General features: G+C 65.8%; 41 protein-coding genes and 1 riboswitch (2 of these 42 running past the window's edge). Of the genes, 16 read left to right on the forward strand and 25 right to left on the reverse strand.

Annotated features, from left to right (window positions below):
* Positions 1 to 204: the 3' portion of an efflux transporter outer membrane subunit gene (locus tag AC3WS4_RS20580; RefSeq protein ID WP_492737899.1), read on the forward strand. 1206 nt of this gene lie to the left of the window's left edge; the window shows 204 of its 1410 coding nt (coding positions 1207-1410); the start codon falls outside the window, past its left edge; the stop codon is at positions 202 to 204.
* A 99-nt stretch (positions 205 to 303) separates the two neighbouring features.
* On the opposite strand, the gene AC3WS4_RS20585 is transcribed toward AC3WS4_RS20580, so the two are convergent.
* Positions 304 to 1272: an NAD(P)H-dependent flavin oxidoreductase gene (locus AC3WS4_RS20585; RefSeq protein ID WP_492737901.1), complete on the reverse strand. Its 969-nt coding sequence runs from the start codon at positions 1270 to 1272 to the stop codon at positions 304 to 306.
* 132 nt (positions 1273 to 1404) lie between these two features.
* On the opposite strand from AC3WS4_RS20585, the gene AC3WS4_RS20590 reads away from it, so the two are divergent.
* On the forward strand, positions 1405 to 3096 hold the full coding sequence (locus tag AC3WS4_RS20590) for an N-acyl-D-amino-acid deacylase family protein (RefSeq protein WP_492737903.1): 1692 nt from the start codon (positions 1405 to 1407) through the stop codon (positions 3094 to 3096).
* A gap of 3 nt (positions 3097 to 3099) precedes the next feature.
* On the opposite strand, the gene AC3WS4_RS20595 is transcribed toward AC3WS4_RS20590, so the two are convergent.
* From AC3WS4_RS20595 to AC3WS4_RS20610, 4 genes are read right to left on the reverse strand one after another with little or no spacing between them, the layout of a single operon-like run.
* A complete protein-coding gene (locus AC3WS4_RS20595; RefSeq protein ID WP_492737905.1) occupies positions 3100 to 3867 on the reverse strand; it encodes an ABC transporter ATP-binding protein in 768 nt (255 codons plus the stop codon).
* On the reverse strand, positions 3864 to 4847 hold the full coding sequence (locus AC3WS4_RS20600) for a FecCD family ABC transporter permease (RefSeq protein WP_492737907.1): 984 nt from the start codon (positions 4845 to 4847) through the stop codon (positions 3864 to 3866). Before AC3WS4_RS20600 ends, AC3WS4_RS20595 begins: the two co-directional genes overlap by 4 nt.
* The gene (locus AC3WS4_RS20605) at positions 4847 to 5752 is read right to left on the reverse strand and encodes an ABC transporter substrate-binding protein (RefSeq protein WP_492737909.1); all 906 of its coding nucleotides are present in this window, start codon (positions 5750 to 5752) and stop codon (positions 4847 to 4849) included. The genes AC3WS4_RS20600 and AC3WS4_RS20605 overlap by 1 nt, the downstream gene beginning before the upstream one ends.
* A complete protein-coding gene (locus AC3WS4_RS20610) occupies positions 5752 to 7656 on the reverse strand; it encodes a TonB-dependent receptor plug domain-containing protein (protein WP_492737912.1) in 1905 nt (634 codons plus the stop codon). The genes AC3WS4_RS20605 and AC3WS4_RS20610 overlap by 1 nt, the downstream gene beginning before the upstream one ends.
* 177 nt (positions 7657 to 7833) lie before the next feature.
* Positions 7834 to 8052: riboswitch (cobalamin riboswitch) on the reverse strand.
* Positions 8053 to 8224: 172 nt separating this feature from the next.
* Here AC3WS4_RS20610 and AC3WS4_RS20615 point away from each other — a divergent pair.
* Positions 8225 to 9634, forward strand: a complete 1410-nt coding sequence (locus AC3WS4_RS20615; protein WP_492737914.1) for a sugar porter family MFS transporter — start codon at positions 8225 to 8227, stop codon at positions 9632 to 9634.
* Positions 9635 to 9684: 50 nt separating this feature from the next.
* On the opposite strand, the gene AC3WS4_RS20620 is transcribed toward AC3WS4_RS20615, so the two are convergent.
* Positions 9685 to 11187 (reverse strand): tryptophan halogenase family protein, encoded by a 1503-nt coding sequence (locus AC3WS4_RS20620; protein WP_492737916.1) that lies wholly within the window; start codon positions 11185 to 11187, stop codon positions 9685 to 9687.
* Between the two features lie 230 nt (positions 11188 to 11417).
* Between AC3WS4_RS20620 and AC3WS4_RS20625 the strand changes: the two genes are divergently transcribed.
* Positions 11418 to 14663, forward strand: a complete 3246-nt coding sequence (locus AC3WS4_RS20625; protein ID WP_492737918.1) for a TonB-dependent receptor — start codon at positions 11418 to 11420, stop codon at positions 14661 to 14663.
* 56 nt (positions 14664 to 14719) lie between these two features.
* On the opposite strand, the gene AC3WS4_RS20630 is transcribed toward AC3WS4_RS20625, so the two are convergent.
* From AC3WS4_RS20630 to AC3WS4_RS20640, 3 genes are read right to left on the reverse strand one after another with little or no spacing between them, the layout of a single operon-like run.
* Positions 14720 to 15448, reverse strand: a complete 729-nt coding sequence (locus AC3WS4_RS20630) for a DUF6445 family protein (protein ID WP_492737920.1) — start codon at positions 15446 to 15448, stop codon at positions 14720 to 14722.
* A 30-nt stretch (positions 15449 to 15478) separates the two neighbouring features.
* A complete protein-coding gene (locus tag AC3WS4_RS20635) occupies positions 15479 to 16618 on the reverse strand; it encodes an endo-1,4-beta-xylanase (RefSeq protein ID WP_492737921.1) in 1140 nt (379 codons plus the stop codon).
* A gap of 29 nt (positions 16619 to 16647) precedes the next feature.
* Positions 16648 to 19056 (reverse strand): glycoside hydrolase family 3 N-terminal domain-containing protein, encoded by a 2409-nt coding sequence (locus AC3WS4_RS20640; RefSeq protein WP_492737923.1) that lies wholly within the window; start codon positions 19054 to 19056, stop codon positions 16648 to 16650.
* Between the two features lie 126 nt (positions 19057 to 19182).
* Between AC3WS4_RS20640 and AC3WS4_RS20645 the strand changes: the two genes are divergently transcribed.
* The 3 genes from AC3WS4_RS20645 to AC3WS4_RS20655 all read left to right on the forward strand — a co-directional run bounded on the left by AC3WS4_RS20645 (position 19183) and on the right by AC3WS4_RS20655 (position 24249).
* Positions 19183 to 21306 carry an alpha-glucuronidase gene (locus AC3WS4_RS20645; RefSeq protein ID WP_492737925.1) on the forward strand — a complete coding sequence of 708 codons (2124 nt, stop codon included), beginning with the start codon at positions 19183 to 19185 and terminating at the stop codon, positions 21304 to 21306.
* Between the two features lie 64 nt (positions 21307 to 21370).
* Positions 21371 to 22471 carry a LacI family DNA-binding transcriptional regulator gene (locus AC3WS4_RS20650; protein ID WP_492742953.1) on the forward strand — a complete coding sequence of 367 codons (1101 nt, stop codon included), beginning with the start codon at positions 21371 to 21373 and terminating at the stop codon, positions 22469 to 22471.
* Positions 22468 to 24249, forward strand: a complete 1782-nt coding sequence (locus AC3WS4_RS20655; RefSeq protein WP_492737929.1) for an IlvD/Edd family dehydratase — start codon at positions 22468 to 22470, stop codon at positions 24247 to 24249. The genes AC3WS4_RS20650 and AC3WS4_RS20655 overlap by 4 nt, the downstream gene beginning before the upstream one ends.
* A gap of 7 nt (positions 24250 to 24256) precedes the next feature.
* On the opposite strand, the gene AC3WS4_RS20660 is transcribed toward AC3WS4_RS20655, so the two are convergent.
* The 5 genes from AC3WS4_RS20660 to AC3WS4_RS20680 are packed head-to-tail and all read right to left on the reverse strand — an operon-like array spanning position 24257 to position 30428.
* Positions 24257 to 26170 (reverse strand): sialate O-acetylesterase, encoded by a 1914-nt coding sequence (locus tag AC3WS4_RS20660; protein WP_492737931.1) that lies wholly within the window; start codon positions 26168 to 26170, stop codon positions 24257 to 24259.
* The gene (locus tag AC3WS4_RS20665; protein WP_492737933.1) at positions 26167 to 27042 is read right to left on the reverse strand and encodes an SMP-30/gluconolactonase/LRE family protein; all 876 of its coding nucleotides are present in this window, start codon (positions 27040 to 27042) and stop codon (positions 26167 to 26169) included. Before AC3WS4_RS20665 ends, AC3WS4_RS20660 begins: the two co-directional genes overlap by 4 nt.
* The gene (xylB, locus tag AC3WS4_RS20670; protein ID WP_492737934.1) at positions 27042 to 27812 is read right to left on the reverse strand and encodes a D-xylose 1-dehydrogenase; all 771 of its coding nucleotides are present in this window, start codon (positions 27810 to 27812) and stop codon (positions 27042 to 27044) included. Before xylB ends, AC3WS4_RS20665 begins: the two co-directional genes overlap by 1 nt.
* Positions 27813 to 27832: 20 nt before the next feature.
* Complete coding sequence (locus AC3WS4_RS20675; RefSeq protein ID WP_492737936.1) at positions 27833 to 29272, reverse strand: aldehyde dehydrogenase family protein; 1440 nt, start codon at positions 29270 to 29272, stop codon at positions 27833 to 27835.
* Positions 29273 to 29288: 16 nt separating this feature from the next.
* Complete coding sequence (locus tag AC3WS4_RS20680; protein WP_492737938.1) at positions 29289 to 30428, reverse strand: fumarylacetoacetate hydrolase family protein; 1140 nt, start codon at positions 30426 to 30428, stop codon at positions 29289 to 29291.
* Between the two features lie 181 nt (positions 30429 to 30609).
* Between AC3WS4_RS20680 and AC3WS4_RS20685 the strand changes: the two genes are divergently transcribed.
* From AC3WS4_RS20685 to AC3WS4_RS20705, 5 genes are read left to right on the forward strand one after another with little or no spacing between them, the layout of a single operon-like run.
* Positions 30610 to 32274 carry a glycoside hydrolase family 43 protein gene (locus AC3WS4_RS20685; RefSeq protein ID WP_492737940.1) on the forward strand — a complete coding sequence of 555 codons (1665 nt, stop codon included), beginning with the start codon at positions 30610 to 30612 and terminating at the stop codon, positions 32272 to 32274.
* The gene (locus AC3WS4_RS20690; RefSeq protein ID WP_492737941.1) at positions 32271 to 33782 is read left to right on the forward strand and encodes a tryptophan halogenase family protein; all 1512 of its coding nucleotides are present in this window, start codon (positions 32271 to 32273) and stop codon (positions 33780 to 33782) included. Before AC3WS4_RS20685 ends, AC3WS4_RS20690 begins: the two co-directional genes overlap by 4 nt.
* On the forward strand, positions 33779 to 35041 hold the full coding sequence (locus AC3WS4_RS20695) for a tryptophan 7-halogenase (RefSeq protein ID WP_492737943.1): 1263 nt from the start codon (positions 33779 to 33781) through the stop codon (positions 35039 to 35041). Before AC3WS4_RS20690 ends, AC3WS4_RS20695 begins: the two co-directional genes overlap by 4 nt.
* A 7-nt stretch (positions 35042 to 35048) precedes the next feature.
* A complete protein-coding gene (locus tag AC3WS4_RS20700; RefSeq protein ID WP_492737945.1) occupies positions 35049 to 37544 on the forward strand; it encodes a glycoside hydrolase family 3 protein in 2496 nt (831 codons plus the stop codon).
* Positions 37541 to 38560 (forward strand): cupin-like domain-containing protein, encoded by a 1020-nt coding sequence (locus tag AC3WS4_RS20705; RefSeq protein ID WP_492737947.1) that lies wholly within the window; start codon positions 37541 to 37543, stop codon positions 38558 to 38560. Before AC3WS4_RS20700 ends, AC3WS4_RS20705 begins: the two co-directional genes overlap by 4 nt.
* Here AC3WS4_RS20705 and AC3WS4_RS20710 read toward each other — a convergent pair.
* Genes AC3WS4_RS20710 through AC3WS4_RS20720 form a run of 3 tightly spaced genes read right to left on the reverse strand, consistent with a single transcriptional unit; the run spans position 38557 to position 43054 of the window.
* Entirely contained in the window at positions 38557 to 40056 is a 1500-nt protein-coding gene (locus AC3WS4_RS20710) for a tryptophan halogenase family protein (protein ID WP_492737949.1), read from the reverse strand. The two genes, AC3WS4_RS20705 and AC3WS4_RS20710, sit on opposite strands and share 4 nt — an antisense overlap.
* The gene (locus tag AC3WS4_RS20715) at positions 40053 to 40949 is read right to left on the reverse strand and encodes an aldose 1-epimerase (protein WP_492737951.1); all 897 of its coding nucleotides are present in this window, start codon (positions 40947 to 40949) and stop codon (positions 40053 to 40055) included. The genes AC3WS4_RS20710 and AC3WS4_RS20715 overlap by 4 nt, the downstream gene beginning before the upstream one ends.
* On the reverse strand, positions 40946 to 43054 hold the full coding sequence (locus AC3WS4_RS20720) for a glycoside hydrolase family 5 protein (RefSeq protein ID WP_492737953.1): 2109 nt from the start codon (positions 43052 to 43054) through the stop codon (positions 40946 to 40948). Before AC3WS4_RS20720 ends, AC3WS4_RS20715 begins: the two co-directional genes overlap by 4 nt.
* Before the next feature lie 420 nt (positions 43055 to 43474).
* Between AC3WS4_RS20720 and AC3WS4_RS20725 the strand changes: the two genes are divergently transcribed.
* Complete coding sequence (locus AC3WS4_RS20725; protein ID WP_053555637.1) at positions 43475 to 44812, forward strand: tyrosine-type recombinase/integrase; 1338 nt, start codon at positions 43475 to 43477, stop codon at positions 44810 to 44812.
* An 83-nt stretch (positions 44813 to 44895) separates the two neighbouring features.
* Here the strand turns inward: AC3WS4_RS20725 and AC3WS4_RS20730 are convergent, their stop codons facing one another.
* The gene (locus tag AC3WS4_RS20730) at positions 44896 to 45651 is read right to left on the reverse strand and encodes an AraC family transcriptional regulator (RefSeq protein ID WP_171013501.1); all 756 of its coding nucleotides are present in this window, start codon (positions 45649 to 45651) and stop codon (positions 44896 to 44898) included.
* A 91-nt stretch (positions 45652 to 45742) separates the two neighbouring features.
* On the opposite strand from AC3WS4_RS20730, the gene AC3WS4_RS20735 reads away from it, so the two are divergent.
* The 3 genes from AC3WS4_RS20735 (at position 45743) to hutC (ending at position 48317) form a co-directional block, all read left to right on the forward strand.
* A complete protein-coding gene (locus AC3WS4_RS20735; RefSeq protein ID WP_053555641.1) occupies positions 45743 to 46471 on the forward strand; it encodes a class I SAM-dependent methyltransferase in 729 nt (242 codons plus the stop codon).
* Position 46472: 1 nt separating this feature from the next.
* Positions 46473 to 47327 carry an alpha/beta fold hydrolase gene (locus AC3WS4_RS20740; protein WP_053555642.1) on the forward strand — a complete coding sequence of 285 codons (855 nt, stop codon included), beginning with the start codon at positions 46473 to 46475 and terminating at the stop codon, positions 47325 to 47327.
* A 183-nt stretch (positions 47328 to 47510) separates the two neighbouring features.
* Positions 47511 to 48317, forward strand: a complete 807-nt coding sequence (gene hutC, locus AC3WS4_RS20745) for a histidine utilization transcriptional repressor HutC (RefSeq protein WP_294047960.1) — start codon at positions 47511 to 47513, stop codon at positions 48315 to 48317.
* A gap of 4 nt (positions 48318 to 48321) precedes the next feature.
* On the opposite strand, the gene AC3WS4_RS20750 is transcribed toward hutC, so the two are convergent.
* The 7 genes from AC3WS4_RS20750 to AC3WS4_RS20780 all read right to left on the reverse strand — a co-directional run.
* The gene (locus tag AC3WS4_RS20750) at positions 48322 to 49056 is read right to left on the reverse strand and encodes a PepSY domain-containing protein (protein ID WP_053555643.1); all 735 of its coding nucleotides are present in this window, start codon (positions 49054 to 49056) and stop codon (positions 48322 to 48324) included.
* Entirely contained in the window at positions 49053 to 49757 is a 705-nt protein-coding gene (locus AC3WS4_RS20755; RefSeq protein ID WP_053555644.1) for a PepSY domain-containing protein, read from the reverse strand. Before AC3WS4_RS20755 ends, AC3WS4_RS20750 begins: the two co-directional genes overlap by 4 nt.
* 11 nt (positions 49758 to 49768) lie before the next feature.
* The gene (locus AC3WS4_RS20760; protein ID WP_492737956.1) at positions 49769 to 52474 is read right to left on the reverse strand and encodes a TonB-dependent receptor domain-containing protein; all 2706 of its coding nucleotides are present in this window, start codon (positions 52472 to 52474) and stop codon (positions 49769 to 49771) included.
* A gap of 285 nt (positions 52475 to 52759) precedes the next feature.
* Positions 52760 to 53512: an amino acid ABC transporter ATP-binding protein gene (locus tag AC3WS4_RS20765; protein ID WP_492737958.1), complete on the reverse strand. Its 753-nt coding sequence runs from the start codon at positions 53510 to 53512 to the stop codon at positions 52760 to 52762.
* Positions 53509 to 54756, reverse strand: a complete 1248-nt coding sequence (gene metC / locus AC3WS4_RS20770) for a cystathionine beta-lyase (RefSeq protein WP_492737960.1) — start codon at positions 54754 to 54756, stop codon at positions 53509 to 53511. The genes AC3WS4_RS20765 and metC overlap by 4 nt, the downstream gene beginning before the upstream one ends.
* Positions 54746 to 56938 carry an ABC transporter permease subunit gene (locus tag AC3WS4_RS20775; RefSeq protein ID WP_492737964.1) on the reverse strand — a complete coding sequence of 731 codons (2193 nt, stop codon included), beginning with the start codon at positions 56936 to 56938 and terminating at the stop codon, positions 54746 to 54748. Before AC3WS4_RS20775 ends, metC begins: the two co-directional genes overlap by 11 nt.
* Positions 56935 to 57671: the 3' portion of an amino acid ABC transporter substrate-binding protein gene (locus tag AC3WS4_RS20780; protein ID WP_492737966.1), read on the reverse strand. Its footprint extends 334 nt past the window's final position; the window shows 737 of its 1071 coding nt (coding positions 335-1071); the start codon falls outside the window, past its right edge; its stop codon occupies positions 56935 to 56937. Before AC3WS4_RS20780 ends, AC3WS4_RS20775 begins: the two co-directional genes overlap by 4 nt.

Below are 57671 nucleotides of genomic sequence, written 5' to 3' on the forward strand. Positions count from 1 at the left end.
GCGGCGGCCGAGGCCGGCGACGCCGCCCGCATCGCGCGGCTGCGCTATCAGGCGGGACGCGAGAATTTCCAGGTCGTGCTCGATGCCGAGCGGACGCTGGCATCGATCAACGCGAGCATCGCCCAGTCCGAACAGACCCGCGCGACGAACCTCGTCGCATTGTTCCTCGCGCTGGGCGGCGGCTGGCAGGAGCCGGCGGTTTAATTCCGAGCTTCGTCATTGCGAGGAGCGAAGCGACGCGGCAATCCAGAGTGGCGTAGACCGCCCTGGATTGCTTCGCTTCGCTCGCAATGACGGCGGATATTACCCCGCGATCTTCGCCCGAACTTCCTCGGCCTGACGCATGATATTCGCGACCAGCTCGGCGCAGGTCGGGATGTCGTGGATCAGCGCCTGGCTCTGACCGCTGGTCCAGATGCCGCCATCGACATCGCCATCGCGCAGGACATTTTCGCGCCCGCGCACGCCCGCCATCAGATGCTTCACATCCTCGAAACTCTTGGTCGGGTCGCGCTGGATTTCGGCAACCTCGACCGACACCGCATTCTTCGCGACACGCGCGGTGTTGCGCAGCGTGCGGCCGACGAGCACCGTATCGGTCTCGGTCGCATCGACGATGCGCTGCTTCACATTCTGGTGAATTGTCGCCTCGACGGTCGCGCAGAAACGCGTGCCCATGTTGACCGCATCGGCGCCGAGCGCCAGCGCGGCAATGATGCTGCGCCCGTCGGCCATGCCGCCCGAGGCGATGATCGGGGTATCGGGCAGCGCATCGACCGTCGCCGGCAGCAGCACCACGAGGCCGACATCGTCCTCGCCGGGGTGACCCGCGCATTCGAAGCCGTCGATGCTGATCATGTCGACGCCCTTTTTCACCGCCGACACCGAGTGGCGCACCGAGGTGCATTTGTGGATCACCGTGACCTCGGCGTCCTTGAAGGCCGGCAGGTGGTCGGTCGGGGCGCGGCCCGCGGTTTCGACGATCCTGATGCCACTGGCGATGATCGCCTCGCGATATTCGTCATAGGGAATGGGGTTGATCGACGGCAGCAGGGTCAGGTTCACCCCGAACGGCTTGTCGGTCAGCTTGCGGGTCGCCTCGATCTCGTCGAACAAGGCCTGGCCGGTCGGATACATATGCGCGGTGATGAAGCCCAGAGCCCCCGCATTGGCGACCGCGGCGACGAGCGGACCATAGCCGACACCGGTCATGCCGCCCATGATGATCGGGGTTTCGATGCCGAACTTCTCGGTAATGCGCGTCTTGATCAAAGCTTCCTCCCATCGGTTTTGTTGCGAAACCCTTGGCGCGCGGGCTGGCGGCGATCAAGCCCGATAATGCGCATGGCCAAGCGCATCTTGCTCGGGCAGGATATGCCCTCGGCGGCGAACAGGAGACGGGACATGGCGGGCAGGCAGAATATCGGACGATCGCTCGTCCTCGTCGCGAGCTGGATCGCGCTGACCGCCGCGAGTGCCGAGCCCGTCTATGACGTCGTGATCCGCGGCGGCACGATCTACGACGGGTCGGGCAAGGCCCCTCTCACCGGCGACGTGGCGATCAAGGACGATCGCATCGTCGCGGTCGGCAAGGTCGAGGGCAAGGGTCGCAGCGAGGTGTCCGCCAGCGGCATGGCGGTCGCGCCGGGGTTCATCAACATGCTGAGCTGGGCGACCGAATCGCTGATCGCCGACCCGCGCAGCCAGAGCGATCTCCGCCAGGGCGTGACGCTGGAGGTGATGGGCGAAGGCTGGTCGATGGGGCCGATGAACGCGACGATGAAGGTCCAGGAGACCGAGCGCCAGGGCGATATCAAATATGCCATCGAGTGGACCAGCCTCGGCGATTATCTGACGTATCTGGAGAAGCGCGGCATCGCGCCCAATGTCGCGAGCTTCGTCGGCGCCGCGACGGTGCGTATCCACGAGCTGGGCGAAGACGATGTCGACCCGACCCCCGAGCAGCTGGCGCGCATGCAGGCGCTGGTGCGGCAGGCGATGGACGAGGGCGCGCTCGGCGTCGGCAGCTCGATCATCTATGCCCCCGGCTCCTATGCCGAGACCGACGAGCTGGTCGCGCTGACCAGCGAGGCCGCCAAATGCGGCGGCATGTATATCAGCCATATGCGCTCCGAAGGCGACCGGCTCGAGGAAGCGGTCGACGAACTGATCGAGATTTCGCGTCGTTCGGGCGCCCCCGCAGAAATCTATCACCTCAAGATGGCGGGCCGCGACAATTGGGGCAAATATGATTCGGTCGTAGCCAAGGTCGAGGCGGCGCGCGCCGCGGGCCAGCGGATCACCGCCGACATGTATACCTATACGGCGGGGGCGACCGGGCTCGACGCCGCGATGCCGACCTGGGTGCAGGCGGGCGGACTCGAGGCGTGGATCGAGCGGCTGAAGGACCCCGCGACCCGCGCGCGCGTCGCCGCCGAAATGCGGAAGCCGGGGAGCGACTGGGAAAATCTCTTTTACGGCGCGGGCGCCGACAAGATGATCCTGTCGGGCTTCAAGAACGACAAGCTCAAACCGCTGACCGGCAAAACGCTCGCCGAAGTCGCGGCGATGCGCGGGAAGAGCCCCGAAGAGACCGCGATGGACCTGGTGGTCGAGGACGGGTCGCGCGTCGGCACCGTCTATTTCCTGATGTCCGAGGACAATGTCCGCAAGCAGGTGCAGCTGCCGTGGATGAGCTTCGGCTCCGACGCCGCGTCGCAATCGGCCGAGGGGGTGTTCCTGAAATCGGGGTCGCACCCGCGCACCTATGGCAATTTCGCGCGGCTGCTTGGCCGTTACGTCCGCGACGAGAAGCTGATTTCGCTCGAACAGGCGGTGTATCGGCTGACGACGCTGCCCGCGACCAACCTCGGCATCAAGGAACGCGGGGCGCTGAAGCCCGGCTATTATGCCGATGTCGTGATCTTCGACCCCAGGACGATCGCCGACCATGCGACGTTCGAGAAGCCGCACCAATATGCGACCGGTGTGCGCGACGTCTTCGTCAACGGGGCTGCCGTGCTCAAGGACGGCGAGCCGACCGGCGCCACCCCCGGCCGCGCGGTACGCGGCGCGGGGTTCGGGAAATGCCGCTGAGGTTCAGTCGCGAAAGCGGATCGCGGCACCGTCGGCATCGCGGGTGATACGCACCCGCACCTCGTAGAGCGCGCCGAGCAGATCCTCGTTCATCACCTCGGCGACCGACCCCGCCGCGAGCAACGCGCCGTCCTTGATCGCGACGACATCGTCGGCGTGGCGCAGCGCGAGGTCGAGGTCGTGGATCGCCATGATGACGGTGCGCCCGGCATCGGCGCGCGCGCGCAGCCGCCGCGCCGCGTCGAGCGCATGGCGCGGGTCGAGTCCCGCGGTCGGCTCGTCGACGATCAGCAGTTCGGGATCGCCGACGATCGCGCGCGCCAGCATCGCGCGCGCCAGCTCGCCGCCCGACAGGCTGGTCGCCGGGCGGTCGCGCAAGCTGGTGAGATCGCAGGCGGCGAGCGCGTCATCGATCGCGGGGCGCAGCGCGGCGGGCAGATCGCCGAAGCTCGGCAGCACCGGGGTCAACCCGAGCGCGACGACGCGCTCGACGCTGATGGGCCATTCGACCTCGGCGCGCTGCGGCAGGTAAGCGCGGCGCCGCGCGAGCAGCCGCCGCCCGATCGCGGCGAGCGATTGCCCGCCGAGTTCGACGCGTCCGGCATCGGGCGCGCGCAGCCCCGCCGCGACTTCGAGCAACGTGCTCTTGCCCGCGCCATTGGGGCCGATCACGGCGGTCAGCCGGCCCGGCGCGAAGAGGGCATCGATGCCCTGCAGCACGACGCGTTTGTCGCGCTGCACGTTGACCGCGGCGAGGCTCAGCGCGCTCATGCGGTGCGCCTTTGCACATGGAGGACGAGCCACAGAAAGAAGGGCGCGCCGAACAGGCTGATGAACACCCCGAGCGCGAGGATCTTGCCGTCGACGACGAGCAGCCTTGTGCCGACATCGGCGAGGGTCACGAGCAGCGCGCCGACGAGCGCCGCCGGGACCAGCGTCTTGCCCGGCCGGTGCCCGACGAGCGGGCGGACGATATGCGGCGCGATCAACCCGACGAAGCTGATGGCACCGGCCACAGACGTCGCCGCGCCGACCCCCATCGCGGTACCGAGCAGCGCGAGCAGGCGGGTGCGCGCGACATGGATGCCGAGGCTTTCGGCCTGCGCCTCGCCGAGCGCGAGTGCGTCGAGCGCGCGGCCGGTCAGGAGCAACAGCATCGCGCCAACGAGGATGAAAGGCGCTGCAAGCCAGACATGGTCCCAGCTGCGGTCGACGAGCGAGCCCATCAGCCAGACCATGATTTCATAGGCGGCATAAGGGTTGGGCGCGACGTTGAGCGCGACGCTGACCCCGGCGGCGGCGATGCTGCTGACCGCGGCGCCGGCGAGGATCAGCGACAATGTGCCGCCGCGCCGCGACAAGGCGAGCGCGGTGCCCGCGGTGACGAAACCGCCGACGAGCCCGAACAGCGGCGGCGCCATCGCGAAGCTCGCCGCGAAGCCGAAATAGATCGCGATCACCGCGCCGAGCGACGCGCCCGCCGACACCCCGAGCAGGCCGGGTTCGGCGAGCGGGTTGCGCAGCAGCCCCTGCAGCACCGCGCCCGACAGGCCGAGGATCGCACCGACCATCAGCCCGAGGATCAGCCGCGGCAGGCGGATTTCGACGAGGATCAGCGACGCGAGGTCGGTGCGACCCGCGAGCAGCCCGCCGAGCGCCTGTTCGGGGGTCAGCCACACCGTTCCGGCGAGCAGCGAGGCGAATCCCGCGAGCAGCAACAGGACGACCAGCAGCGGGACAAACCAGCGCATCACAGCGCATGAGCCCCGGCAAAGGGAAGCGAGGTGCGGACCCGGCTCGCGGCGCCGCGCAGTTCGGCGCGCAGCCGGATCGCCGCTTCGCTTATCCTGGGGGTGCCGCAGCCATAATAGGCCGGCGAAATCGCCACCGTCCGCGCGCCGTCCCAATAGCGGCGAACGAGCGGATGACGCTCGATATTCTCGCGCATTCCATATTCGGGGCGGACCCCGGCGCCCTTGACGAGCAGGGTCGGCGCGGCGACGAGCAGCACTTCGGTGTCGGGGCGATTATAGCGCGACACCGGCGGCTCGTTGGCGATGTTCACCGCGCCCGCCGCTTCGAGCACCGCGTTATAGAGCGACCCCTTGCTCGCGCTGAAACCACCGCCGTCCCACGCGACGACACGCAGCGGCGGCCCGGGATCGCGAGCCAGTTCGGCAAGCTCGCGGTCCATTTGGGCGATCATCGCCTCGCCGCGCGCGACTTCGCCGACCGCCCGCGCGACCTGCCGGACATTGGCGCGGATCGCATCGAAGCTGGTCGCGTCGTCGACCTCGATCATCGGATAGCCGAGCCGTTTGAGCATCGCCCGCGTCGTCGGTTTCGAAAAACGGTCGGCGACGATCAGATCGGGTTGTTGCTGGACGACCTCTTCGGCAAGGCCGTGATTGATGCCGACTCGCTGCGCCGCCTCGGCCATCAGCGACCCCGACGGATCGCGCGACAGCCAGGTCACCGACGCGATCCGTTCGGGCGGCAGCAGCGCCAGCACCAGTTGGTCGGTGCACTGGTTCGTCGACATGACGCGCAGTGGCTTCGAAGGCGGCGGCCCGGCGTCGGGCGGCGCCACGGCGCTGCCGGTCGAAACCAGCAGCACCGCGGCGGCAAACACAGACGCCAGGCCGACCCCCTGCATCAGATTTTTACGCGGATACCAATGGCGGCTGTGCGACCGTAAGTATTATAGCCTTTGACAACCACATAATCCTCATCGAACAGATTTTCGATCCGGCCATAAACTTCGAGCTGATCGGTGATTGGGAAAGCCGCACGCACGGCGGTCAGCCAGTATCCGTCGAGGCGATTGGCGAAGCTGTTGTTGATATTGTCGAAACTGTCGCCGGTCAGGGCAATCGTTGCACCCAGTTTCAGGCCCCAAGGCGATTTCCAGTCGGCGACGAAACTCGCTTTGTCCCTTGGGCGGCGGGCAAGCTGGTTGCCAAAATTGGCACCCGGGGAGCGGGTGGTAGCATCGACCAGTGCGTAATTCACCCGCACGTCCAGATTGTCGTTGGGCCGGACGATAAGTCCAAGCTCGACGCCCTCTGACTTCACCCGCCCGATATTCTCCGATTGGAATGTCGCGGGATTATAAGCGATGAGGTCGTTGCTTTTGCGATGGAAGTAGGTCGCGGTCGCCGTGATTTTGCGATCGATAAAACTGTGCTCGATTCCGGCGTCAAAGCCTTTGGAGGTTTCCGGTTTCAGATTGATGTTGCCGAATGGCGGCAATGCCTCGCTCAACGTCGGCGCACGAAAACCTTCGGCATAGCTCGCGCGGAATATGGTCTTGCCATCATTGGGCGTATAGGCCGCGTCGGCACCAAAGCTTGTGTGGTCGCCATATTGTGAATGATCTTCGTACCGCACGCCGCCGTTGACCGTCAGGCCGTCAAACGGGTGTACGCCAATCTGTCCGTAAAAGCTGGAATAGTCGCTTTTGAACCTGGTGGGTGTGGTGTCACCGCCCAAGGGATAGAAAGTGCTGGCGAACGTCTCTTCATGGGCGCCGCCGAAAACCAGTGACGCGATGCCGAAGTCAACATTGCCGTCATAGGCAAAACGGTCGACTTTGCCGCGCGCGGTGAAAACATTGTAGTTGAAAGGACCGGTCGCGCCATCCTCGCTGCCTTTGCGGGTCAGGTCGGTACGGCTGTACGACAGGCGCCCCTTCCACTTGCCGTCGAGCAGGTCGTGGTTCAACCCGGCATAGCCGACGAACTGTTCGTTATCGGATTCGGGAATGGAATTTGCCGGGTTGCCCGGAAAGGCAAAGGCGTCGTCATATTCAATCCGGCCCTTGTTGTAATAACCGCGCAGATCGAGCGCGAGGGCAGGCGAGAATTCGACGAGCAACTTTCCGTTGGCGGAGAAGTTCCTGTACCCATCGCGTTCGGTGCCGCCGATGAGCGACGAAATACCGTCGGTGCGATAATAGCCGGCGCCGACGCTGCCGGAGATGATCCCACTCTTGCCCGACACATTGCCAAAGACTTTGGCGGTGTCATGGCTGCCATATTCGGCGAAAGCATTGGCCGACAGCGTGTCCGTGGGTGCGACGGTTTGCACGCTGATGACGCCACCGATCGCCTGGCTGCCCCAGATGACCGAATTGGCACCGCGCAGCACCTCGACCCGGTCGATATTGCCCGTAAGCAATCCACCGAAATCGAACGCGCCATTGGGCGTCGAAGGATCATTGATCCGCACGCCATCGATCAGCACCAGCGTCTGGCTGCTTTCGGCGCCGCGGATAAACACGCTGGTTTGCGATCCGACGGGTCCGCTTTGTGCGACAGCTACGCCTGGCACGAGGTTTAAAGCGTCGCTGATCGACGTCACTTGCGATGTTTCCAGATCGTCGCGCGTGATAACGGAAATGGTGTGGCCCGTTTCGGTGCGGCTCTGTTCGACGCCGCTCGCCGTGACGACAATGGTATCACCGTTCGCCTCGGTCGACGTTTCGTCGGGATTGGACTGCGCGAAGGCGGGCGTCGCCGCCGTCAGCGCGAGGAGGGAAATGAAACCGGTCTTCAACATGGGATAAGCCCCCTTTGCGCCAGAGCGAAGTGGCGGGGGCGTACCGGCGAACCGGTCGGTGCAGGCGAAGGGCGGGCACAAGTCGCTCCGTCACCACGCACCGATGCGGCCCCAGCCGCACAGGTCGTCGCTCAGACGGAGGATTACCGTGCCATGACCATCCCCTGGACCAAGGCAAGAGCGACCGGTGCGCTGGCAGGTCTCCTGGCTCGCGGGTCACAGCTTGATGCACGCCTTCCCAGGTTGCCCCAGTGGCTGGCCCCGACAAGGAGTCCGGACCGGTGCATCGCGCTCACCGCTTACAGTTGCAGGGACAGCCTCGGAGTCGAAAGCCCGAGCCGGGCCTTCTCACCGTGTTCCCGTTTTAAGCCCTTTCGGGCACCGGCGCGATCTTGCGGGGGCCAGGCCCCCGCGGCGCAAGCCCATAGAGCAATGCCGCGCTTTCGCAATCGGCTTTATCGCGGTCGCCGTCGCGGACAGGCGTTCCGCCGCGGCGTGAATGGGGCTTGCGCGCGCGCGGCTTGCCCTTCATGATAGCGCTACCATAACAGAACCTTGGGAGAGGTGAATGAACACAGCGTCGCGAGGCCAGACCAATCTGGCGCTCATTACGGCGATCGTCGCGGTGGCGACGATCGGCGGATTATTGTTCGGATATGACAGCGGGGCGGTCAACGGCACCCAGGACGGGTTGCGGTCGGCGTTCTCCCTGAGCGAGGCGGGGCTCGGTTTCACCGTCGGATCGCTGTTGATCGGCTGCTTTGTCGGCGCCTTTCTTGCCGGCACCCTCGCCGACGCGATCGGGCGCCGCAACGTCATGATCCTGTCGGCGATCCTGTTCCTCATCGGCGCGCTGATCCAGGGCTTTGCCCATGCCCAGCCGCTGTTCGTCGTCGCCCGGATGATGGGCGGCATGGCGGTGGGCGCCGCGAGCGTGCTGTCGCCGGCCTATATCTCCGAGGTCGCCCCCGCCCATATCCGCGGCCGGATGACGACGGTGCAACAGATCATGATCATCACCGGGCTGACCGCCGCCTTCGTCGTCAATTATTTCCTCGCCGCCAGCGCCGGAGCATCGACCGCGCCCTATTGGGCGGGGATCGAGGCGTGGCGCTGGATGTACCTGATGCAGGCGGTGCCGGCGGCGGTCTTTCTCGTCGCGCTGTTCTTCATTCCCGAAAGCCCGCGCTATCTGGTGTCGAAGGGGCGGGTCGAAGAGGCCGGCAAGGTGTTGACCAGCCTGTTCGGCGCCGCCGCCGCCGCGACCAAGGTCGACGAGATCAAGGCGAGTTTCAGCGCCGACCATCGCCCGCGCCTGTCCGACATATTCGATCCGGTGAAGGGCGGGGTGCGGCCGATCGTCTGGGCCGGGCTGTTGCTCGCGGTGTTCCAGCAGCTCGTCGGGATCAACGTGATCTTCTATTATGGCGCGACGCTGTGGCAGCTCGCCGGTTTTACCGAGGACCAGTCGCTGCAGATCAACATCGTGTCGGGGATCGTGTCGATCGCCGCCTGTTTCGGAACGATCCTGCTCGTCGATCGCATCGGCCGCAAGCCGCTGCTGCTGATCGGGTCGGCGGGCATGGCGGTGACGCTGTTCGCGCTCGTCTATGCCTTTGCCAACGGCACGCTCGATGCCGGCGGGAAGCTCCAGCTCTCGTCGTCGCTTGGCACGCTCGCGCTGATCGCGGCCAATCTGTACGTGATCTTCTTCAACCTCAGCTGGGGCCCGATCATGTGGGTGATGCTGGGCGAAATGTTCCCGAACCAGATCCGCGGCTCGGCGCTGGCGGTGTGCGGATTCTTTCAGTGGTTCGCCAACTTCCTCATCTCCTTCACCTTTCCGATCATGGCGGTCGGGCTGGGGCTGGCGGTGAGCTACAGCTTCTATGCGATTTGCGCGGTGATCAGCTTCTTCCTGGTCCAGCGCTTCATCGTCGAGACCAAGGGCAAGGAGCTTGAAGCCATGGAAGGCTGAGCGAGTCCGAGCGACGCCTTCAAAGGGGACCGGGCGACCGGTCCCCTTTTTCATGCGGCGCAATGGTCGCGGATATAGTCGCGGTGGCGCGGCATATGGTCGACCGATGCGGTCACCGCCGCCTTGATCTGGCGCAGCCGGTCGCGCGTCTGCTCGATCGGCATCAGTTCGGCGACGGGATCGTAGCGGCGGGCGCCGAGCCGCTGCCCCTCCATCACCGCGAACCAGCTGGTGTCGTTGAACAATTCCTCATGTTCGCGAAAGGCGCGCCCGCTGCTCTGAAAGACGCGGATCTTTTCGGCGAGCCGGTCGGGGATCGGCATCGTCCGGCAATAGTTCCAGAAGTCCGAATCGTCGCGCGTCGTGACATGGTAATGGAGCACGAGGAAATCGCGAACCAGCTCGCTCTCCTCGACCATCAGGCGATTATAGCGGTCGATGCTCGCGGCTTCGAAGCCGGCATCGGGGAAGTTGGACAGGAGGCGCGCGATACCGGTCTGGATCATCCAGATGCTCGTCGATTCCAGCGGCTCCATGAACCCCGCCGACAGCCCGATCGACACGCAGTTCTTTTCCCAGAAGCGCGCGCGGTGGCCGGTGGTGAATTTCAGGAAGCGAGGATCGGCGAGCGGCTTGCCGCCCAGATTGGCGAGCAACGCCGCCGCCGCCTCGTCGTCGCTGATATAGTCGCTGCAATAGACATGGCCGTTGCCGACACGGTGCTGGAGCGGGATGCGCCACTGCCAGCCCGCCGAGCGCGCGGTCGAGCGCGTATAGGGGGAAAAGTCTTCGCCGAGTTCGCACGGCACCGCGACCGCACGGTTGCACGGCAGAAACGCCGACCAGTCGACATAAGGGACGCCAAGCTCGCGGCCGATGAGCAGCCCGGCAAAGCCCGAGCAGTCGATGAACAATTGCCCACCCACCGTGCGGCCGTCCTGCATCGTCACATTTTCGATATGGCCGCTCTCGCCGTTTCGCGTCACGCCGGTGATTTTGCCCTCGATCCGGGTGACCCCGCTGCCCTCGGCCAGCTCGCGCAGATAGAGGGCGTAAAGCCCGGCATCGAAATGAAAGGCATAGGCGATCGACGAGAGCAGCGAGCCGGGGGCGGTGGTCGGGCGCATGAACTTGCCGTGGCGCGCCGCCTTGGCCATCACCGAATAATCCTCGACGTCGGCGAATTCGGCTTCGCCGCGCAGCCGCTGCCAGAAGGCGTGGAACGACACCCCGCCCATATCGACCCCGATATTGCCGAAGGGGTGGAAATAGCGCTGGCCGATGCCGCCCCAGTCGACGAATTCGATCCCGAGCTTGAAGCTGCCCTTGGTACGGCGGACGAAGTCGTCCTCGTCGATCCCGAGCATGCGGTTGAAGATGTTGATCTGCGGGATCGTCGCCTCGCCGACCCCGACGGTGCCGATCTCGTCCGATTCAACGAGGGTGATGCTGGCATAATCGGGGCCCAATATCCGCGCGAGGGCCGCCGCGGTCATCCAGCCGGCGGTGCCGCCGCCGACGATGACGATCGATTGAATCCTGGTCGCTTCCATCGCACTCCCCCTTCAACGTCGGCATTTTTATCACACACGATCGTCGCTATTCGTCGCTAAGGCAAATCACCGCTTGTCGAAACCCGACCTATATCATATGACAGGTGAATGGTAGCGCTACCTTTTCGGCAGCGCAACCCGATGAGGCCGAAAAGGCCCATGACATGGGAGGGGTTTAAATGCCTGTTGTAACGACGTTTTCTCGTGACGTTCGGCTCACGAATCACAACGTGCCCTGGCTTCGCCTGGGCGTTTCGACGCTGGCGCTCGTCGCCTCCGCGATAATCGCTACCCCGGCCTTTGCCCAGGACACCGACACCAACGAGGTCGCCGACCCGTCGAACGCGCCCGAGATCGTTGTCACCGGCTTCCGCGCCGCGCTGCAAAGCGCGCAGGGGCGCAAGGAAAACGCCGACACCGTCATCGATTCGATCACCGCCGAAGATATCGGCGCGCTCCCCGACCGCTCGGTGACCGAGGCGCTGCAGCGCATTCCCGGGGTCACCATCAACCGCTTTTCGGCGGGCGTCGATCCCGACCATTTCTCCGTCGAGGGATCGGGCGTCACCATCCGCGGCCTCAGCTATGTCGGATCGCGCTTCAACGGCCGCGACGCGTTCAGCGCCGGCAACGGTTCGGGGCTGAGCTTCGCCGACGTGCCGTCGGAACTGCTCGCCGGGGTCGACGTCTACAAGACCCCGTCGGCCGACCTGATCGAAGGCGGCATCGGCGGCATCGTCAACCTGCGCACCCGCCTGCCCTTCGACCAGAGCGGCCTGCTCGTCGCGGGCTCGCTCGAACTCAACTATGGCGATTTCGTCAAGAAATCGGCGCCGACCTTTTCGGGATTGATCAGCAACCGCTGGTCGACCGGGATCGGCGAAATCGGCCTGCTCGCCAGCGCCTCCTATTCGCAACTCTATTCGCAGGCCGATCGCATCGGTATCTCCAGCTTCCGCCCGCGCACCACCTATTCGGACGGGACGCGCACCGACGTCGTACCGTTCGCCGGCGCGACCGCGGGACCCTCGGCGCTGTTCCCGCGCGGCGCCGTGCTCGGCCGCCAGAATTTCAACCGCGAACGCTATGGCTATTCGGCCGCCGCGCAGTGGGAAAGCAACGACGGGACGCTCGCGGCGACCTTCCAGTTCCTGCGGTCCGACGCGCGTCAGGCGTGGAGCGAGAATACGATCGAAATCGCCACCGACAATGTGTCGAACAATGGCGATTCGCGCGCCGTCGCGGGCACCTCGCTGGAATTCGACGACAGCGGCGTCTTCGAAAATGGCGTGATCACCGGCCCGACCGGCTGGCGCGCCGACCAGCAAAATGCGACGGGTGACATTCGCACGCCCATATTGGGGCTGCAGTCGAACAATATCCGCCGCGACCATTATGAACGGATCAAGACGACCGATTATTCGGCGAACTTGCGCTGGACCCCCAGCGAAAACCTCGCGATCAATCTCGACTATCAGCATGTCGATTCGAAAAGCGACGTCGAGGACAATACGCTTTGGGGCTCGACCTATCAGGATGCGATGATCGACCTCAATGGCCATGGCCTGCCATTCGTGCAGTTCATCCCGCCGCAGAATTGCGATCCCGCGCCCTGCCAGGGCAATCCCGGCTTCGCCGCCAATTCGCCCTCCTATTTCACCGGCAGCCACCAAAGCTTCACCGATCCGTTCAACAGCTTCTACCGTTCGGCGATGGATCATCTGGAACAGAGTGATGGCAGCGAGGACGCCTTCCGCGTCGACGCCGAACTGTCCTTTCCCGACAGCGGCTTCCTGAAATCGCTGCAGGTCGGCGGACGCTATGCCGACACCGAGCAGACCGCGCGTTTCTCGATCTACAATTGGGGCGTGCTCAGCGAGCAATGGGGCAATGGCGGCCCGGTGTGGTTCGACGACAATGTCGACAACGTGACCGGCGGCAATGGCGGGGCACCGCTGCCGGGGTATGAAGAGGTCTTCTATCCCAATTTCTTCCGCGGCGCCGCCAACAACCCGATCGCGGGCCAGGGCCGCCTTTTCTATTCGGGTAACACGGTCAAGGACCGCGCCGCCTATATCGCCTATGCCAATGCGATCGCGCGCGAATGGCAGGGGACGACCACCTGCGGCATCGACGGCCGGACGATCAATGCGGGGTGGAACTCGCTGGCCGATCGCTGCGGCAATGTCGCCGGTACGCCGTTCCAGCCGGGCGAGATCAATCCGCAGCAGAACAAGAATCTGGCGCTTTACGGCATGATCAAGTTCGACAGCGAATTCGGCAGCGGGATGCGCTTCACCGGCAATGTCGGGCTGCGGTATACGCGCACCAAGCGCACCTCGCAGGGGTTCCAGCAGTTCGCCAACAACCCGACGTCGATCACCAGCGAACAGGCTTGCATCGATGCGGCGAACGCCGGGCAGCCGGCGACGGGTTTCTGTACCTTCACCCCGGCGGTGCGCCAGCAGGCACGCAACTATCTGAACGGCGCGCTGCTGCCGATCGACGCCAAGACCAACTATGATTATTTCCTGCCGAGCGTGAACCTGAAGCTCGAAGTCGGCGGCGGGCTGCAATTCCGCGCCGGCTATTTCAAGGGCGTCTTCGCCCCGCCCTTCGGCTTCTCGCGCAACTATTTCAACGTCACGGGTCTCAGCGCCAACCAGAATGTCGACAGTAGCGGCGCGGCGATCCCGGGCAGCTTCACGATCCAGTCGACGGTCACCGCGGGCAATCCCAATTTGTTGCCGACGACATCGGACAATTTCGACCTCACCGCCGAATATTATTTCAGCAAGGTCGGACAGGTGACGCTGTCGATGTTCCACAAACGGCTGCACAATGTCGTGACCAACGCGACGGTTTCGACCGACCTGACCAACAACGGCGCGACCTTCCCGGTGGTGCTGACGACCGCGATCAACTCGCCCGACACCGGCAAGGTCACCGGCGCCGAGGTGTCGTACCAGCAGGTCTTCGACTTCCTGCCGGGACCGCTGTCGGGACTCGGGCTGCAGGCGACCTATACCTATGTCAAATCGTCGGGGGTGCCGCAGACGACGCTGTCGGCGACCGACCCCGATGTCGCCGCGGGGCGCCAGTCGGCGATTTCCGGCGACAGTTTCCCGCTCCAGGGACTGTCGAAACATACGATCAACATCACGCCGTTCATCGACATCGGCCCGCTGTCGCTGCGCGCCTCGTACAACTGGCGCTCGCGCTATCTGCTGACGATCCGCGACGTGATCACACCGTTCGATCCGATCTTCCAGCGCGCCTATGGCCAGCTCGACGCCTCGGCGACGGTCACCGTCACCGACCAGTTCAAGCTGGGCATTCAGGCGGTGAATATCCTGAACTCGCAGACCAAGACCGAAGCGGCGGTGCTCAACGGCAGCGGCGATATCCAATATGTCCCGCGCCAATGGTATATGAGCGACCGTCGCTTCACGATCCTGGCGCGGTTTACCTTCTAGGGGCGCATCCCGCCTCGCTTGGGGGCCGCCGCTTTCTGTGAAAGCGGCGGCCCTTCTTATGTCCGCGACAGCGAATCCGGCCGATAGGCGATGAACATCGTCGCGGTGAGCCGGCCGGCGCGCGGATCGCCCGGATGGTCGATCGCCGGATCGATGATGCCCGCATGCAGCGCGTTGCTGCGATAGAGGATCAGCCGGTCGAACGCCGCCGGAATAGCGGCGACGCGGGCATGGCCGGGCGTATCGGGGGACGGGTAAGCGGGATTCCCGGGCGCGGGCATCGCGGCGTCGCGCGCGCGGTCCCACGCAGTTTCGCGGGTCGGCGATATCGTCTCGAACCCCGTCGACAGCTGCCGAAAAAAGGCGGTGCCGCCGAAATGCGGCGGGCAGAGATAATGGACGGTCGCGAAATGCAGCGGGTCGCTGGTGTCGATATGCGGCACCGTCTGGAGCGGGACGAGATCAGCCACCGGGGTCGTGACGATCGAGAAGAAACATTCGGCGCGGACCAGCCGCACAGGCCCCAGCCGATGGACGCGGCGGATCAGCGGATCGAGCCGCGCCACCATCGACCGCACATAGGCGAGCGGCATCGGCGCGCGCAGGCCGGGGTAGAGATTGCCCGTGACCGGCGCGAAGGCCACCGCGTCGGCGGCGAAAGCGACGAGCGCCTGCGGATCGGTGGTCGCGCCGTCGATGCGGATCAGCGGCACCTGCTCGGCGCCGATCGCGAGGATGTCGATGACCGCGGCGTCGGCGGGCCTGCAATCGGGCGCGGCGTTCATGCGCCCGTTGTCGCGGCTATCGCGGCCGGGTCAAGCGCGCGGCGCGGCACCGGCGAACAGATCGGCGAGCGCGGCGCGCATCGGATGCGGCCGGTAATCGTCGCCATAGGGGCAACAGCGCTGCGGCAGGCCGTCGGCGCGCGGGGCGAAACCCTGCAGCCAGCTGAACTTGTCGACCATGCCCCAGGCCAATATGTCGCGAAGCTGCGGATAGGACAGCATCACCTCCAGATAGGCGCGGGTGTAGTTGGCGACCCCGGCGTCGCGCGCGACATGGTCGGCGGGCAGGCCATTGTCCTTGACGTCGAATTCGGTGAGCAGCAGCCGGTAGCCCATGCCCGTGACGTCGTCGCAAAACGCACGCCATTCTTTCAGGTCATAGGGGCCGATACCCGTCGCGCGGTCGATCGTCCGCATCTCGATATGCGACTGGATGCCGAGCGCGTCGCACGGCACGCCGCGCTTGCGGAATCCTTCGAGAAGGCGGAGCACTGCGGCGCGATGGTTCGCATGGCCCGGCTCCCAGCTCATATAATCGTTATAGACGAGCTCGGCGTCGGGCAGTTCGCTGCGCGCCGTATGGAAGGCGAGATCGACGACGGCCTCGTGGCTGCCCATGGCCTTCGACATCGAGGTGTCGACGAAGGCGCCGCTCTGGTCGTCGAACAATTCGTTGACGACGTCATAGCTGTGGATCGCGCCGCGATAGCGCCGCGTCACGGTCTCGATGTGGCTGGTCACCAGCCGCGCCGCCTCGGTCGCGGGGCGGGCGCCATAGTCGTAATTGTTGACCCACTCGGGCATCCATTTCGGGCGATGCCAGAGCAGGGTGTGACCGCGAATATCGAGGCCCTTCGATTTCGCGTAGCGGACGATCGCGTCGAAGTTGGCGAAGTCATACTGGTCGGGGCCGGGGCGAATCGCCTGCCACTTCATTTCATTTTCAGCGACGACCAGCCCGCACTCGCGCTCGACGATCGCTCGGTACGCCGGATTGCCGATCGAACCACTGTCCGACCCTTCCGCCCCATAACCGATCGCCGAACCAAAGCGCAGTCCCTTGCGCGCCGCGATCCGGTGCAGGCCTTCGCCGGTGGCTGGCGGCGCGGCGGTGGTCAGCCCGGCGGCGCCCGCGCAGGCGGTCAGCGACAACGCCGACAGGCCCGCCAACGCCTCCCGCCGACTAAACGCCGCATCGATCACGGTGTCACCACCAGCTTGACGCTCTGCACCTCGGCCGAATTGGGGCCGACCATGATTTCGAAATCGCCGGGTTCGATCACACGCTTCATGGCGCCGTTCCACATCTGGAAGGCGGCGGGCGGCAGCGTGATCGCCACCGCCTTCGTCTCGCCGGGCTTCAGCGTGACGCGCCGGAAGCCCTTGAGCTCCTTGACCGGCCGGGTGACCGAGCTGATGCTATCGCGGACATAGACCTGCACCACCTCGTCGCCCGCGCGCGCGCCGCTGTTGGCGACGTCGACGGTGACCGTCACCGGCTGACCCGCGGCGATCGAAGGGGCCGACAGGCGCGGTGCGCCGATGGTGAATTTGGTGTAGCTGAGGCCATAGCCGAACGGGAACAGCGGCGCCTTGTCGTCGAACAGATAGCCGCGCCGCGCGGTCGGCTTGTGGTTGTAGAAAAAGGGCAGCTGGCCGACGTTGCGCGCGACCGTCACCGGCAATTTCCCGCCGGGATTGCTACGCCCGAACAGCGCGTCGGCGATCGCATGCCCCTGTTGCTCGCCGCCGTACCAGGTTTCGAGGATCGCATCGGCCTTGGCGACGACGCCGGGATAGGAGGGCGGACGCCCGTTGACGAGGACCACGACCACCGGCTTGCCGAGCGCCTTCAGCGCGTCGAGCAACTCCTCCTGCTCGCCGACGATATCGATGTCCGACCGGTCGCCGAGATGGCTGTCGGCCCAGCCTTCGCGGCTGGTCTGTTCGGTGTCGCCGATGAACAGCAATATATGGTCGGCGCCGCGCGCCGCCTCGACCGCCGCGGCGATGCGCTGGCGGTTGGCGGCGGGATCGGCGAGCTTGACCTCGTCGGCCCACCAATCGTCATTCTCGGTGATCTTGACGCCTTCGTTGTAGACGATCGTCGCCTTGTCGCCGACCAGCGCTTTGATCCCGTCGAGCGGCGACACCGTTTTGGGCGGGATACCGTAATAGCCGCCAAGCCGTGCCACCGCGGCATTGGGACCTATGACCGCGATGGTCGGCTTGGCGGCCGCGCCCGCCGTCGGCAGGACGAGCGGAAGGACTCCGTCATTCTTGAGCAGCACCAGCGACTTGTCGGCGGTGCGCCGCGCCAGCGCGATCGCCTCGGCATCGTTGGTGACCGTCGTCGCCTTCATCGTCGCGAAGGGATTTTCGAACAATCCGGCGAGGAATTTGATCCGCAGCATCCGCGTCACCGCGGCGTCGATGTCGGCCTCCCTGACCTTGCCCGCGCGCACCGAGTCGACGAGCGTCGTGTACGCCGCACCGTTGGGCAGGTCGCTGTCGACCCCGGCGGCGAGCGCCTGGCGCGCGGCATCGGGCAAATCGACCGCGATCTTGTGCAGCTTGACCAGATCGTCGATCGCATAATAGTCGCTGACCACCGCGCCCTCGAAGCCCCATTCGCCGCGCAGCACGTCGCCGAGCAGCCATTTGTTGACGTGGCTGGGGACGCCGTCGATCTCGTTATAGCTCGCCATCACCGCCTTGATCCCGGTGCGTTTGACCACCGCCTCGAACGGCGGGAAAAAATCCTCGCGCAGCGTGCGTTCGGCGATCGGCGCCGGGCCGACGTTGGTGCCGCTTTCGGGCTGGCCATGGCCGGTCATATGCTTGAGCGTCGCGAACACCTTGCCCGGCGCGAGGGGGCCGGGGCCGCCCTTACCCTGCAGCCCCTCGACCGCCGCGACCCCCATTTCGCTGACCAGATAGGGATCTTCGCCGAAGGTCTCCTCGATCCGTCCCCAGCGCGGGTCGCGCGCGACATCGACGACCGGCGACAGCACGAACGGAACGCCGCGCGCGCGGACCTCGCGCGCGATGACGCTGTTCACCTCGCGGATCAGGTCGGGGTCCCAGGTCGAGGCCATGGCGATCGATTGGGGAAAGCTCGTCGCGTCGCGCGCCGCGAGGCCGTGGAGCGCCTCTTCGTGGAACAGCACCGGGATGCCGAGCCGCGTATTCTTGGTCGCCCATGTCTGGACCGCATTCACATAGTCGACGCTTTCGGGAATCGAGCGCAATTTGTTGGTGCGCGGGCTGCTCGGCCCGCTGCGATCCGACGGGCGGGCGATCTGGCCGAGGCCGTTGGGATATTTCCGCGACGCCTTTGCCGGATTCCACGTCGTGTCGGCGTCCTGCACCTCGGCCTTGCTGTCCCACAGGGTAATGATCTGCCCGACCTTTTCCTCGAGCGTCATCCGCGCGAGCAGGTCGGCGACGCGCGCATCGACGGCCAGGCTAGCGTCGCGATAAGGGGCATTGGCGGGGGGCTTGGCGGTCGAGGCGGCCGATGCGGGGGCGGCCTGCTGGCCCATGACCTGCGTCAGCGGCAAGGTCATCGTCGTGGCCAGAAGCGCGGCCGCCAAAGTCATGCGCATGATCGTGTCTCTCCCATTTTTGCTTGCGCGGATCGATTCCCCACGCCTATTGTTAGCGCTACCATGAAAGAAAGCGGCAGTGGCTGTCAAGCCATGGCAAAACGTCAGGGAGGGTGAACAACAAGGATGCGGAGCGTCGGGGCGATCCTGTCGGGAGCATATCTGCTGCTGTTGCTCGCGGCGCATCCGGCGCACGCGGAGGACGGCTACGAGCTGTGGCTGCGCTATCGCCCGCTCACCCCCGCCTATGCGGCAGAAGTCGCGACGATCGCGCCCGGGCTATCGGTCGATGCGCAGCCGAGCGCGACGATCGACACCGCGACCGGCGAACTGGAACGGGCGTTTGGCGTGTGGCTTGATCATCCATTGGCGGTCGCCGCCGATGCGCCTGCGGGCCTTCAATTGTGCCGCAGCGACCGACCGTGCGCAGCCGCCTTACCAAAGCGCGACGTGCCCCCCCTGCCCGGCGCCTATCGCATCGACCGCGACGGTGGGCGCATCACCATCTCCGCCGACGACGACATCGGCCTGCTCTACGGCAGCTTCGCGCTGCTCCGCCACATCCAGCAGCAGGCACCGCTGGCCGAACTGGGGCAAGCCGACGCCCCGCGCGTCGCGATCCGCATGCTCGACCATTGGGACAATGTCGATGGCAGCGTCGAGCGCGGCTATGCGGGGCGCTCGATTTTCCAATGGTGGCGCCTGCCGGGGTATGTCGATCCGCGGCTGACCGACTATGCGCGCGCCAATGCCTCGATCGGGATCAACGCCGTCGCGGTGAACAATGTCAACGCGCCCGCGACCTTCCTGACCCCGCGCTTCATCGCCAAGACCGCGGCGCTCGCCGATACGCTGCGCCCCTATGGCATCCGCGTCTTCCTGTCGGCGCGCTTTTCGGCGCCGCGCGATCTGGGCGGGCTGGCCACCGCCGACCCGCTCGACCCCGACGTCCAGCGCTGGTGGCGGGCGAAGGCCGACGAGATTTATGCCGCCATCCCCGATTTCGGCGGCTTTCTGGTCAAGGCCAACAGCGAAGGTCAGCCGGGGCCGCAGGATTATGGCCGCACCCACGCCGACGGCGCCAATATGCTGGCGCGCGCGGTGGGCCAGCGCGGCGTCGTGATCTGGCGCGCCTTCGTCTACGATCCCGACCCGGCGGTCGAACGCACGATGCAGGCCTACAACGCGTTCCAGCCGCTCGACGGGCAATTCGACGCCAATGTCGTCGTGCAGGTCAAGAACGGCCCGCTCGATTTCCAGCCGCGCGAGCCGGTGAGTCCGTTGTTCGGCGCGATGCCGCACACGCAGCTTGGGCTCGAGCTGCAGATCACCAAGGAATATCTCGGCTTCTCGACCCACCTCGCCTATCTGGCGCCGCTGTTCGAGGAAGCGCTCGATACCGGCGGGTTGGGCAAGGACGGGCGCGCGACGCTCGCCGAGGTCGTGGCCGGCGGTCCGACCAGCCTGATCGCAGGGGTCGCCAATATCGGGTCCGACCGCAACTGGAGCGGGTCGCATTTCGACCAGGCCAACTGGTATGCCTTTGGCCGGCTGGCATGGAACCCCACCCTGTCGTCCGACGCCATCGCCCGCGAATGGGCGGCGCAGACTTTCGCCGCCGACCCGCAACTGGTCGACGCCGTCGCGGCGATGATGATGCCGAGCCGCCAGGCGGTGGTCGACACTATGACCCCGCTCGGCCTCGCGCATCTGATGGGCAGCGACCATCATTATGGACCCGCGCCGTGGGTCGACGATCTGGCCCGCCCCGACTGGAACCCGATCTATTACCACCGCGCCGATGCCGACGGGATCGGGTTCGATCGCACCGCGACCGGCAGCAACGCGCTCGCCCAATATCGCGCCCCGCTGGCGAAGCGCTACGCCGATCAGCGCGACCCTGCCCTGCCCTGGTTGCTGTGGTTTCACCGCAAGCGCTGGGACGACCGGCTGAGCACCGGGCGGACGGTATGGGACGAACTCGTCACGCGCTATGACCGCGGCGTCGCCGGGGTCGATGCGATGGCGGCGCGGTGGGACGGCCTGCACGGACTGGTGGACGCGCGGCGCCATTCCGAGGTCGCCGCACTGCTCGCAGTGCAGCAGGCCGAAGCGCGCTGGTGGCGCGACGCCTCGATCGCCTATTTCCAGTCGCTGTCGCGGCGTCCGCTGCCCGCGGGCCATGCCGCGCCGGCGCATTCGCTCGATTGGTACCGCGCCCAACGCTTCCCCGAGGCGCCCGGCATATGAGCGCGCCGCACCCCGCCCGATATTCGCCTAGCGCGGGCGGAAAAGAAGATTTAGGGACGCTGGCATGAGCCAAAAGAGCGCTACCATGCCCCGTCAGGGCCGCCGCCAGGGCAAGGCCCCGACCATTTCCGACGTCGCCGCCGCGGCGGGCTGTTCGCCGATGACGGTGAGCCGCGTGATCAACGGCGATTCCAACGTCCGCGCCGCGACGCGGCAGCAGGTGATGGAGGCGATCACCGCGCTGCGTTACATGCCGAACCGCGCCGCGCGCAGCCTCGCTGGCGGCGAGCAATTGCGGATCGCGCTGCTCTTCGACAATCCGTCGGCGTCGTACCTCAGCGAATTTCTGATGGGCGCGCTCGAAGAAGCGACGCGCAGCGATATCCACCTGATCGTGCAAAGCTGCCTCGACGTCGCCGACGCGCAGGCGCTGATGCGCAACCTGACGCAGGGCGGCATCAAGGGCTTCATCCTGCCGCCGCCCTTGTGCGACGACCAGAGCGTGCTCGACCTGGTCAGCGAACTCGATGCGATCGCGATCGCGGTCGGACCGGGCAAGGCGACCGGATCGCACGGCGCGGTGATGATCGACGATTTCCAGGCCGCGTACGACATGACCAAGCATATCATCGACCTGGGGCATGAACGCATCGGTTTCATCATCGGAAATCCCGAACAGGTCGCCAGCGGTCGCCGCTTGAACGGATATCGCGCCGCGATGACCGACGCCGGACTCGCCGTCCTCGACGAACTGATCGTGCAGGGGCGTTTCAGCTATCGGTCGGGGATGGATGGCGCCGAGCGGCTGCTCGCGGTCGATCCGCGACCGACCGCGATTTTCGCCTCGAACGACGATATGGCGGCGGCGACCGTCGCGGTCGCGCACCGGCGCCACCTCGACGTGCCGAACGACATCACCGTCTGCGGCTTCGACGATACCGCGATGGCGAGCACGATCTGGCCCGAACTGACGACGATCCGCCAGCCGATCCGCGAGATGACCGCCTGGGCGGTCGCCGCGATCGCCACCATCATGCGCGCGCGCAAGGCGGGCGAGCGCGCCGAGGAACAGCAGATGACCCTGCCCTATGCTTTGATCCGCCGCGAATCCGACGCGGCGCCGAGCCTCGCGACGCGCGCGGCGAAGGGTGTGGAGCGGCGGTGACGGCGCCCGGCCAGCCCCCCAGACTGCGGTCGCGCGACTGGTTCGACAACCCCGACCGCTGGGACATGACCGCGCTCTATCTCGAGCGCTTCATGAATTACGGCACGACCCCCGAGGAGTTGCAGTCGGGCAAGCCGATCATCGGCATCGCGCAATCGGGCAGCGACCTGTCGCCGTGCAACCGTGTCCATGTCGACCTCGCCAGGCGCGTCCGCGACGGAATCCGCGACGCGGGCGGTATCCCGATCGAATTCCCCGTCCACCCGATCTTCGAAAATTGCCGCCGCCCGACCGCGGCGCTCGACCGCAACCTCGCCTATCTGGGGCTTGTCGAGATTTTGAACGGCTATCCGCTCGATGCCGTCGTGCTCACCACCGGCTGCGACAAGACGACGCCGTCACAGGTGATGGCGGCGACCACGGTCGACATCCCGGCGATCGTGCTGTCGGGCGGGCCGATGCTCGACGGCTGGCACGACGGCGAACTGGTCGGATCGGGGACGGTGATCTGGCGCAGCCGCCGCGCGCTGTCGGCGGGGCTGATCGACGAGGCCGAATTCCTCGATCGCGCGACGTCGAGCGCGCCGTCATTGGGCCATTGCAATTCGATGGGCACCGCGTCGACGATGAACGCGGTCGCCGAGGCGCTGGGGCTGTCGCTCACCGGCTGCGCCGCGATCCCGGCGCCGTACCGCGAGCGCGGCCAATATGCCTATCGCACCGGGCGCCGCATCGTCGAAATGGTGCATGAGGATTTGCGCCCGTCGCGCATCCTGACCCGCGCGGCCTTCCTCAACGCGATCGCCACCGTCAGCGTGTGCGGCGGGTCGAGCAATGCTCAGCCGCATATCGTCGCGATGGCGCGGCACGCGGGGATCGAGCTCGAGCCCGCGGTGTGGACCGACCATGGTTACGACCTGCCTTTGCTGGTCAACATGCAGCCGGCGGGGCAATATCTGGGCGAACGCTTCCACCGCGCCGGCGGGGTTCCCGCGGCAATGTGGGAGTTGCTGAACGCCGGCAAGCTGATTGGCGACTGCCTGACGGTGACGGGGCGCAGCATCGCCGACAATCTGGCGGGGCACGAAAGCGGCGACCGTGAAATGATCCGCCCCTTCGCCGATCCGTTGCAGGCAAAGGCGGGATTCTTGACCCTGAAGGGCAATTTGTTCGATTTCGCGGTGATGAAGACGTCGGTGATCTCGGACGAATTTCGCACCCGCTATCTGTCGCGCCCCGGCGCCGAAGGGGTTTTCGAGGCGCGCGCGGTCGTGTTCGACGGGTCGGACGATTATCACCGCCGGATCAACGACCCGGCGCTCGCCATCGACGAACATTGCATCCTGGTGATGCGCTCGTCGGGCATTCTCGGCTGGCCGGGATCGGCCGAAGTGGTCAATATGCAACCGCCCGATGCGCTGATCCAGCGCGGCATATCATGGTTGCCGACGCTGGGCGACGGGCGCCAGTCGGGAACGTCGGACAGCCCGTCGATCCTCAACGCCTCGCCCGAAAGCGCGGCGGGGGGCGGACTGGCGTGGTTGCGCAGCGGCGACATGATCCGGGTCGATCTGAACGCCGGGACGTGCGACATGCTGGTCGATGTCGAAGAGATCGCGCGGCGTCAGGGCGACGGACTGCCCGACATCCCGCCGAGCAACACGCCGTGGGAAGAGTTGTTCCGCGAAAAGACCGGCCAGCTTGGCGAGGGCGGGGTGATGGAATTCGCGCTGAAATATCGCCAGACATCGAAGACGCTACCGCGCCACAATCATTGAGACGCGATCAGCGGATCGGGATCTCGAAGCTGGTGACGGGCAGGTTGGCGGCGTCGAACAGGTTGACGATCGGCGTATCGGCCCAGGCATAGCGGACACGCGTCGCCGGCTGGCCGTCGGCGGCGATCCGCACCGTCGCGCCGTCGGCAACGGCGGCGGCGAAACGGCAGCTGCCCGCGGCATCAGCGCACAATTCGAAGCCGATCGCCCGGTCGCTGCTCCAGCTCGCCAGCGCCCCGGTCACCCCTTCGAACCGCACGACGATGATATCGCCCTGCCTCGCTGCGCCGGTGACGCGGGGCAGCGGCTTGCCCTCAGCAGCGCGGGCGAGCCGGTGGCCGAGTTCGATCTTGTTCGCGGGATGGATATCGAGCCGCTCGCCAAGGTCGAGCGCCGGGACCAGCGTCACGCCCGATATCGTGTCGGCGGCGCGGCGCTGTTCGTCGCGGAGCAGCGCCCAGCCGCTCTCAACCGGTTTCACCGCCGGCGCGCCGAAATTGGCGAGGCCGACGACCAGCACCGGCAAGTCGGTCCGGCCGAACTGCCCGCGCCAGCCGCCGATCAACGCGGCGAGCCGTGCGTCATATTTCGGTATGCCGACATCGGCCTCGCCCTGATACCAGGCGATGCCGTCGAGGCGGATCGCGCCGAGCGGCGCGACCATCGCATTGTGGATCAGGCCCAGCCCGGCGATCTGGTCCCAAGGCGGGCGCGGGGCGCCGCCGGCCTGCGTCGTCGCGATCGCGTAGGACCAGCCCTCGCCGAGCGGAATGGTGCTGCCATCGGCGAAGCGCAGTTTCAGCGCGTCGGCGGGTCCCTGGAACCCGCCATTGCCCCAGCTGTCGCCGACCAGCACGACGATCTCGTTGACCCCCGCGCGCCAGTGGCCGGCGGGAACGGCATAATGGCGCGCGTCGGACCAGCTGAATGTGTTGGCGACCACCTGGCCGTTGACGAAAGTCTCGTCGCTGTCGTCGATCACGCCAAGCGAGAGCGTCGCGCCCTGGGCGGCCTGTGCGGCGGTCAACGTTACGCTGCGCCGGGCCCAGACATAACCGTTGAAACGCTGGAAGTCGGTCCCCTTCCACTCGTCCCAATAGGACATCGCGGGAAAGGGCGTCCATGTCAGGCGGTCGGGCCTGATCCACGGCTCGTTCCCCGGCGCATCGCCGCTGAGTTTTCGCCACCAGTCGGCCCAGCGCGGAAAAAACGCCTGATTCGCCGCGAGCGGATCGCGCGTGTAGAGCGCGAGCAGGTCGGCCTCGCCCTCGCCATAGATCGTCCGCGTCGCCGCGGGGGCGAGCCAGGCCCGGATCTGCGTGCCGCCCCAGGTCGCGTCGATCGCGCCGATCGCGACCCCACGCGCCGCGCGCAGGTCACGCGCCATATAGTAACAGGCGGCGGAAAAATCGGGGACGCTGTCGGCCGACGCCAGCAGCCACGACGGCGCGGCGGAAAAGCGGGTTTGCGGCACCGTCGCCGTCGCCTTTTCGACCGTCAGCAGCCGCAGGCCGGGGGCGGCAAAACCGCCCGCCTGATTGTCGAAATCGAGCGCGCGGCGCACCGGCAATTCCATGTTCGACTGGCCCGAACAGAGCCAGACATCGCCGAGCATGACGTCTTTCGCCGTCGCGACCGCGCGTCCGTCGGCGCCGCGAATGACAAGGTCATAGGGGCCGCCCGCCGAAAGCGCGGCCAGGCGCGCCTGCCACGCCCCGTCGCGGTCGGCGGTCGCGGTTGCCCTGTTACCGGCCAGTTCGATGGTCAGCTTTTCGCCCGGCGCCGCGGTGCCTGCGACCGGGATCGGCTGGCCGCGCTGGATCACGGCGTGGTCGGTAAAAGCGGGCGCCAGCACGACTTGCGCCGCTGAGGGAAAAGCCGCGAAGGCCGCGACCAAAGCGATCAGCGCGCGACCGATCACGACGCGCGCACCAGCGGCAGCGGATGGCCACCGACCTCCGGCCGAAAGGCGAAGAGCGCGCCCGCGAGCGGCTGCGCGGCGCGTTCGGCGTCGGTCATTTCCTGATGCGCCGAGGTCGCATAGAGCGTCGCGAGGTCGGCGCCGCCAAAGGCGAGCTTGGTGATGTTGGCGGTCGGGAAATCGACCTCCGCAATTTCCTCGCCCGCCGGGTCGAAACAGCGTGCCGCCCAGCCGGCGTAGCAGCCGACCCAGATATTGCCCGCCGCGTCGGTGATCGATCCGTCGGGGTGCCCCATATCGCCGCTGAAGGTCACAAATGGTCGCAGCGCGCCGGGCATCCCGTCCGCCCCGATCGTCGCGGCCCAGATTTTCCCGGCCATCGTGTCGGTGAAATAGATCGTCGCACCGTCGGGCGCGATGGCGGGGCCGTTGGTGATCGCGACCTTGCTCGGCCCAGCTTGCTCGACATGCCGCGCCGCCAGTCGATAGAAGCTGCCGGTTTCGGCGACGCACGCGTTATCCATCGACCCGAACCAGACCGCACCGGTGGCATCGCTGCACGCATCGTTGAGCCTGTTCCCGGGCACATCCGCCTCGACCGCCAGCCATGCGGCGAATGCGCCGCGCGCCGGGTCAAACCAGTGGAGCCCATCCTGCAACCCGCAGAGCAGCCGCCCGTCGTCGGCCGGCAGCGCCCAGCCGATTTCGCCCGGCGCGTCCCATTGGTCGAGTGTCGACGACGCGGGGTCGAAGCAGAAAAGCCGGCGCAGCTTGATGTCGACGAACCACAGGCGCTGCCGCGCGGCGTCCCATACCGGCCCCTCGCCCAGCGACGTCGAGGGAAAGGCGACCGGTTCGGGCGTGATCGCCATCAGCGCCAGCCCGCGTCGACCCAATAATCGTGGCCGGTGCACATGCGCGCGTCGTCGGAGGCGAGGAACAGCGCCATCGCCGCGATATCGGCAGGCTGGATGCGCGCCTTCAGACATTGCGCCGCGATGATCTCGGCCTCGCCCTCGGGGGTGTACCATTGCGCCTGGCGCGGGGTTTCGACATTGCCGGGGATGATCGTGTTGACGCGGATGTTGTCGGCGCCGAGTTCGCGCGCCATCGACCGCGTCATGCCCTCGATCGCGGCCTTGGCGGTCTGGTAGAGGACAAGGTCGGGCAGCGCGAGATGCCAGCTGATCGACCCGAAATTGAGGATCGATCCGCCCCCGGCGGCCTTCATCCCCGGGATCACCGCCTGCGCCGCGAAGAAGAGGTGGCGCAGGTTGACCGCGATCCTTTCGTCCCAATAGGCGGGGGTCACATCGCCGATCGCGTGACGATCGTCGCTTGCCGCATTGTTGAGCAATATGTCAAAGTCGCCGACGTCGGCGCGAAGCGCCGCGACGGTCCGGTCGAGGCTGGCGAGGTCGGTGAGGTCGCACAGCGCGAAGCGCGGCGCCACCGCCACCGCGCCCGACAGCCGTTCGACCAGCGCGGCGCCCGCGTCGCCCTGCATGTCGAGGAAGGCGACATGCGCGCCCTGTTCCGCAAAGCCGGTCACCAGCGCTTCGCCTATCCCGGTCGCGCCGCCGGTCACCAGCACGCGCTTGCCCGCGAGGCTGGGATATGTCGCCGCCGATTTGTCGATCATGGTCGCCCGAGTCAGCACGCTCAATCCCCCGTGTAGACCGTTTTGATCTGGGTGTAGAATTCGACCGCGGCAAAGCCCTGTTCGCGCGCACCATAGCTCGATTTTCGCGTCCCGCCGAACGGCACATGATAATCGACCCCGGCGGTCGGCAGGTTGACCATCACCATCCCGGCGCGGACATGTTTGCGAAAATGGCGAGCGTGTTTCTGGCTGTTGGTGACGATGCCCGACGACAGGCCGAACTCGCCGGCGTTGGCGAGTTCGAGCGCGGCGTCATAATCCTTCACCCGCACCGTCGAGACAACGGGGCCGAACACCTCTTCATTGTTGATCCGCATATCGGGATCGGTGTCGGCGATCAGTGTCGGCGCCATATAATAGCCCGGGGTGTCCGCCTTCACCGCGTCACCGCCGGTGACACAGCGCCCGCCTTCGTCGACGGCGATCTTCGCATAGCGCAGATTCTGCTCGAACTGCGCTTCGCTCGCGGCGGGACCGACCTGCGTTTCGGGGTCGAGCGCCGCGCCGACGCGCAGCCCTTTGGCCTTTTCCGCCAGTGCGGCAACGAAACGGTCGTGTATCGCATCCTCGACGATCACCCGCGACGAGGCGGTGCAGCGCTGCCCGGTCTGGAAAAAGCCGCCGTCGAGCGCGATGGCGACCGCCTTGTCGAGATCGGCATCGGCGAGGATGACAAGCGGGTTCTTGCCGCCCATTTCGAGCTGCACCCGCGCCTGCCGCGCCATCGCCGCCATGCCGACCTTCGCCCCGACTCCCTGCGAGCCGGTGAAGGAGATGGCGTCGACATCGGGATGATCGGCGATCGCTGCGCCGACCTGGCCCTGCCCCAGAACGAGGTTGAACACTCCCGGCGGCGCGCCGCATTCGACGATGATGTCGGCGAGCGCGCTCGCGGTCGCCGGTGTCACATTGGCGGGTTTCATCACCACCGCATTGCCGAAGGCGAGTGCGGGAGCGGCCTTCCACGCCGGGATCGCGATCGGAAAATTCCACGGCGTGATAAGGCCATAGACGCCGACCGCCTCGCGATAGGTCGCGACGTCGAGCCCGGGGCGCGTCGATTCGAGCGTCTGGCCGTGACGGCGCAGCGCCTCGCCGCCGAAATAGCGGAAGATGCGCGCGGCGCGCATCACTTCGCCCATGCCCTCGGCGCGGGTCTTCCCTTCCTCGCGCGCGAGCAGTTCGCCGAGTTCGGCGGCGCGCGCCATGATCGTCGCCGCGACCTTGTCGAGCAGGTCGGCGCGGACTTCGGGTGAGGCATAGGCCCAGCCCGGCTGCGCGGCGCGCGCGGCGGCGACCGCGGCATCGACCGCGGCGGCGTCACCCGCCGGGAACAGCGCCACGACCTCGTCGGTATTCGACGGGTTCAGGCTTTCCAGCGCCGCGCTGTCGGCGCCGATGCGTTCGCCGTTTATCAAATGGCCAAGCTTCAAAGTCATTGTGCAGTCGAATCCTTCAGATGCGATCGATGAGCCCGCGGCTCGCCAGATTGCGGAACAGGGCCGCGATGCCCAGCGTCCAGGCGGGGGCATCGCGCGATGTGGTGACGATATTCTCCAGCGTCCCCAGCCGTTCGGCCGAGATCGTCACCCGGTCGCCGACCTTGTGGGTGAAACCGCCGCCGACGACGTCGCGGTCCTGGGTCGGCGCGAACAAGGTGCCGAGATAGAGCGCATAGCCGTCGGGATAATGATGCTCGCTGCGCGCCTGCGCCGCGAGGTCGAGCGGATCGCGGCTGATCTGCCCCATATGGTTGTGGCCGGTCAGCACATAGCCGTCGGCGCCCTCGATCCGCAGGTCGACCTCGGCACCCCGGACATCGTCGATGGTGAAGCCGTCGTCGAACAGGCGGATGAAGGGGCCGAGCGCGGCCGAGGCATTATTGTCCTTCGCCTTGCCGAGCAGCAACGCCGAGCGACCCTCGAAATCGCGAAGATTCACGTCGTTGCCCAAGGTCGCGCCGACCGCCTGACCCGCGCCGTCCATGATCAGCGCGATTTCGGGTTCAGGATTGTTCCAGCTCGAATCCGACCGCACGCCGATCGGGGCGCCATAACCGACCGACGAGAGCACCGCCGACTTGGTGAAGACCTCGGCATCGGGGCCGATCGCGACCTCCAGATATTGCGACCACATGCCCTCGGCGATCAGCGCCGCCTTGAGCGCCGCGGCCTCGGGCGAGCCGGGAACGACCGATCTTATGCCCTGTCCGACATGCTGCTCCAGCCCGGCGCGGATGGTCGCCGCCTGCGAGGCGTCGCCGCGCGCGCGCTCCTCGATCACCCGTTCGATCGCCGAGACGGCGAAGGTCACCCCCGCCGCCTTGATGCATTGCAGGTCGATGGGACTGAGCAAGGTCGCGCCGTCGGGCAGCGCCGGGGCGTCCGCGTCGAGTTCGCACACCGGCTCGCCATGTTCGGGCAGCCATTGTCGCCGCGCGATCGCCGCCGATACCGTCGCGGCGCTGGGGGTGAGGTCATGGAGCGTGCCACCGTCGATCAGCACGGGGGTCGGCCCCGCACCAAAATCGACTCGCCCGAGCAGGCGCGCGGTGCGCCAATCAGACGGCAAAACGGCCCTCAACGCAAAACCCATTGACCTGAAACCTCCCCGCAGCCATTGTTGTGATAGCGCTACCATCACGCTCTAGGGGATCGTGTCAAGGTTGGCGATAGAAAATCATGCGCCGCGAGGGAGGGATGCCCGACCGGACGCATGGGGCGGGAGGAACGGGTTGCCAGGTTGGCGCAATATTGCTTGGCCGGCGTCAGCGCTGGTGTTGGCGCTGGCGACCACACCGGTCGCCGCGCAGAGTGCCGCCGCGCCGGTCGCTCGCTTCGACTATGTCGCCTATTCGGGCACGCCCGACGCCGAATCATCTGCCCCGAAACCCGGTGAATTCGCCAATCCGGTTCTACCGGGGTTCCAGCCCGACCCGTCGGTCGTCCGCGTCGGCGACGATTTTTATCTGGTCAATTCGACCTTCAGCTGGTTCCCGGGCCTGCCGGTCTACCACAGCCGCGACCTCGTCCACTGGCGCCAGATCGGCAATGCGATCGACCGGCCCGGCCAGCTGGCGATCGGCAAGGTCGGGGTGACGCGCGGCCTGTTCGCGCCGGCGATCAGCCACCACGGCGACCGTTTCTATATCGTCAACACCTGCATCGACTGCGGCGGCAATTTCATCATCACCGCCGACGATCCCGCCGGTCCCTGGTCCGACCCGCATTGGCTCGAATTCGGCGGCATCGACCCGTCGCTGTTCGTCGATGACGATGGCCGCGCGTGGATCGCCTATAATGACGCGCCGCCCGGCGAGCCCGAATATGACGGCCACCGCGCGCTATGGATCCAGCAGATCGACCTTGCCGCGATGAAGATGGCCGCGACACGCACCCTGCTCGTCGACAAGGGCGTCGTCGTCGCCGACAAGCCGGTGTGGGCCGAGGGGCCGCATATCTACAAGGTCGGGCGTTTCTATTATCTGACCGCGGCCGAGGGCGGCACCGCCGACCGGCACAGCCAGACGATCTACCGCGCCGAGACGGTGACCGGACCCTATGTCGCGGGCCCGCACAATCCGATCCTGACCCAGCGCGACCTGCCCGAAGGCCGCGCGTGGCCGGTGCAGGCGACCGGCCACGCCGATTTCGTGCAGATCGCCGACGGCAGCTGGTGGGCGGTGTTCCTCGCGACACGCCCCTATGCGGGACAGCAGACCAATTTGGGGCGCGAGACCTTCCTGTTGCCGGTGACCTGGAAGGCCGGCTGGCCGAAGATATTGCCACCGGGGGTGGCGGTGACGCCGACCGCCAGGCGCCCCGCCCTGCCGGCGTTCGCGGGCGACGGCCTCGACGACTGGCGCGACGAATTCGACGACAGCCGGCTCGCGCTCGACTGGATGATGCTGCGCACGCCACGCGGGCGAAACTGGTGGAGCCTGTCGGACCAGCGCGGCGCGCTGCATCTGACCGCACGGCCGGTCGCCGCGGGATCGCTGGATCAGCCGAGCTTCGTCGGCAAAAGATTGCGCCACCATGACGCGGTGATCGAGACCAGCGTCGCTTTCGCACCGCAGGCGGTCGGCGACCGTGCCGGACTGCTCGCGCTCACCGACGAGAATCATTTCCTCTTCCTCGGCCGCGAGCGACTGGCGGACGGCGACGCGATCGTCGTGCGCCGCCGCGCCGGCGACGGCGAAGCGGCGGACGGCGTGGTGACGAGCCGCGTCGCGCTCGACGACAAGACGCCGGGAGCGATCGACCTGCAGGTCCGCATCAAGCGTGACAAGGCCGACCTGCGGTGGCGCGTGCACGGCGCCGCCGACTGGCAGCAACTCGCGACCGGGGTCGACGCGTCGATCCTCGCGACCGTCGGCGCCGGCCTGTTCACCGGCGCGGTGATCGGCCCGCACGCCGCGCGCGCGGACGCGGCGCCTTGAACGCCCCCGCCCCCGTCCGCGTCGTCATATTGGGCGGCGGCACCGCCGGCTGGATGACCGCCGCCGCGCTCGCCAAATTGCTGCCCGGACAGGCCGACATCGAGCTGATCGAGTCCGAGGAAATCGGCATCGTCGGGGTCGGCGAAGCGACCCTGCCGCATCTGCGCGAATTCATCCGCCGCCTCGGCCTCGACGAGATGGAATTCATGCGCACCACCCGCGCGACCTTCAAGCTCGGCATCGACTTCGTCGATTTCGGCGCGATCGGCGAGCGCTATATTCATCCCTTCGGGGCTTATGGCACCGACATAGCGGGGGTCGGTTTCCACCATTATTGGCTGCGGATGCAGGCCGCGGGACAGGTCCCGCCGATCTGCGATTTCTCGCTGCCGATCGTCGCGGCACGCGGCAAACGCTTCGCCCCGGTCCCGGAGGGCGGCGACCTCCTCGATAGCAGCTACAGCTATGCCTATCAGTTCGACGCCACCCGCATGGCGCCGATGCTGCGCCGCTTCGCCGAGGCGCATGGCACCCGGCGCACCGAGGGCAAGGTCGTCGCGGTCGAACGCGACGGGGCGAGCGGCGATGTCGCCCGGCTGCGCACCGATCGCGGCGATGTGATTGAAGGCGACCTGTTCATCGACTGCTCGGGCTTTCGCGCGCTGCTGATCGGTGAAACCCTGCAATCGCCATGGGAGGATTGGTCGGAATGGTTGCCGTGCGACCGCGCCGCCGCCCTGCCCTGTGCCGCGCCCGACGGTCCGATCGAACCCTATACGCGCGCGACCGCGATGCCCGCCGGCTGGCGCTGGCGCATCCCGCTCCAGCACCGCGTCGGCAACGGCTATGTCTTTTCCAGCAATCATGTGTCGGAGGATGAGGCGTGCGCCGCGATCCTCGGCGCAGTCGAGGGCGAGCCGCTCGCCGACCCGCGCGTGCTGCGCTTTCGCGCCGGGCGGCGGACGAAAAGCTGGGATCGCAACGTCGTCGCGATCGGGCTCGCCAGCGGCTTCCTCGAACCGCTCGAATCGACGAGCATTCACCTCGTCCAGCAAGCGGTCACGCGGCTGGTCGAGCTGTTTCCGCAGCGCCGGATCGACGCGTGCGATCGCGACAGTTTCAACGCGCTGGTCGACCGCGAATATGACCGTATCCGCGACTTCCTGATCCTCCACTATCATGCGACGCGGCGCGACGATTCGGACTTCTGGAACCATGTCCGCACGATGGCGCTGCCCCCCGAACTCGAACGCAAGATGGCGCTGTGGAAGGAGAGCGGGCGCGTCGAGCTGTATACCGAGGGGCTGTTCCTCGAAGCGAGCTGGATCGCCGTCTATCTCGGCCAGGGGGTGGTGCCGCAGGGTTACGACCAGCGCGCCGATATCCCGCCGCAGGATCGCATCGCGGCTTCGCTCGCCGAGCTCGGCGGCGCGATCCGCCAGCGCGTCGCCGCCTGGCCCGACCATGCCGAATATCTGCGCCAAGCCGGGGCGTGGGAGGCGGCATGACCGGCGCGCGCACCCTGACCCGCTCGGTCCTCGTCGTCGGCGACGGCATCGTCGGCCTCGCCGCCGCGATCGCGCTGCGTCGCGCCCTGCCCAATGCCGCGATCACGCTCGCCCAGCTGCCCGGCGACGAGGACGGCTGGATCGACCGGCTCGGCGCGGCCAGCCCGGTCATCCACAAGTTTCACCGCCAGATCGGACTCGACCCGGCGCTGTTCGTGCGCCGCGCCGGCGCCGAGCCTGTCTTCCTGCGCCGCTATGCCCGCGCCGACGGCAGCGAGGTTCGCGAGGCGAGCACGGCGGCCATAGCCTTTGTCGAGGGGGTCGCGCTCCACCAGATCTGGCTTCGCCACCGCGCCGAGAGCGACGACGCGGCGCCCGATTTCGCCGCGATGCTGCTCGCGCTGCGCGATGCGCGCGGCGACGAGGGCGGCTTCGGCGCGCGGTTCGATGCGCCCGCCTATGCCGCGCTGCTCGGCGAGATGGCGGCGGCGCTCGGTATCGCTCGGCACGATGTTGACAGGATCGGGGTCGAGACCGACGGCGCGGCGATAGCGGGCATCGTCACCCCGGCGGGCGAGACACTGACCGCCGATCTTTACATCGACGCCGCCGGTCCATGCTCGCGCCTGCTGTCGGCGCTGGACATCGGCTGGCACGACTGGTCGCCATGGCTTCCGGCGCTGACGCTTGCCGTCGCGCCCGGAGGCGGCGGGGCGGTCGGCGAGGAGGTGCTGGCGACGACGCCCGACGGACTCGACTGGCAAACGCGCCGCTGGCGCGCGACGATCGCACCCGGCGGCGGCCCCGCGCCCGGTCATCTCGCGCAAAGCTGGCATGGCAATGCCGTCGCGATCGGCGCGGCCGCGGTCCGCGTCCCCGCCGCCGACGGCAGCCTGCTGGGCCATGCGCTTGAGGACATCTTGCGCGTCATCGCGCTGCTGCCGCGGCCCGGCGGCGCGGGGAGCGACACGCGCGAATATGTCCGGCGCACCGCGATCGCGCAGGACGCGCTCGCTGACTGGAGCAGCCTCTGTCTCGCCAGCGGGGACGCCGCGCGCCCCGACGGCCTCGCCGCAATCCTCGATGCCTTCGACGCGCGCGGGCGGGTTGCGCCGCGCGAACTCGATCCGATCGCCCCCGGCCAGTGGCTCGCCCGACTGATGGCGCTGCGCCCGCCGCCGCGCCGGCTCGACCCGACCGCGCTCGCGCTGCCCCCCGACATCGTCCGAACGACCATCGCCCGCGCGGCACCCCAATGAGAGGATCATGATGCGCAAGCATGTCTGGCTGCTCCCCCTGCTTTCATCCGCCTGCGCGGTGCAGGGGGCCGCACAGGAAAAGCCGTTGCTGCTCGCCCCGACGCCGCCCGAGGCGACGGCGCACCCCGAAAAATGGCCCGCGCCGAAATGGCCTTTGCCGCGCGATGCCGCGACCGAGGCGCGCATCGCGGCGCTGATCGCGCGCATGACGATCGAGGAGAAGGTCGGCCAGATCGTCCAGGCCGATATCGGCAGCGCGACACCGGAAGACGCGCGCACCTATCATCTGGGATCGATCCTCAACGGCGGCAGCAGTGGGCCTTGGGGCGACGATCTGGCACCACCCGAAAAATGGCTCGCGCTCGCCGACGCCTTCTACGCCGCGTCGGTGGACAGCAGCGGCGGCGTCGCCATCCCGATCATCTGGGGCACCGACGCGGTGCATGGCCACAGCAATATCATCGGCGCGACGCTGTTCCCGCACAATGTCGGGCTGGGCGCGGCGCGCGATCCCGATCTGATCGAGCGCATCGCGCAGGCGACCGCGCTCGAAATCCGCACCACGGGCATGGAATGGACCTTCGCCCCGACCGTCACCGTGCCGCAGGATTATCGCTGGGGCCGCGCCTATGAGGGCTATTCTTCCGACCCGGCGCTGGTCAGCGACTATGTCGGGCGCATGGTGCGCGGGCTGCAGGGCCCCGCCGACGGCCGCGACCTGCTCAAGGGTCCCTATGTCATCGCCTCGACCAAACATTTCCTCGCCGACGGCGGCACCGTCGACGGGCGCGACCAGGGCGATGCGCGGATCAGCGAAGAGCAGCTCCGCGATATTCACGGCGCCCCCTATGTGCCCGCCCTCAGCGAGGGCGTGGCGACGATCATGGTCAGCTTCTCGGGCTGGAACGGGGTCAAGAACACCGGCAACAAGTCGCTGCTCACCGACCTGTTGAAAGACCATATGGGTTTCGACGGTTTCCTCGTCAGCGACTGGAATGCGCATGGCCAGGTCGCCGGATGCACCAACGCATCATGTCCGCAGGTGATCAACGCCGGGCTCGACATGGTGATGGCGCCCGACAGCTGGAAGGCGATGTGGACCTCGCTCGTCGCACAGGCGAAGGACGGCACGGTGCCGATGGCGCGGCTCGACGATGCGGTCGCGCGCATCCTGCGCGTCAAGATGCGGCTCGGGCTGTTCGAGGCCGGTAAGCCGTCGAGCCGGCGCTGTGCCGGGCAATGGGATTTGCTCGGTGCCCCCGACCACCGCGCGATCGCGCGCGAGGCGGTGCGCAAGTCGCTGGTGCTGCTGAAGGATCAGGGCGGCGTTTTGCCGATCAAGCCGGGCAGCCATGTGCTGGTCGCGGGGGACGCCGCCGACGATATCGGGCGCCAGTCGGGCGGCTGGACGATCAGCTGGCAGGGCACCGACGTCACCAACGCCAATTTCCCCGGCGCGACGTCGATCTGGAAGGGGATCGACGATGCGGTGAGGGCGGCGGGCAGCAGCGCCGAGCTGGCCCCCGACGGCGCCTATCGGAAAAAGCCCGACGCCGCGATCATCGTGTTCGGCGAGACCCCCTATGCCGAATTCCAGGGCGACCTGAAAACACTCCAGCTCCGCCCCGAACTGCGCGCGCCGTTCGCGACGATGCAGAAACTGAAGGCGCAGGGCGTACCGGTCATCGCGGTGATGATCAGCGGGCGCCCGCTGTTCATGAACCCCGAACTCAACACCGCGGACGCCTTTGTCGCGGCATGGCTTCCGGGCTCCGAAGGCGCGGGTGTCGCCGACCTGCTGATCGCGGGCAAGGACGGCAAAGCGCGCTTCGACTTTACCGGCAAATTGCCCACCGCCTGGCCCGCCACCGCGCGCGCCGACGGACCGGTGCTGTTCCCCTTCGGCTATGGGCTCGGACTGGCGGACGACAGGGCATGGACCCGATTGTCCGAAGACCCCGGGGTCGCGGACAGCGACAGCGGCACCAACTGGTTCGCGCGCGGCGTCCCCGCTGCGTCCTGGTCGCTACGCGTGATGGACGGCGCGGGCGACACGACACGGATCAGCAGCGTCCCGGCCAAGGCGCTCGGCGGCCGGGTCACCGTCACCGCGACCGACCATATCGTGCAGGAAGGCGCCCGGCAGTTCGCGATCGCGGGCGGCCCCGCGACGGTCGAAGTGTCGAGCCACGCGCCCGTTGAACTGACGCGCGAAAGCAATGGCGACTTGCTGCTGGTCGCGACGATGCGCGTCGACCAACCCCCGGCAGAAACGGCGATGCTGGTCTTCAACCGGACCGCGATTCCCTTCGCCGCGCTGGCGACCGCGCCGCTCGGCGAATGGCGCAGCTATGGCGTGCCGCTCAAATGCTTTGCTGCTAAAGGCGCCGACATGACCCGGGTCGAGACTCCCTTCCGGCTGACCACCGATGGCGCGGCGCGCTTCAGCCTCGCCGACGTCCGGCTGGCGTCGACCGCGGATGTCATGATCCCCTGCCCATGAGCGACTGGCTTGCCAGCGCCGCGCCGGTTGCCGCGGTCGAGGCACCCAAGGCCGCGGCCGCGCTGGCCGAGGCGGGTGCGCGTCCGCTGGTGCTGCGCGGGCTGGCCGCCCACTGGCCCGCGGTCGCCGCGGGCCGCGCCGGACCCGATGCGATGGCGCAATTGCTCAAAGGCTATGGCGAGGGCGCGGCGATGAACGTCTTCACCGCGCCGCCGGGCATGGCCGGCCATTATTTCTATCGCGACGATATGGCGGGATTCAATTTCCGCACCGAACAGGCGCGCGTCGGGCCGCTGCTCGACCGGCTGCTGTGGGCACGCGAACAGGCCGCCCCGCCGAGCTTTTACGCCGGGTCGGTCGCCGCCGCCGACTTCATGCCGGGCTTCCTGGCCGACCACCGCCTTCCCCTCGACACCCCGGGGGCGACGCCGCGGATGTGGATCGGCAACGACAGCCATATCGCGACCCATTTCGACCAGTCGGACAATGTCGCCGTTGTCGTGTCGGGTGTCCGCCGCTTCGTCCTGTTTCCGCCCGAGCAGGTGGCGAACCTCTACCTCGGCCCGCTCAACAAGACCCCGGCGGGGCAGCCGGTGAGCATGGTCGCGGTCGACGACCCCGACCTCGTGCGGTACCCGCGCTTCGCCGGCGCGATCGCCGCGGCCCAGGTCGCGACCCTCGGCCCCGGCGATGCGATTTTCATCCCGTCGCTGTGGTGGCACAATATCCGCGCCACGGGACCGCTCAACCTGATGGTCAATTACTGGTTCGACGCGCGCGCGGGGAGCTCGCCCCTGCTCGCCTTTGCCCATGCGCTGCTCGCGATCCGCGACCTGCCCGCCGCCGAGCGCGCGGCGTGGCGGACCTGGTTCGACCATTTTATCTTCGGCGATGACGGCGCGGCGGCCGCCGATCATCTGCCGCCGCATGCGCGCGGCGTGCAGGGCGCAGCGTCGCCCGAGCGCGACGAGACGATCCGCAACTTCGTGCTGCGCGGGCTGATGGGGCCGCGTTAACGCGCGACCAGTCGCGCGATATAGTCGGCGTGCGGCGGCATCGCGCGGGCCTGCTGGTCGAACACCGACGCGATCCGTTGCATCGCGGCGACGATCCGGTCGTCGTCGGTCGCATCGACCAGCGGGTCATAGCCGTCGGGCACGATATTCTGCCCCAGCATCACCGCCGCCCAGTTGGCGACGCCGAACAGGTCATGGTCGAAACGGCGGATGCGGCCCTTGGTACGGAACAGCTCGATCTTCTGCGCCAGACTGTCGGGGATCTCCATCGTCGCCATGTCGCGCCAGAAGGGCGTGTCTTTCCGCGCCGTCGCCTTATAATGCAATATGATGAAGTCGCGGACATATTCATATTGATCGATCATCAGCCGGTTATATTCGTCGCGCTCGACCGCGCTGAAGTTCCTGTCGGGAAACAGCCAGAACAGCTTGTTGATCCCGGTCTGGATCAGATGGATGCTCGTCGATTCGAGCGGTTCGATGAAGCCGCCGGCGAGCCCCAGCGCGACGACATTGCCCTCCCACAAACGCTCGCGCACCCCGGCGGTGAAACGCAGCGGGCGCGGTTCGGCGAGCGGTTCACTGTCCAGATTCGCGAGCAGCGTGTCGCGCGCTTCGTCATCGCTCGCATAGGCGCTCGACCAGACGATGCCGTTGCCGGTGCGATGCTGGAGTGGGATGCGCCATTGCCAGCCGAAACCATGCGCGGTGGCGCGCGTCGCCGGGATCAGCGGATCGGTTCGCGCCGACGGCACCGCGAACGCGCGGTCGCACGGCAACCAGCGCGACCAGTCGCGATACGCGACCCCCATTTCCTTGCCCAGAAGCAGGCTGACGAAACCCGAGCAGTCGATGAAGAAATCGCCCGTGACATCGCGCCCGTCGGCGAGGTGCAGCGCCGCGACATGCCCGCTCGCGGGGTCGCGCGTCACGCGCTCGATCCGCCCCTCGATGCGCGTGACGCCCGCTGCCTCGGCGCGGCGGCGCAGATAGGCGGCGTAAAGCGCGGCGTCGAAATGATAGGCCGCCGCCATCTGGTGGAGCGGCGAGCGCGGGTCACCGCTTTGCGGCGCACAGCCGCGATGGCGCACAGCGGCGTCGGTGATGAAATAGTCGGTGAACGGCCCGATGCGCGGATCGTGGCGGTGCTTCAGCCAATATTGGTGAAAGGCGATGCCCTCGAAATTATGCCCCGGATCGCCGAAGGGGTGCAGATAGCGCTCGCCGAGCGCGCCCCAGTCGACGAATTCGATCCCCAGTTTGAAAGTCGCGCCGGTTTCGCGGATGAACTCGGCCTCGTCGATGCCGAGCATGCGGTTGAAATCGCGGATCGGCGGGATCGTCGCCTCGCCGACCCCGACGGTGCCGATCGCATCGGATTCGACGAGCAGGATGCGCCGCTGGCCGTCGTTCAAAAAGCGCGCCGCGGCGGCGGCGGCCATCCAGCCGGCGGTGCCGCCGCCGACGATGACGATGGTGCGGATGGGATCGGTCATTGGACGGCCTCGCGGGGCAGGACTTCGAAGCGGACATGGGCGGAAAAGGCCTCGCCGGGCGTCACGACCGGCATCGCGCGGCCTTCGCCCGCGAGGTTCAGCGCATTGTTGCTGTGCGGCACCGGCTCGAAGCAGAAGAAGTCCGCCGATGCCGGGGTATAGACGACGGCGCACGGCAGGTCGGAGGTGATGCGCAGCGCATAGGGGCGACCGGCCCACCATATCGCGGCGCGCCCGTCCCAGCCGTCATAACCATTGTCGAGGTCGGTCGCCGCCACCGCCAGGCCCGCGCGAAAATCGCTGTCCGCCCCGGGCGGCTCGGACCGCGCGGGCAGGCCGTCGATGCCCGACCGCCAGATCGGCGACGCGGCAAATCGCAGATGCGCGCCCGCCGCGTCGAAATAGGGGTGCAGACCGAACGCCAGCGGCACCGGGCGATCGGCGGCGTTAGTCGCGGTCATCGCGATCTCCAGCCCGAACGCGGTCAGCCGAAACCGCTGCTCGGCGGCATAGGGCCACGGCCAGTCGGCACTGGCGTCATGGTCATGACGCAGCAGCGCGCGGTCGGCGGCGCTTTCGACCACCCGCCACGCCCGCCGCCAGCCGACGCCGTGGATCGCATGACGGTCGGGCAAGGCGCTTGGCGGCAGTTGGTGACGGACGCCATCCCACAGAAAGGCGCCGCTGCCGATGCGGTTCGAGAAAGGCACGAGCGGGAAACTCGCCATGTCGAGCGGGCTCCACCCCGGTGCCGCCGCCGCCCGCGCGTCGTGGAGCATCGGCTGGCCGTCGACCCGCCAAGACAGGATGGCGCCGCCGGCGGCGGGGGCCAGCACCAGCTCCGCCGCGCCCGCCGTCAATCGGAATGTGTCGAACGGCGGCGCTGGCGTCATTCCCTCATTCCAGCCGAAGGCGTCCCTTCGCGCAAGACATAGACGGGGCCGATCTCGATCGCCTGCGCCGCCCCGGCGGTGTGCAGCGCGAGCTGCCCCTTGCCCGCGGCGAGCGCCAGCGATGCCGTGGTCCCGATCTGGTAAAGCCGCCAGTTCGGCCCGACGACCAATATATTGTCGGCAAAGCCATCGTAAGGCGCCCCATTCTGCTGCAGCCGGATCGCCAGCTTGCCCTGCCCGTCGGGGGTCGATGCCGACACGGTGCGCGCGAGGATCGCTATGCGCAGCCGGTCGCCGACCGCGATTCCATCGCGCAGCGGGACGGCGGCACCCGCGTCATAGGCGTTGGCCCCCGCCGCGCTGACCGTCAGCAAGGTCGCGACGCGGCCATAGACGTTGGTCGTCGTCGCCTTCGCCACCTGTTTCTCACCATAGAGCAGCCAGTCGCGGTTCGCCGGATCGTTGAGCAGGGCGCCCTTGCCCACCAGTTGCGGCGGCAGTTCGGGGTCAGCGGCGGGCGCCGCCGGCGCCGCGGCCTGACGGATCGATTTGGCGCCCTCGACGATGATCACCTGGCCGATCTCGACCGTCTGTCGCGCACCCGCCAACTGGAGTCCGAGCACCGCCTGCCCCCTGGGCACATCGCGATCGGCCGTCGCGGCGATTTCGTAGAGCTGCCATTCGGACCCGACGGTCAGGACGGTGTCGCCGAACCCCGCATAGGGCGCGACATTCTGCTGAAAGCGGACGCCGATCCGCCCCTTGCCGTCGGGCGCGTCGGACTTGACCGTGCGCGCCCAGAAGGCCGCGACATACTCGCCCTTGCCGCGCAGTGCGGTGCGAATCGGGACATTGGCGCCGGCGTCATAGGCCGCGACGCCCAGCGACTGCAGCGTGAATTGCATCGCCGCGCCGCCGCCGGGGATGTTCGCCGATTTGACGGTCTTCGCCTTCATGATCGTGCCGAAGGTCGACCAGTCGAGCGCCGACGGGTCGTTGATCAGGGTGCCCGGCAGACTGTCGTCGAGCGCCTGCAGTTCGGCTGTGGGTTGCCGCTCGCCGGCCGCGACAGGGGCCGGCGACGCGGCGGCGGATGCCGGCGCGGTGGTCGCATCGGGAAGCCCGACCGCGCCGCGCAGTCCGGGCAGCCACGCCTTCTTGTCGCTGTCATAGAAGGGAAAGGTGTTGGTATAGGCCCACATGCACATGCCGACGCCGAGCGGGGCGAAGGCCTTGGTCACCGCGGCATGATATTGCACCCGTTGGTCGAGCGGCACCGTCGTATGCGCGCCCGTCTCGCCCATGAAGGGCAGCAGGCCGGTGCGCGCGGTGTAATCGCGAATCTTCTGGACATCGCGCACCAGCCGTTCGGCATCGTCGCCGATGCCATAGGCGCGACCGAGCGGCGGCGACGGATCGACCCATTCGGCGCCCTGATGGGTGAACTGGAACGGCTCATAATAGTGAAAAGTCGGATAGACATTCGGATCGTCGGGCAGCGTGAGCGTCGCGAGGGAATCGATCCCGCTCCAATATTCGCCGCCGATGATCACCGGCCGGTCGGGATTGGTCGCGCGCACCGCGGCGAGCGCCGGCGACAAGGCTTCGAGCAGGTTGGCGTTGGTGAATTTGTCGTGCGGTTCATTCTCGAGTTCGAACCACAGCGTCGCGGTCGACTGCCCGGCAAAGGCGACCCCGATCTGTTTCCAGATGCCGGCGAAGCGGGGGCCGCTGCCGATCGGGTCGCTGTGCATCGATTCGAAATTATGGCTGTCGAGGATGACGTTCAGCCCCGCCGCCTGCGCCGCGCCGACGACATGCTTCACGCGCGCGAGGAAGGTGGGTTCGATCGTATAGGGGGCATCCTTCGCGGCATGGCTGTCCCACCGCACCGGCAGGCGGATCGTCTTGAAACCCGCCCCGGCGATATTGGCGAAATCCGCATCGGCGATCGCATGCCCGCCCCATCCCGTTTCGGTCGGCGGCTCGAGGCTGTTGCCCATGTTGATGCACTGGCCGACCGGCAGGCCACGCGGCGCCGCCAGACCGGCGGCGGGCAACGACAGGCACGTCATCGCCGCGATCAGGACCATCGCCTTCTTCATCCCCGTTTCTCCCTTCGACTGTCATATCGTTCACAGTTCGCAAGTATTTGGTAGCGCTACCAGCACGCGAGGTCAAAGCGATACTGCCACGATCCGATCGCGGCATCGTTACGGGGGCGATCGGATCGCGGCCGCCGATATTCCGCTGGCGCGGGAAGGAAATCGTGTGCGCGATTTTTGCGATGGGGAGAAATGGCGCACCCGAAGGGATTCGAACCCCTGGCCTCTGCCTTCGGAGGGGGTACTAGCATGTTTGCGCCAGCCTACGCCAGAGCAAGTTTTTCTAGCCTAAGCCACTATAATAAAACGCTATTCTTGATTTGTCGATCTGCGCTGCCGTAACCTTGAATTCGCCCTGATTTCCTTCCGCGTGCTTACGTGGTGCTTACGCGAAAACCGGGCCAAACGGGAGTAGGCTCGATGGTCAAACTGACCAAGCGCGTTGTCGATGCAGCTGTAGCAGAGACGAAAGATTATGTCCTCTGGGACGATGAACTAATTGGCTTCGGGCTCCGGATATTCCCCACCGGCAAGCGCAGCTACCTCATTCAGTATCGCGCCGGAGGCCGCTCGCGTCGTTACACGATCGGCATCCATGGAGTCTGGACCCCGGAAACTGCCAGGCGGGAGGCCAAGTCCCAGCTCGGTAGGGTTGCTCAAGGCGAGGACCCTGCCGAAGAACGGGCCGAACTCAACAAAGCGATGTCGATGAAGGAGCTATGCGAGCTCTACATGCAGGATCTCAGGGATGGACTCATTCTGGGCAAAGGGGGCCGCCCGAAGAAGCAATCGACCGTCGACATCGATCTGGGCCGGATCGAACGGCACGTCATCCCGCTCCTCGGATCCCGCCGGGTCAAAGACCTCACTAAGGCGATCCTCACGAAAGCCATGCGCGATATCATGGCGGGGAAGACCAAAGCCTTCATCAAGACCAAAAAGCTCCGCGGCCGCGCCAATGTGCGGGGTGGGCCAGGCACGGCGGCTCGGACGCTGGGGTTGATTGGCGGAATACTGACCTATGCCGTCGATCTCGGCATCATCGACAGCAATCCCGCGCATGGCATCAAGCGTCCCAAAGACAATGTCCGTTCGCGGCGTCTCAACGACGGCGAGTATCGAATTCTTGGCCGCATGCTCAAGGCCGCTGCGCAAATCGAGAAGTTCGGCCCGACGATCGATATCATCCGGCAAATCGCACTTACAGGTTGCCGACGCGGTGAGATTATCAATCTCAAATGGTGCGATGTCGATATCGACGGAAGTTGCCTTCGCCTCTCCGAGAGCAAGGAAGGAAAGTCGGTCCGCCCTGTCGGCTTGCCGGTTGTAGAGTTCCTCGAGCAGCATCAAGGCGAAGACAATGGCACATATGTGTTTCCTGGCCCGCGCGGTGAGGACACGGCATTTGGCGGCTTTCCAAACCATTGGGACGAGATATTCCTGGGCTCGCCCCTCGAAGGCGTCACTGCGCATGTTCTGCGCCACAGCTTCGCCAGCATCGGTAATGACCTGGGCTTCACCGAGGTCACCATCGCCGCCCTTATGGGTCATGCGAAGGGGTCGGTAACGAGCAAATATATCCATGTCCTGGACGCGGCGTTGATTATGGCGGCCGACACACTGGCCGGCTACATTGCCGCCCTGCTCGACGGAAGAATCTTCAAGCAGCGTGCGTATTCGCTCGATCGCGCATCGCGGAAGGCGGCTCTCTCCGAGTTCCTCGATCGACAGGAGGCACCAATTCGCAAGGCAGCCTAGCTGGGACAGGGTTACGCGATTTTGGAGGGAAGCTTGAATTCAGATCGCAAGCCGCAGTTAGCGGCGCGCCGAAATTCGACCATCTACCTCCGCTTGGACTGGCTTTGGAAATACTTCCCCGGGGTGACGCCGGTCGCCTGACGGAACATACGGATGAAATTGCTGGCCGAGCCAAATGACAAATCCAGGGCGATATTGGTTATGGGCTCTCCTTCGGCCAAGCGAACCAGGGCGGCCCGAAGTCGCGCCTGTCTTCTGTAATCTGTAAAAGTCATATTCGCTTCACGCTCGAATGCGCGAGCCAGGGTCCTGCTGCTCGCGCCCAATTCGCTCGCCCACTCCGACAATGGTTTGTCATTCCCCGGCTCCCGCGAGAGAGCGGTCTCGATTTTTCTGAGACGCGAGGACCGCAGTTGAGGGACGAATAGGGATGGCGCGATTTCGACGGACACTTCCTGGGAGAACAAGATCGCCAAACTGACGCGCCGGGAGCGCGGCGCTGCCTTTTCGAGGGCAAAGATGCACTCGCGCAGGAGGCCACTCACCGCAACGACACCGGGAGCCTCGGGCAGCCGGCGGAGCACGCTGCCGCGACAGTAAACGCTGAGCATTTCGAAGCCAGCTGAAGTTTGCACGCGGTGATTTTCATTGGAAGGGAGCCAGCAGGCTTGCTGGGGCGGCACCACCCAGCATCCAGCCGCCGTTTCGAGGATCATCACACCGCGGCTAGGATAGATGAGCTGTGCGGCAGGATGGGCATGCCACGTGCCCCTGAACCCCGCCGGAAAAACCGAACGGTCCACTGAGAGGGCCTCGGCCCCGGCTTCGGCAATTGTCACAATATGTCCGATCCAGAATATTCTTTGTCGTGATAGCGTATATCCGACGCAACGCGGATTGCCTACCAGACGCCATCAGGTGGAGTTGCAGATGTCGTTGAAGATGGTCGAACAGCGGGAGCCGGAAGAAATGCCTCGCCCGCACGGGGAGTATCGCAAAGAATTCCTATCGCGTGTGCTCGCCTTCAAGCCGTCGTCGATACTGGATGTAGGGTGCGGCAATGGTGCTTCGCTGCAGCTATTCGGCGAAGCCGATGTCGCCCACTGCGTCGGCATAGACCCGGAGGGAGAGGCCGTAGAGGAAGGCCGCGCACTAGGCCTGGAAATACACCTCGGCCGAGCAGAGACACTTCCATTCCCGGATCAAAGCTTTGATGTGGTGACTTTGGAATACGCCGCGCATCATCTGGAAAACCTTCATAGGGGGCTTCAGGAGGCAATCCGGGTCGCACGTTTGGGTGTCGTGGTGCTGGATTGCTGGTATGATGCGGCCATTCCATCGCAGCTGGCAGCACAGCTATATGACGAATGGATAAAGGTAATAGACCGTCGGGCCGGTCTTGTGCACAATCCCTGCCCCCAGCCAGCTGATCTCGCCGCCCCATTTCTGACCGCCGGCTTTAGGATCGACTATTCTTGTAGGCTTTTTCTCGTGCCCCTCTCCGTTTCCCAAATCGAATTATCGGCCAGACAGAGGCTTCACGAGATCCCGGAGCCTTGCGGATTGCGCGACGATCTGGAGAGGCTGCTTGATATAGCCCGATTAAATGGTCTTTCGGATGACGGCGCGATCATCCTCTCGGCAGCTCGTGGCGGTTAGCATGCGGACCGACATAATCGACATAACCTATTCCGGACCTGACGGCTGGCCGCTCTTTGCTGCGCTTGTAGATCCCTATCGCAGGCTGCCGACCGCCAACGTCGTTGTGCTCATGCATGGCGGCGGCCCTGATCACCAGAGTTTGATACCCTTGGCGCGCCAGCTGTGCGACCGGCATGCGGTACTGCTGCCCGATGTCCGTGGCTATGGCCGGTCCCTTTGCAGTGAGGAAGCGAAACACACCTGGGCGTCCTACGCAGCCGACGTGATCGCGCTTCTCGATCACCTGAAGGCAGATTCCGCCATTGTCGGCGGTGCGGGGCTCGGCGCCACGATCACTTTGCGAACCGCACTCGCCCATCGGGAGAGAGTGAGAGCGGCCATTTTGATCAGCGTTGAAGACATCGAAGACGACGAGGCCAAAGTAGCTGAAACGGCATTTATGAGAGAGTTCGCGGCGCGCGTCCGCGAGGAAGGGCTTTATGCGGCCTGGGCGCCAATACTGCCCAATTTGGCGCCAGTCATTCGCGAGATGGTTCACGACGCGATTCCGCGAAGCAATGCTGCCAGCATTGCGGCTGCCGCGGCAATAGGTGATGACCGCGCCTTCCGCAGCGTTAGCGAACTCGCAGCTATAGCAATGCCGACGCTGATCATTCCAGGAATGGACGAGAGGCATCCACAAGCGTTAGCGGAGCAGCTCGCTGACCTGCTGCCGCACGGCAAGCTGGCTGCGGCAGCAATCTCGGATGCGATCGTGACAGCCGAGGATTTCGCTCGATGCCTGGCGCCTGCCATCCGCGAATTCCTGAACGAGCTTCCGCCGCTGCCCACAGCATCAGCAGGCCCTGATTGACCGCCGAGCTTCACTCAAGGTAGCCGAGCTTTTGGCCGGCATGGGCAAGCCCTATAGTCATTTGGCGAGATGACTTGCGTCACAAATCGGTGGCATCAGGCACCAGTCGCCCCGAGGCCGCAAATCGTTTCTTGCAGTCATACGACTTTGGAAGGAGCCTAACGGAAATTCACGTCGGAACGCTTGGAATCTGAATGGTTTCACCTGTATAGACGGGTGATGGATCTTATGCCTCGACTGAACTCGAACAGCGCCCAGCGGTCTGCCGACGGCGCTTCCCCGGATGCCCCACCGCGCTACGCAGCGATCAAGCAAAGCATCCATGATGCTATCCGCGAAGGCCGTTTGAAACCGGGCGACCGCGTGCCGTCGGAAGCCGATCTGGTCGGGCAATTCGACGTCTCGCGCATGACGGCGAACCGAGCGCTTCGCGAGTTGCAATCGGCAGGTATCATCGTCCGCCGCGCAGGCAGCGGCTCGTTCATCGCCGAGCCAAAGCCGATCGGCCATATGATCGAGATCCGGAATATCGCCGAGGAAATTCGCGGACGCGGTCATGACTACCGGGCGAGAGTCATCCAGAATGTCGAGGAGAAGGCCAGCGCCGAAACCGCCGCGCTGCTGGAGGTGCCGGTGGGCACGAAAATCTTCCATTCGATCATCGTTCACCACGAGGCCGAGTTCCCGATCCAGCTCGAAGAGCGGTTCGTACTTGCGTCCGCCGCGCCGGATTATGGCACTCTAGATTTTACGCAGCTCACGCCCAACGAATATTTGACGCGCACCGCGCCGCTCGAGCGGGTCGAACACCGCGTCCGCGCGGAAATGCCCGACGCGCGCACGCGCGGCATGCTTGGTCTCAACGAGGGGGAACCGGTTCTGCGCATGACGCGGCGGACCTGGAGCAACGGTCGGCTGGTGTCGCACGCCTGGCTCTCCCATCCCGGCACGCGCTTCGAGCTTTCCGCCGCCTTTTCGGTCGACGACTGACGCGTCAGGCCGTGCTGCGGGTAACGACGGGCTTGCGGCGACGGCGCAGCCAGCGAAAATCGGCGCGGCTGAAGCTTTTGAAGAGCAGATAGAAACCGGTCCCCGAAAGCCACAGCGCCCCGAAAGCGACAAAGATGATCAACGGGTGGTTGAAGCTCTTCCGGTTCACATAATCCATGTTGTGGAGCATCCAGAAGAAATCCCAGGTCCGCCAGGTATCGCCGCGCATCACGAGGAAGCGCGCCGTGTCGAGCGAGACATAGGCGCTGCTATTCTCGGCGTCGGCAAAGTCGACGCGCCACATCGCACCTTCATGGTCGCGTGATTCCAGGTTTGGCTTCGCAATCACGCTCACCTTGCGGATTGGTGCCTCGTTCATCATCGACGCGACTTCGCGGGCCATCCCCTCGTCGACGCGAATATCCTCACCGCTCGTAGCATCGACCAGCCGCACGCCCTTGGTGGTGCGGAGTTCGTAGATCGGTCGGACGCCAAGATCGCGCAAAACCACCCCGGTGACGGGCTCACCGCGCGGCAAGCCGGCGACGTCAAAATACTCTCCCGCGGGCAAGGCATGTGCATGCGACATGCCGCCGCCGTGACCGCCGACCTTGTCCTTGTCGAGCAGCGCCATCACCGAACCGCTGAGCGCCCAGAGCAGGAACTGGAGACCCAGGATGAGCCCCACCCATTTGTGGATGCGCCGAAAAAAGAGCGGCGTCAGCCGGATGCGTTTCATGCCTGCTTCCTCTTGCGGCGTTTGAAGGACCAGATCAGCAGCCACGCACCGGAAAGCGCCATCGCGAAGACGCTCCAGGTCGCGACGCGCAGCAGCGGGTTGTTGACGTCGGTCCGCTCATCATAGTCCATGATGTGGAGCATCCACGCGAAGTCGAACACGCGCCACAATGCGTGGCGGCGTGAAATGAGTTCACCGGTCGTCGGCGAAAGATAGAGCGTCGGGCGGTTCCAGCCTTCGAACTCGACCTGCCAATAGGGTGGCTTGCGCGCCTGCATTTCCTGAGGTGCCTCGGTCAAAAGTCGCACTGAGACGATCTTGCCGTCACCGGTGTAGATGCGCCGTGCCTGTTCGCGGACCTGGGACTCGGTCAGGGCAGGCAGCGGCGCACCCGAACGCGCGTCGAACAGGCGCGCGCCTTCAGGGGTCTCGGCGCGCCAGACCGGTTGGCCGAAAAAGCGCTGGAGACGGATTTCGGACACCCCCGGCGCGGCCGCGACGACCTTCGACGGCGCTGCGAGGCCGTCGAGGTCGAAGGGCTGGGCCACCGGGGAGCGCACCAGATGATCGCCGTGGATGGTGTCGATATGAACGACCACCATGTAGAAGCCGGTCAACGTCCAGAGCAAAGCCTGGATGCCCACGACCAGCGCCAGCCATTTATGCGTTCGCCGAACGAGCAGCGGCCAACGGATTGCCATCTCCCAATTCCTCAGAAGGCGGTGCGGAAACCGACATAGAAGCGCCGGCCGAGCAGGTCGTAGGTCATCGTGTCGGTGTTCGCATCGGTGAAGCTCTGGATATAGGGCGCCTTGCGATCGAAGAGGTTGTCGACTCCAAGCTGGAAGCGGGTCTTCTCGTCGATCTCAAAGGCGAGTTGCAGATTGTGATAGAAGACATTCGGGGTGCGATAGCCGATTTCGCCGGGCGACGCATTGAAGTCGGTCGCCTTGCCGATCCACTGGGTCGACCAGGTCGCGCTGATCCCATCCTTTTCCGCGGTCAGCACGCCATAGCCGCGCCATTTCGAATAGCCGCCGTTGCCGCCGCCGATGAAGCCGTCGAAATCGATCGGCGCGCCGCCGGGGAAAGGCAGGACGACATATTTGTTGAGATAAGTCAGGTTGACGTCGAGCGAGACGTTCACGCTGCCGATATTGTTGTTGTAAACGAGGCCGAGGTCGAGGCCGTTCATTTCTTCACGACCGGTGTTGATCGGCTGCGCCGAAAGGAAGGTAACTTCCCCGGTCAGCGGGCTGCGCGTAAAATCTTCGCAGAAGGGATGCGAGAGATTTTGACTCGCATAGCAGATGCTGAGCTTGGTCGACCCGGGAATGGCGCGGATGGCATCCTTGATCTTGATATCGAACCAGTCCGCCGTGAGCGACAGGCCGGGCACGAGCCCCTTGGGCGTGATCACCGTGCCGACCGTCCAGGTCGTAGAGCTTTCGGGTTTCAGATTCTCATTGCCGCCGACCGTCGTCAGGATCGTTGTACCGAGCTGAACATAATTGGCCGGAACGCCCGACGCCTGACAATTGGCGATCAGCGTCGCATTGCCGCTGGTCGCATAACGCGAGCAAGGGTCGGTGGTGGTCAGATTGCCCTCGGAGACGCCGCCGAACAATTCGGGGACATTCGGAATGCGAAAGCCCGTGCCGTAAGTGCCGCGCAGGCGGAAGCTGTCATTGATGACCCAGTCGACGCTCCCTTTGTAGTTCCAGTCGCTGCCGAACAGGTCGTAGTTCGAGTAGCGAACCGCGCCGTCAAGGGTAAGCGACTGGAAGAAGGGTGTGTCGGCTAGAACGGGCACCGACAGCTCGATATAGGCTTCCTTCGCGGTGCTCGTTCCCGAAATCGGATCCTGCTGGTTGGTGTTCGCGATACCGAGCACCGTCAACGGATCGGGGTCGCGCCAGCCCTTCTCCTTGCGATAGACGAGACCTGCTGCGAAGGAGACGGGACCTGCAGGCAGCTTAAACAGATCGCCATTGATGTCGGCCGTAACCGTCGCGAGCTCGTTCCCGCCGCGATCGCGCGACGTGAAGAGGATATAGTCGAGAACCTGCGGCGTCAGGTCGCCGAAGCCAAGATAGTCGGCGCAGGGGATCGTCGCACCGGCCGCGAGGCTGCACTTGGTCGTATCGAGCGAATTCGCGACGCGCTCGAGATTGGCGATGTTGGTCGAACCATCAACCGCTGTGTTGCGGCCAAAGGCCCCCGCGACTTCCCAGCCCCAGTCGTTCGACAGTTTGCCGCGCAGACCGAAAGTACCCTGCCAGGTATCGGTTTCCTGGAAGAACTGGCGCGGGCCGGGCTCGGCAAGGCGGCGCTGGATAAGAACGATGTTTTGACCCGTGGGGTTGGTCGGGTTGCTTGCCGAAATCGCCAGATTGCGCAGGGTTCCCGGCGTCGCAATCTGGTTCGACTTGCGGAAGGTATACAGGAATTCGCCGAATGCCTCGATATTGTCGGTCAGATCATAGTCGGCGAAAAACGCCGTGCTGACGCGCTCGACGGGGCTCACCGCGTTGAGGAACGGATTCGAGTTAAAATTGTGCTTCGCCGCGCTGTAGGGCTCGAAGAAATTGCCGTTGCCGCCCAGCACCTGATTGAAGTTGATCTGCTGACCATTGGGCAGCACCGCGCGACCGCCAATCGTCGAGGCGCTGTTGACGCACGACAACTGGCCCGGCGTCGTTTCGGCGAGCGAGCAGGGCGCGCGTGTCGCCATGTTGACCGCCTTGGTCTTCTGATAGGTGACCGCCGCCATGAAGCCGCCACGATCGTTGCGGATGCCCCACAAAAGATCGGCGGTGAAATCCGACCCGTCGCCCTTTTCGGTGATCCCCTGCCGGACGCTGAGACCGAGACCTTCATAGTCGGTGCGCGTTACAAGGTTGACGACACCCGCCATCGCGTCGGCGCCATAGATTGCCGAGGCGCCGTCCTTGAGCACATCGGTGCGTGCGAGCGCCGCGACGGGAATCATGTTGAGGTCGGGCGAGGAGTTCGCCCCGGTGCCGCCCGCGACGAGGCGGCGGCCGTTGAGCAGGACGAGGGTGCGCTTGATGCCGAGACCGCGCAGGTTCACCTGCGCCGTGCCATATCCATTGTTCGCCCAATAGGCCGACGTCTGGTTGCCCGCGAAACCGGCGTTGGCGGGAAGGCGCTGCAGCACCGTCTCGATATTGACGACGCCGGTGTTCTCGATCTGCTCGGCCGACACGACGGTCGCGGGGCCGACGCCTGCGAGGTCCTGGCGGCGGATGCGCGAGCCGGTCACGACGATGTCCGATCCGTTCGGAGCATCCTCGGCGGCGGGTGACTGCGTCGCGGCACCGCTCTGCGCGAGCGCGGGTGTTGCAAAAGTGGCGACCGCTGCGGCGCTGGCGAGCAAAATTGTCCTGGTCATCATAGCGAAACCCCCTGATGGTTGGCTGATTCCCCTCAGAGAGCATCAAATGTATATACAGGTCAATAAGAATTTATTGAATCATATCAATTAGTTATGAAGGAAATTCCGGGCGCACAATACCTATTAGATACGCACGCCAAAGCTCTACCCCTCATCAATTTTGAAATTTTTTTTCCGGCCTGAGCCTTTTCGCGCAAGGAGCCGGCTGGCCCCTCCCTCGGCTTACTTATGAAATGACATGATTAAGTGGGTCGGCACAGCTTGGGGGCGACCGACTTGAGCCGCTCAATGCGAAAGTATCTGTTCGAGAAAGGTCCGTGCGCGCTCGCTTTTCGGCGCGGCGAAAAAATCGGCCGGCCTTGCGTCTTCGATGATCTGGCCCTGATCCATGAAAAGAATGCGATCGGCCGCCTCGCGCGCGAATCCCATTTCGTGCGTCACGCACACCATTGTCCGTCCTTCGCTGGCAAGGGCCGTCATCACATCAAGCACCTCCTTGATCATCTCGGGATCGAGCGCCGATGTCGGTTCGTCGAAGAGGAGAATCCGGGGTTCCATCGTCAGCGCGCGCGCTATGGCCGCCCGCTGCTGCTGCCCGCCCGAAAGCTGCCCCGGATATTTGCCCGCCTGGTCGCCGATCCTCACTTTATCCAGATATGATATCGCCCGTGCTTCGGCCTCCGGAAGAGAGACGCCGCCGACCAGTACGGGCGCGAGAGTACAATTCTCGAGCACCGTCTTGTGCGGAAACAGATTGAACTGCTGAAAGACCATGCCGACAGAACGGAGCGCCGCAGCCGCGTCCCGCGATGCCTCCGTCACCTTGGTGCCTTCGATCAGGACGGCGCCGGAATTGGGCACTTCGAGCATGTTCATGCAGCGGATAAGCGTCGACTTGCCGGAGCCTGAAGGCCCGCAAACCACGACCCGCTCGCGCGGCGCAACCTCGAGGTCGATCGAGCGGAGCGCATGATACGCGCCGTAGAATTTCTCGACTTGTCGAAGGCTGACGGCCGCGTGAACCGAATCTTCCGTCATGACGCCCGCTTTCCGCCCCGCATGGCCCGCACGCGCCCGAAGGCTGCATCGAGGTCGGCGATCAGATCCTGCGGCGCCTCCAGTCCCGCGTGAATGCGGATCAGCGCGCCGTCCGCCTCGCCATTGGGAAAGTCGCGGATCGGAGCGGGCCATGCCGGGACCGCGAGGCTTTCGAAACCGCCCCAACTGGAACCGAGCTGGAAAAGCGAGAACTCGTTGAAAAAGGCGTTTGTTTCCGGCGGAGTCAGGCGATCGAGCTGGACGCCGAACAATCCCGACGCACCAGTGAAATCTCGCTTCCAGATCGCGTGGCCCGGATCGGCGGGATGGGCCGGATAGCGGACTGCAACCACCTCGGGCTGCTCGAGAAACCAGCCGATCAGGGTCGCCGCGGTGCGCTGATGACGTTCGAGGCGCGCATCGAGCGTCCTGATGCCCCGGTGGACCAGATAGCAATTGTCCGGACTCGCGCAATTCCCCCAGCGCGCCGCCGCGTCCTTGAGCTGGCGGTAGATGGCCTCGCTGGCTGCCGTCATCGTGCCGAGCAGGCAATCGGAGTGCCCCGAGAGATATTTGGTCGCCGACGCGATCGAAACATCGACGCCATGGGCCAAGGGCTTGAAGAAGAGCGGCGTCGCCCAGGTGTTGTCGACTGCGGTCAAAATGCCTCGGCTGCGCGCAACCGCCGTGATCGCGGGCACGTCGATCATATCAAATGTCTGCGAGCCCGGGGTCTCCATATAGATGAGCCGGGTGTTGCTGCGGCACAGCGCGGCAATCTCCGGCCCGATATCGGGCCGGAAATATTCCACCTCGACGCCGAAGCGCGCGAGCACGTCGGTCAGAAACTTGCGGGTCGGCCCATAGACGCAGTCCGCGACGAGCAGATGATCGCCCCCGCCCACAAAAGCCGTGAGGGTCAGCGCGATCGCGCTCGTTCCCGACGAGGTGATGACCGTCGCGTAGCCGGCTTCAAGTTCGCTCACGGCCTCGGCAAGCGCGAAGGTCGTTCGCGTTCCGTAAAGACCATAAATGACCTCATCGTAGAGGCCCTGATGCCGGTCCATATAGGCCTCGACGCTGTCGTAGATAATGGTCGAGGCTCGATCGACGGGCGGATTGATGAGGCCCCGCTGATCGCGCGGCCGGGGACCGGCGTGAACGGCAAGGGTCGGATCCTGCCAGGCGCCCCCCTTCGGGTTCGCCGGCTTCTCGGGCCATTTCCGGTCGTGATTATCCTGCATAGTATAATTTCCGTTCGATCTTCATGCTGAGCCGGGACAGGGAGAAACAGAGGAGGAAGAAGATTGCCCCGGTGAAAAGATAGGCTTCGGCGAAATAGGGCCGCCATTGCGCCTCGACATATGAGAGGCGGGTCGTCTGCAACAAATCGAAGACGCCGACGATGAGAACGAGCGTCGTATTCTTCACCTCGCTGATCGAGGTGTTGACCAGCCCCGGTACGCTGACTTTCAGCGCCTGCGGCAACAGGATGTGGCGCCGCGCCTGCCACTTGGTGAGGCCCAGCGCCTGCGCGGCCTCGCCCTGCCCGACGGAAACCGCCAGCAGGCCGCCTCGGATGACCTCCGCCATATAGGCGGCGGTGAAGAATATGAGCGCGATCTGGACGCGCGGCAGGCTGTCGATCGAGAGATAGGAGGGCACGAACAGCGGGAACAGGACCGCGGCGAGGAAGAGCACGCCGATCAGGGGCGTTCCGCGAACCAGTTCGATGAAGGCGACGCTCGGCCAGCGAATGCCGCGCCGCGTCGACCTGCGGCCGAATGCAAGGAGTATGGCCAACGGAAACGCGCCGACCACCGCGAGGCTCGCGAGCAGCAATGTGACCGGCAGGCCGCTCCACTTCTCCATCGGCACATAGGGAAGGCCCGCGAACCCGCCGCGCAGCAGAAGCACTGCGAGCGCGATCGCGCCGAGCCAGGCAAGACCGAGGCGGCCGCGCCAAAATCGCGGGACGAAGGAGAAGGCGAGGCATGAAAGCAGTGCGGCCGCCGCTGCGGCGGACCGCCACTGCTCGGCTTCAGGATAGGTGCCAAACAATATGAGCCTCGCATTTTCACGGAGGAACGGCCAGCAAGCGCCGCTGTCCAAACGACACTCGGCAGCGCCTCCGGCGAAGGTCGCGTCGAACAACAACCACGACAGCCCCTTGCCGGCGGCCAGAGCAGCCAGGGCGAGGATCGAGACCGTGAGGATCGATTGGCGCCCTCCGCTGAACAGATTGCGCCGGATCCACGAAGGCCAGGCCGCGATCGAGCGCAGCGGAAAAGGTTCGAGGGGCGCCGTCTGGATGCTCCGACCGGGCTGCCCGGCGACGCTCCAGCCCAACCGGCGGGCATAGAGGCCGGTGACAAACGACAAGGACAGCGAAAGCAGAAGGAAGGTCGCGACGATCAGGCCAACGCCCTCGATCGCCTGGCCTGTCTGGCTGATGACGGTATCGACCACCGAGACAAACTCGGGATATCCGATCGCCACCCCCAAGGAGCTGTTCTTGATCGTATTGAGATGCCAGCTCGTCATCGGCGGTATGGCAATGCGCAGCGCTTGCGGAATCACGATCCGTCGCATCGTTTGCGCGGGCGACAGACCGAGCACTTTGGCGGCCTCGCTCTGCCCTGCGGGAACCGCGAGGATCGCGCCGCGGAATATCTCGGCCAGATAGGCCGAGGCATACATCGAAAGGCTGGCGACCAGTGTCAGAAACTCGGTGGAGAGCGACAGTCCGCCGATGGTTCCAAAGCGCCCCGCCCGAGGCAGATCAATCCCGCCCCACAGCATGAGCAGAACCACGACAATGCTGGCGAGGGCCAGCGCGGTGCGAGCGCGAACGCGCGCGCGCCGCACGGCACCGAACAGGATCGCAGAGGCGATGATCGCGATCAGCAAGGCCGGCTTTCCCGGATCGGCAAGGGTGAGCGCGGGGAGGTGCAATCCCCGATTGTCGAGGTCGAACGCACCGACGGCGCCCGGACCGGGGCCGGGCAGGCCGAACAGCAGCGCGGCGTACCAGACGAACATCTGGAGCAGCAGCGGAATGTTGCGAACCAGCTCGATATAAAGGCCAGAGAGCCTCGCAAGCAGCCAGTTGGACGACAGGCGCGCCATACAGACCGCGAGGCCGAGCAAGGTCGAGAAGATGATGCCGAGCGCCGATATCAGAAGCGTGTTGAGAAGACCCACCGCCAGCGCCGCGGCATAGGAGTCGCCTGGCGCGTAGGCGATCAGCGTTTCACCGATCGCGAAACCCGCCCGGTCGAACAGGAAACCGAACCCTGTCCGGATATTTCGGTCCGCAAGATTGTCCGCCAATGTCGCGAACAGGCCGTAGGCGGCCGCAAATCCGCCCGCCAAAAGCAGCCAGGGCAGCGCGGCGATCGCGAGCCGTCTCTGCGCCGGGATCATCGCATCGGCAACGGGTAGATCAGCCCGCCGTCCCGATAGAGCTTATTCTGCCCGCGCTCGACGCCGAGCGGCGTAATGTGTCGGTCGAAGATCTCACCATAATTGCCCGTCGCCTGGATCGCCCGATACGCCCAGTCATCGTCGAGGCCGAGCGACTTGCCGAATCCGGGCAGGTCGCCGAGCATCTTGCGAACTTCGGGGTCGCGCGAGGTCTTGCGCATGCGCGCCGCATTCTCCCGGGTAACTCCCATTTCCTCGGCAGCGAAGAGCGCGTTCAGCGTCCATTTGTTGATCTCGAACCATTGCTCGTCGTCGCTGCGCACGACGGGGCCGACCGGTTCTTTGGTGAGCCGCTCGGGCAACACCACATAATCGTCCGGATGTGCAGCATCGGCGAGACGGATCACCGTGAGCGTGAAGGCATCGGTGGTCATTGCGTCGCACCGCCCGGCAAAGAAGGCGAGCTTGGCTTCCTCGGGATTCTCGAACACGACCGACTGGAAGCGCAACCCCTTACGCTCGAAATATTCGGCGGTGTTGAGTTCAGAGGTCGTCCCCTTGGTGATGCAGATCGATGCGCCCTCGAGATCCGCCGGAAGCCGCACGCCCGATCGTCGGGGCACCAGGAAGCTCTGCCCGTCATAATACATGGTGCCGACGAAATTCACCCCGAGGTCGGTGTCGCGCGTCAGCGTCCATGTGGTCGTCCGCGACAGGACATCGGCCTCGCCCG

This window comes from Sphingopyxis sp. EU05-FHT14B03, assembly GCF_058790875.1.

Coding starts and splice junctions, on each gene's coding strand:
- AC3WS4_RS20590 (WP_492737903.1), top strand. CDS start 1,405: ATGGCGGGCAGGCAGAATATCGGACGATCGCTCGTCCTCGTCGCGAGC.
- AC3WS4_RS20595 (WP_492737905.1), bottom strand. CDS start 3,867: ATGAGCGCGCTGAGCCTCGCCGCGGTCAACGTGCAGCGCGACAAACGC.
- AC3WS4_RS20600 (WP_492737907.1), bottom strand. CDS start 4,847: ATGCGCTGGTTTGTCCCGCTGCTGGTCGTCCTGTTGCTGCTCGCGGGA.
- AC3WS4_RS20605 (WP_492737909.1), bottom strand. CDS start 5,752: ATGCAGGGGGTCGGCCTGGCGTCTGTGTTTGCCGCCGCGGTGCTGCTG.
- AC3WS4_RS20610 (WP_492737912.1), bottom strand. CDS start 7,656: ATGTTGAAGACCGGTTTCATTTCCCTCCTCGCGCTGACGGCGGCGACG.
- AC3WS4_RS20615 (WP_492737914.1), top strand. CDS start 8,225: ATGAACACAGCGTCGCGAGGCCAGACCAATCTGGCGCTCATTACGGCG.
- AC3WS4_RS20620 (WP_492737916.1), bottom strand. CDS start 11,187: ATGGAAGCGACCAGGATTCAATCGATCGTCATCGTCGGCGGCGGCACC.
- AC3WS4_RS20630 (WP_492737920.1), bottom strand. CDS start 15,448: ATGAACGCCGCGCCCGATTGCAGGCCCGCCGACGCCGCGGTCATCGAC.
- AC3WS4_RS20640 (WP_492737923.1), bottom strand. CDS start 19,056: ATGCGCATGACTTTGGCGGCCGCGCTTCTGGCCACGACGATGACCTTG.
- AC3WS4_RS20645 (WP_492737925.1), top strand. CDS start 19,183: ATGCGGAGCGTCGGGGCGATCCTGTCGGGAGCATATCTGCTGCTGTTG.
- AC3WS4_RS20650 (WP_492742953.1), top strand. CDS start 21,371: ATGAGCCAAAAGAGCGCTACCATGCCCCGTCAGGGCCGCCGCCAGGGC.
- AC3WS4_RS20665 (WP_492737933.1), bottom strand. CDS start 27,042: ATGGCGATCACGCCCGAACCGGTCGCCTTTCCCTCGACGTCGCTGGGC.
- xylB (WP_492737934.1), bottom strand. CDS start 27,812: ATGATCGACAAATCGGCGGCGACATATCCCAGCCTCGCGGGCAAGCGC.
- AC3WS4_RS20675 (WP_492737936.1), bottom strand. CDS start 29,272: ATGACTTTGAAGCTTGGCCATTTGATAAACGGCGAACGCATCGGCGCC.
- AC3WS4_RS20680 (WP_492737938.1), bottom strand. CDS start 30,428: ATGGGTTTTGCGTTGAGGGCCGTTTTGCCGTCTGATTGGCGCACCGCG.
- AC3WS4_RS20695 (WP_492737943.1), top strand. CDS start 33,779: ATGACCGGCGCGCGCACCCTGACCCGCTCGGTCCTCGTCGTCGGCGAC.
- AC3WS4_RS20700 (WP_492737945.1), top strand. CDS start 35,049: ATGATGCGCAAGCATGTCTGGCTGCTCCCCCTGCTTTCATCCGCCTGC.
- AC3WS4_RS20705 (WP_492737947.1), top strand. CDS start 37,541: ATGAGCGACTGGCTTGCCAGCGCCGCGCCGGTTGCCGCGGTCGAGGCA.
- AC3WS4_RS20710 (WP_492737949.1), bottom strand. CDS start 40,056: ATGACCGATCCCATCCGCACCATCGTCATCGTCGGCGGCGGCACCGCC.
- AC3WS4_RS20715 (WP_492737951.1), bottom strand. CDS start 40,949: ATGACGCCAGCGCCGCCGTTCGACACATTCCGATTGACGGCGGGCGCG.
- AC3WS4_RS20720 (WP_492737953.1), bottom strand. CDS start 43,054: ATGAAGAAGGCGATGGTCCTGATCGCGGCGATGACGTGCCTGTCGTTG.
- AC3WS4_RS20725 (WP_053555637.1), top strand. CDS start 43,475: ATGGTCAAACTGACCAAGCGCGTTGTCGATGCAGCTGTAGCAGAGACG.
- AC3WS4_RS20735 (WP_053555641.1), top strand. CDS start 45,743: ATGTCGTTGAAGATGGTCGAACAGCGGGAGCCGGAAGAAATGCCTCGC.
- AC3WS4_RS20740 (WP_053555642.1), top strand. CDS start 46,473: ATGCGGACCGACATAATCGACATAACCTATTCCGGACCTGACGGCTGG.
- AC3WS4_RS20750 (WP_053555643.1), bottom strand. CDS start 49,056: ATGAAACGCATCCGGCTGACGCCGCTCTTTTTTCGGCGCATCCACAAA.
- AC3WS4_RS20755 (WP_053555644.1), bottom strand. CDS start 49,757: ATGGCAATCCGTTGGCCGCTGCTCGTTCGGCGAACGCATAAATGGCTG.
- AC3WS4_RS20760 (WP_492737956.1), bottom strand. CDS start 52,474: ATGATGACCAGGACAATTTTGCTCGCCAGCGCCGCAGCGGTCGCCACT.
- AC3WS4_RS20765 (WP_492737958.1), bottom strand. CDS start 53,512: ATGACGGAAGATTCGGTTCACGCGGCCGTCAGCCTTCGACAAGTCGAG.
- metC (WP_492737960.1), bottom strand. CDS start 54,756: ATGCAGGATAATCACGACCGGAAATGGCCCGAGAAGCCGGCGAACCCG.
- AC3WS4_RS20775 (WP_492737964.1), bottom strand. CDS start 56,938: ATGATCCCGGCGCAGAGACGGCTCGCGATCGCCGCGCTGCCCTGGCTG.